Genomic DNA, 54,340 nt, shown 5'->3' on the forward strand with positions numbered 1-54,340 from the left:
GGCGTTCTGCCGGGCGATCGCCAGCGCGGCCGGGTGCGCGGCCGGCGCGGGGCCGTCCTTGCGCGGTGTCTGCTTGGGCGAGGCGCTGTCGGACTCGCCGTTGCCCTTGCCGTTGCCGTTGCCGCCGCGACGACGGCCGCGCTTGGCGCCCGGCTCGTCGGCGTTGTGCGACTCGGTGTGGAGGGGGTCGGCGTGGACGATCAGACCGCGACCCTGGCAGTGCTCACACGGCGTGGAGAACGCCTCGACCAGACCGGTGCCCAGCTTCTTCCGGGTGAGCTGGACCAGGCCGAGCGAGGTGACCTCGGAGACCTGGTGGCGAGTGCGGTCGCGGCCGAGGGCCTCGGTGAGGCGGCGCAGCACGAGGTCGCGATTCGCCTCGAGGACCATGTCGATGAAGTCGATGATCACCATGCCGCCCACGTCCCGCAGACGCAGCTGGCGCACGATCTCCTCGGCGGCCTCGAGGTTGTTCTTGGTGACGGTCTCCTCGAGGTTGCCGCCGGAGCCGGTGTACTTGCCGGTGTTGACGTCGATGACGGTCATGGCCTCGGTGCGGTCGATCACCAGGGAGCCACCGGAGGGCAGCCACACCTTGCGGTCGAGCGCCTTGGCCAGCTGCTCGTCGACCCGGTGGGTCGCGAACACGTCCACGTCGGGGTTGTCGTGGCGTTCGAGCCGGTCGACCATCTCCGGCGCCACGCGCGAGACGTAGCCGTGCACCGTGTTCCAGGACGTCTCGCCCTGGATGACGAGCTTGGAGAAGTCCTCGTTGAACAGGTCGCGGACGACCTTGACCAGCAGATCGGGCTCCTCGTACAGCGCGACGGGCGTGCCGGAGCCGGACTCGGTGCGCTTGGCGGCCGCCTCGGAGATCTCGGTCCACTGCGCGGCGAGCCGCTCGACGTCGCGACCGATCTCCTCGGCGCTGACGCCCTCGGCGGCGGTGCGGATGATGACGCCGGAGCCCTCGGGCACGACCTCCTTGAGGATCCCCTTCAGGCGGCGCCGCTCGGTGTCGGGAAGCTTGCGGGAGATGCCGGTGGAGTTGCCGTCGGGGACGTAGACGAGGAACCGGCCGGCCAGCGAGATCTGGGTCGACAGGCGGGCGCCCTTCTGACCGACGGGGTCCTTGGTGACCTGGACCAACACCATGTCGCCGGACTTGAGCGCCTGCTCGATGCGCCGCGCCTTTCCGCCGAGTCCGGCGGCCTCCCAGTTGACCTCGCCGGCGTAGAGCACGCCGTTGCGGCCGCGTCCGATGTCGACGAACGCCGCCTCCATGCTGGGCAGGACGTTCTGCACGCGGCCGAGGTAGACGTTGCCGACCATCGAGCGGGCGGACTCGGTGGTGACGAAGTGCTCGACGAGCACCTTGTCCTCGAGGACGCCGACCTGGGTCATGAGGCCCTTGCCGTCGGTGCGCTGCTTCTCGCGTACCACCATGACGCGGTCCACGGCCTCGCGGCGGGCGAGGAACTCGGCCTCGGACAGGATCGGCTGGCGGCGACGGCCGGCCTCACGGCCGTCGCGTCGACGCTGGCGCTTGGCCTCGAGTCGGGTCGAGCCGGTGATGCCCTGGACCTCGTCGGAGGACGTGCTGGAGTCCTGTCCCGCGCGCCCGGTGCGGCGGCGTGGGTCGCGCTCGTGAACCTCGGTGTGGGGCGGGTCGTCGCTGGAGGTCTGGGCGTCGTCGGCGCCGGAACCCCCACCACGACGACGACGACGGCGACGCCTCCTCGAGCCCGACGGGGCGCCCGAGGAGTCGTCGGACTCGTCCGCGTCGTCGTCTCCGGACTCGTCCTGCCCGTCGGCGTCGTCGGCCGTCCGGTCCGCGGCGTCGTCGGAGCGGTCGCGGCCGGTCCCGCGGGCGGCCGTCGCGGCGTCGTCGGACGCGTCTGCGCCGTCGGTGTCTCCGGAGGACGCCGCGGTGGCGGCGGTGCGGTCGTCGGCGTCGTTGTCGTCGTCACCGGTCACGTCGTCGGATCCGGCGGCACCCGCGTCCGGACCGGAGGTGGTGTCCTGGCCGTTCTGCTCGTCGCCGCCCTCACCGCGCCCGCGGCCGCGGCCCCGACGGCCACGCCGACGACGACGGGTTCCGCCCTCACCGGAGTCGGACTGTTCGGTGGAGTCGGGCTGGGCAGTGGGGTCGGACCGCGTGGCCGAGTCGGACGGCGCCGTGGAGTGCGACTGCCCTGCCGAGTCGGACCTTTCGGTGGCCGCGGCGGTGTCCTCGGGAGAGAGGAACAGGGGGGAGAACGAGGGGGTCGCGGTGGAGCGACGTCGACGATTCCCGGGCTCGGCGGCGCCGACCTCGCCGGTGACGATCGCGATCTCCGGCAGCGGCGGCCGGTTCCTCGCGTCGGTCTTCCCACCCCCGGTGCGGGCGGCATCCGAGCGGGTGTCCTCGGCCGGGACGGTGTCGTCGGCGGTCCTCGCGGCGCTCTTCTCCGCCGCGGTGGCCTTCTCGGCGGTCTTCTCGGCGGTGGTCTTGCGCGCCGGGCTCTTCCGGGCGGGCGTCTTCCGGGCGGATCGGGTTTCGGCCGTCTCCCCCTCGGCCGTCTCCCCCTCGGCGGGGGCCACGTCCGCTCCCGTCGCCTCGGCGGCCGTCGTGCGCGCCGGGGCCTCGTCCGCAGGGACCTTCTCCGCAGGTGCCTTCTTCGCCGCGGACTTCTTGGCGGCCTTGCGCGCCGGGGCCTTCTTCGCGGGCGCCTCCGCGGCAGGAGCTTCCGCGGCAGGAGCCTCCGCCGCGTCGGAACGGCTGTTGAACCACGTCAGCAGCACGTCGCGGGTCACGCCGGACTGGGCGCTCTTGATCTCCACCCCGATCCCGGCCATGGCGGCCAGGAACTCCTTGCTGGTCATGCCCACGGCCTTGGCCGCGGCGTGCGCGCGCATCCTCTCGGGCAGCGCGGCGAGGTCGTCGATGGTCAGGTTCGGATCCGACACGTGTCTCCTCCGGCCGGACTCCGGGCGCGATCACGTCACCGGGAAACCGGTGACCCACGCCGCCGCACGGGGTCGGGCGTCTTCTGGTCTCGGCCCCGCCGTGGCGGGGCAACGTCTTGTGGTCCGCGGTACCCGGACGAATCGGGCCGCGGGTGGCGGGCGCCCGTTCCGGGGCGGACTGGTGGTCCACTCGCCAGGATGGGCTCCGATCATTCTCCCACACCGGGCGCCGGAACGTCGCCGTCCGGGCACCACGAAATGGCGACGCGCCCGTCGGGACGGGGGCCGACGGGCGCGTGGGCAGCGTCGTCGCTGCAGGAGGTGGCGGGAGCTACAGACCGGGGAACCAGAGCGCGATCTCGCGCGCCGCCGACTCCTCGGAGTCCGAACCGTGGACGAGGTTCAGCTGGGTCTCGAGGCCGAAGTCGCCGCGGATGGAGCCCGGGGCGGCCTTCTCGACGGGATCGGTGCCACCCGCGAGCTGCCGCCACGCGGCGATCGCGCGGGGCCCCTCGAGGACGCCAGCGACCACGGGACCGGAGGTGATGAACTCGAGCAGGTCGCCGTAGAACGGACGCTCGGCGTGCTCCGCGTAGTGCTCGGCCGCGGTCTCCTGCGGCACCCGCCGCATGTCCATGGCGACGATCCTGAGCCCCTTGGCCTCGATACGGGACAGGATGGTGCCGGTCAGGCCGCGCTCGACTCCGTCGGGCTTGATGAGGAAGAAGGTTCTCTCGGTCACGGCGGCAATGCTACAAGCACATACGCGGGCGGGGTCGCCCGGCGGGGCCGCTCAGTCGTGCTGACTGGGCAGGTATCCCCCGGCCATCCGTCCCGCGAGGTCGCGGCGCAGGAACAGGATGTACGCCCACACGGTCGCGAACAACAGGCCGGAGACGCCCATCGACCAGTGCACGGCCCATCCCGCCACGGCCAGGGCCGCGAGGGTCAGATTCATCGGGATCGCCCAGGGTTTGCGCTGGAGTCCGCTGGCCACGAGCATCGCGATCGCCAGCAGACTGACGAACCACACCTTCCACGGTTGGAAGTGCGCGCCGTCGTCGAGCCGTGCGATCACCGTGAGCACCAGGCCGATGACGATCGCCTCGAGCACCAGGGTCCCCGCCATGATGCCCCGCAGGCCCTTCCACGGGTCCACCGACGGCTCGTGTGCGGTGCCCCGGGGTCCGGGGGTCGGGTCGGTCACTGTGCGTCCTTTCCGAACAGACTGCGGGCGGCACCGGCGGTCACCACGGAGCCGGTGACGAGGACGCCGACTCCGGAGACGTCGTCGTCCGCGGTGGGGTCCGGGACGCCCACGAGATCCAGGGCGGCGCTGACCGCGTCGGGCAGGGTGTCCACCACGTGGACGCGCTGCGCGGTGAACCGCTCCTCCGCGATCCGGGCCAACTCGTCGAGTTCCATCGCGCGCGGTGACGCCGAGCGGGTGACGACGACCTCCTCGACCACGGGCTCCAGCGCCGCGAGGAAGGCGTCGGCGTCCTTGCCGTCGAGCATGGCGACCACGGCGACCAGCCGCTTGAAGTCGAACTCCGAGGTGACGGCCTCGGCGAGCGCGCGACCCCCGTGGCCGTTGTGGGCCGCGTCCACCAGGACGGTGGGGCTGGAGCTGAGCCGTTCGAGACGGCCCGGGTTGTCGACCGCGGCGAAGCCGGCGCGGACGAGTTCCGGATCCAGCGCCCTGTCGGGCCCGGCTCCGAAGAACGCCTCGACCGCGGCCAGGGCGGTCGCCGCGTTCTCGGCCTGGTGCTCGCCGAACAGGGGCAGGAACACCTCGGGGTACTCGCCGCCGAGCCCGCGCAGGGTTAGCTGCTGTCCGCCCACGGCGAGACGCCGCTCCACGACATCGAACTCGGAACCGAGGCGCGCGACGACCGCGCCGACCTCGACCGCGCGGCGGATCAGCACCTCCATGGCCTCGGGCTCCTGGCGGCCGATCACGGCGACCGGGTCCCGCGGCAGCAGGTCGTCGGAGGGTCCCGGCTGGATGATCCCGGCCTTCTCCCCCGCGATCGTCGCGAGGTCCTCGCCGAGGTACTCGGTGTGGTCCAGGCCGACGGGGGTGATGACGGAGACGGCCGGCCGCACGACGTTGGTGGCGTCCCAGGTCCCGCCCATCCCCGTCTCGATCACCGCGACGTCGACGGGAGCGTCGGCGAACGCGGCGAACGCCATCGCTGTGAGCACCTCGAAGTAGCTCATCCGCGGGCCGCCCGCCTCCTCGGACCGCTGGTCGACCAGGTCGAAGTAGGGCTGCAGCTCACGGTAGGTGTCGACGAAGGTCCGCGCCGTGATCGGCTCGCCGTCCATCGCGATGCGCTCGGTGACGCTCTGCAGGTGCGGGCTGGAGTTGCGCCCGGTGCGCTGGTGGAGCGCCCGGAGCAGCGCGTCGATCATCCGGGTGACCGACGTCTTGCCGTTCGTCCCGGCGACGTGCACCACGGGGTAGGCGTGCTGTGGGTCGCCGAGGATCGAGGTCAGCTCGGCGATCCGGTCCAGGCTCGGCTCGAGGCGGGACTCGGGCCAGCGGGTGGCCAGGTTCTCCTCGACCGCCGCGAGCTCGGCCGTGTCGGCCTGCCACTCGGGGCTGCCCACCTCGGGGATCGGGCGCGGCGGCAGGTGGTCGTCACCGTCGCTCTCCTCGTCCCCCGGGATGGGCCCGCCCAGTGGTACGCCCGACACGAGCCCGTCCTCGCCGAGCATCTCGGCGACGTCCTCCTCGGTCGGGGTGTCCCATCCCTCCTCCGGATCGTGGGGCGGGAGCCACTTGCGGTCACTCACGCGGAGCCACTCCCCGCCGGCATCGTCTCGAGCCGGGCGGTGATCCGGGCGACCTCGGCCTCCGCCAGGTCACGCCTGGCACGGATCTTGTCGACGACGTGGTCAGGCGCCTTGCCCAGGAACGCCTCGTTGCCGAGCTTGGCGCCCGTGGTCTCGAGTTCCTTGTGGGCCGCCGCGAGATCCTTCTCCAGGCGACGCCGCTCGGCGGCGAGGTCGATCGTCCCCGACGTGTCGATCTCGACGTCCACCGTCGACAGGCCGAGCCGGACCTCGAGCGACGCCGTGGCGGTGAAGTCGTCCGCGGCCGGCGTGAGGCGGGCGAGCGAGGCCACCTGGTCGAGCAGGTCGGCCGGCAGGTCCGCGCCGTCGACGCCACCGATACGCGCCGGCACGCGCTGACCGGGCTTGAGGCCCTGATCCGAGCGGAACCGGCGGATCTCCGTGACCAGCGTCTGGGCGTCGCCCACCCGCCGCACCGCGTCCGAGGCGTCGTCGGCCGGGACCACGTCGGTCGGCCACGGCGCGATCACGAGCGATTCACCGCCGGTGAGGGCGGTCCAGAGGGTCTCGGTGACGAACGGGATCACCGGGTGCAGCATCCGCAGCAGCACGTCCAGGACGTGGCCCAGCACGAGCCTCGTCCGCTCGGCCCGCTCGGAGGCGCGGGACTCGTCGTCGTTCCCGAACTGGACCTTCGCGAGCTCGAGATACCAGTCGCAGACCTCGTCCCACGCGAAGTGGTAGAGGGCCTCGCACGCCTTGGAGAACTCGTAGCGCTCCAACGCCTCGTCGACGGTCTCCCGCACCTGCCCCAGACGGTGCAGGATCCACCGGTCGGCGTCGGTGAGATCCGCGGCGTCGGGCACCGGACCGACCTTCGCGCCGTTCATGAGCGCGAAGCGGGTGGCGTTGAAGAGTTTGGTGGCGAAGTTGCGCGAGGCCTGCGCGGAGTCGTCGCCGACGGACAGGTCGCCGCCGGGGTGCGCGCCTCGCGCCAGCGTGAACCGCAGTGCGTCCGCGCCGAAACGGTCGACCCAGTCCAACGGGTCGATACCGTTGCCCTTGGACTTGGACATCTTCTGACCGTGCTCGTCACGGACCAGCCCGTGGAGGAACACGTCGGTGAACGGGACCGTGCCGGGCGCGGCCTTGTCGCCGCCGAGCCGGCGGCCCACGAACGTGCCGAACATCATCATCCGCGCCACCCAGAAGAACAGGATGTCGTAGCCGGTGACCAGCACCGACGTCGGGTAGAAGCGTTCGAGGTCGGCGGTGCGCTCGGGCCAGCCCATCGTGGAGAACGGCCACAGCGCGGAGGAGAACCACGTGTCGAGGACGTCGGCCTCCTGCGTGTACCCGGCGGGCGGCTCCTCGTCGGGGCCCACGCACACCACCTCGCCGTCGGGCCCGTACCAGATCGGGATCCGGTGGCCCCACCACAGCTGGCGCGAGATGCACCAGTCGTGCATGTCGTCGACCCAGTCGAACCACCGCGGTTCCTGGCTCGTCGGGTGGATCACCGTGTCGCCGTCGCGGACCGCGTCGCCGGCCATCTTCGCCAGTTCCTCGACGCGGACCCACCACTGCAGCGACAGGCGCGGCTCGATCGGCTCCCCGGACCGCTCCGAGTGACCGACCGAGTGCAGGTAGGGCCGGACCTCCTTGACGATCCGCCCCTGCGCCGCCAGGTCCTCGCGGACCGCCGCACGTGCCTCGAAACGGTCCATGCCGTCGTAGCGGGTGCCGGTGCCCGTGATGTGGCCGGTGGCGTCCATGATCGTGGGCATCTCGAGCCCGTGACGCTGGCCGATGGCGAAGTCGTTGGGGTCGTGTGCCGGCGTGACCTTGACGGCACCCGTGCCGAACTCCGGGTCCACGTAGTCGTCGGCGACCACACGCATGGTCCAGCCGTCGCGGAACGGATGCGGGATCTCGGTGCCCACCAGATGCGCGTAGCGCTCGTCGTCCGGGTGGACGGCGATCGCGGTGTCGCCGAGCATGGTCTCGAGACGGGTCGTGGCCACGACCAGGTGCGGCTCGGAGTCGTCCATCGAGCCGTATCGGAAGCTGACCAGCTCGCCCTCGACGTCGGAGTACTTGACCTCGATGTCGGAGATCGCGGTCTGCAGCGTGGGCGACCAGTTGACCAGTCGCTCCGCGCGGTAGATCAGCCCTTGGTCGTAGAGTTCCTTGAAGATCGTCTGGACGGCCCGGGACAGGCCCTCGTCGAGGGTGAACCGCTCGCGCGACCAGTCCACGCCGTCGCCGAGGCGGCGCATCTGCTCGCCGATCGTGCCGCCGGACTCACGCTTCCACTCCCAGACCTTCTCGATGAAGGCCTCACGACCGATCTCGTGCCGGTCGATCCCCTCGTCGCGGAGCTTCCGGTCCACCAGGGTCTGCGTCGCGATGCCGGCGTGATCCATGCCGGGCAGCCACAGCACCTCGTACCCCTGCATGCGCCTGCGCCGGGTGAGCACGTCCATGAGGGTGTGGTCGAGCGCGTGGCCCATGTGCAGACTGCCGGTGACGTTTGGCGGGGGTAGGACTACCGAGTACGCGGGCTTGCCGCTGGATGCGTCGGCCTCGAAGTAGCCGGCGTCCACCCAGCGCTGATACAGCTCGGCCTCCACCTCACCTGGGTTCCAGGAGGCTGGCAGGGCGTCCGCGCGGTCGGCGTTCGGAGGGGAAGCGGCTGGAGTGGTCACCCGGCCATCTTAGGCCGTCCTCCGAACTCGCCCGAAACACGGTGAAACCGGTTCGACACACCGGACACGTGGCTTTCTGCGCGTCGCTGTCGGAGAACATCGTCTGCAGAAGGAACCCACCATGGAGCACACCGGACATCACGCGGCGGAGACGCTGGAACGCGGACTGGGGAGGCGCGGGTTCCTGCGGGCAGCCTTCGCCGTGAGCGCCGCCGCCGGGGCCGCGGGCATGGCCGGGTGCCCGCACGCGCCGACGGTGGGTGCGCATACCGCGCCGGGCACCTCGGGGCCCCTCGCCACTCGGGCGTCACGCGTACGCCCACCTGTCCGCGGCGTCGGACTTCACGGTGTCGAGGGTCGGTGGAGGATCGCGGGGTCAGTCCGCCAGGCCGAGAGCGCGCACAGCGTCCCGCTCGGAGACCAGTTCCGCGACCGAGGCGTCGATGCGGGCCCGCTGGAAATCGCTGATCTCCAGGCCCTCGACGACCTCCCACTCGCCGCCCCGGCTGCGGCACGGCAACCCCGTCACCACACCGGGGACCGTGCCGTACTCGCCACCCGACGGCAACGCGACGGTGGTCCAGCTCTCGCCGGACGTGCCACGCACCCAGTCCCGCATCTGGTCGACCGCCGCACCGGCCGCGGAGGCGGCCGACGACGATCCCCGGACTGCGATGATCTCGGCGCCGCGGCCCGCGACGCGCGGGATGAAGGTGTCGGCCAGCCACTCGGGGTCGAGCCCGGCGGTGACTGGTTCGCCCCCGCGCGTCAGATAGGTGACGTCGGGGAACTGGGTCGCGGAGTGGTTGCCCCAGACCACCACCCCGTCGAGCTCGGACACCCGGGCCCCCAGCCGCGTTGCCAGCTGGCTCAGCGCGCGGTTGTGGTCGAGACGCATGAGCGCGGTGAAGCGTCCGGCCGGGACGTCGGGCGCGTGACGGTGGGCGATGTACGCGTTCGTGTTGGCGGGATTACCCACGACGACCACGCGGATGTCGTCGGCAGCGTGGTCGTTGATCGCCCGCCCCTGTTCGCGGAAGATCGCCCCGTTCGCGGTGAGGAGATCGGCCCGCTCCATGCCCTTCCCGCGCGGTCGGGCACCCACGAGGAACGCCGCGTTCGCGCCGTCGAACGCCTCTGTCACGTCGTCGGTGATCTCGATCGAGTCGACCAACGGCAACGCGCAGTCCTCGATCTCCATCGCCACTCCCTCGGCGGCGACCACGGCCGACGGGATGTCGAGGAGCCGTAGGCGGACCGGGGTGCCCGGCCCGAAGACCAGGCCGGACGCGAGCCAGAACAGCAGCGAATAGGCGATCTTGCCGGCCGCACCGGTGACGGTGACGGTGACCGGGGTGTTGGTGTTCATATCCGAGGGCCTCCCGGGGACGACGACGGGGTCGGCCCCTACAGTAGTGAGAATCCGACCCCGTACCGTGTGCCCGCTCGTCGACCTCGTCCGCACCGCCCGGCGGGCGAGCGGGCGGGCGGAGTTCCCCGGCGCGCGGAGTTGCCGGGCGGGCGGCGCTGATCAGGCGTGGACCGGCGCAGCCGTCTTCTGACGGACCTCGTCGATCGTCACGTCGGGCGCCAGCTCGACCAGGCGGAAGCCCTCCTCGGTGATGTCGAGGACGCACAGATCGGTCACGACCCGCTGGACGCAGGCCTTTCCGGTGTACGGGAGGGTGTTCTCCTCCATGAGCTTGAGACCGCCCTTGCGAGTGACGTGGTCCATCATCACGATCACACGGCCGGCACCGTGGACGAGGTCCATCGCACCGCCCATGCCCTTGACCATCGCGCCCGGGATCATCCAGTTGCTCAGGTCGCCGTGCTGCGAGACCTGCATCGCGCCCAGCACCGCCACGTCGACGTGGCCGCCCCGGATCATGGCGAACGAGTCCGAGGAGCCGAAGAACGCCGCGCCGGGTGCGGCGGTGATCGTCTCCTTGCCGGCGTTGATCATCTCGGGGTCCAGCTGTTCCCGGGTCGGATAGGGGCCAACGCCCAGGATCCCGTTCTCCGAGTGGAGTGTGACACGCACTCCCTCGGGGAGGTGGTCGGGGATCAGCGTCGGCATCCCTATGCCGAGGTTGACGTACTGGCCGTCGGTGAAGTCCGCGGCGATCCGGGCGGCCATCTGCTCATGGGTCCAGCTCATGACTGATCCTCCCCGTTGCTGCTGAGCTTCTCGATCTCCACGCCGGTCTCCTGGCGTCCGACCTCGACGATGCGCTGGACGTAGATGCCGGGCAGGTGGACGTCGGCGGGGTCGATCTCACCCTCGCAGACGACCTCCTCGGCCTGGACGATCGTGACCCGGCCGGCCATGGCCCCAGTCACACCAACGGGCGGTCGCCGCACAGCGGTCCGGCGCATTCGGCGAGGAGATCGTCCCGGTCACCGTCCCGCAGCGCAAGGGCGACGACCTGGTCGTGGACACCGACGAACACCCGCGTGCGGACTCCAGCGTGGAGGCGCTTGCTGAGCTGCGCCCGATCATGGGACGTGCGGACTCCGAAGCCACAGTCACCGCCGGCAACGCCTCCGGTCAGAACGACGGCGCCGCGATGTGCGTGGTGACCACCGCCGACAGGGCGGCAACTCTCGGCCTGACCCCGATCGTGCGTCTGGCCTCCTGGGCCGTCGCGGGCGTCGCCCCGGAGACCATGGGCATCGGTCCGGTCCCCGCGACCGCCAAAGCACTCGACCGGTTGGGACTCACGCTGGCCGACATGGACGTCATCGAACTCAACGAGGCGTTTGCCGCCCAGGCTCTGGCCGTCATGCGTGAGTGGGACATCGATCCGGCCTCCGAGCACCTCAACCCGCACGGTTCCGGCATCTCTCTCGGCCACCCCGTCGGCGCGACCGGTGCCCGGATGCTCGCGACCCTCTCCCGCGAAATGGTCCGCCGGGACGCGCAGTGGGGCCTGGAGACCATGTGCATCGGCGGTGGCCAGGGCCTCGCCGCCGTGTTCGAGCGGGTCTGACGCCGACGCCGCGACCGCAACCGCCCACCCGCGCGCAGCCCCCCGGGAAGGCCGCGCCCGGGCATTACGCCAGCGCACCTCGCGGGGGTCGCGCTGCGCCTTCGACTCGCGCTGGCGGAAAGGTCCGTTCCCGCAGCGCACCCCCGGGATTTCCGTACGGAGAGGCAGCGTGAGCCGAAGAACCAGCGCACCTCGCGGAGGTCGCGCTGCGCCTATGCCCGCGGTAGTCGCGGAGGGGAGGCACCGACTGGCTCACCCGGTGCCCGGAACAACGCACCCGCCGCCGGGACGTCCTGGGAAGCGACGACGCCCCGGGGGGTGGACCGCGTGTTCCGCGCTCCGCCCCGGGGGCGTCCGACATGTCGCCGTCAGCCGTCGATCCGGGACGGGTGCCGGGTCAGGGCCATGACCTCGATGTCCATGAACGGGAACAGTGGGAGTTCCTGGAGGATCTCGTGGAGCTCGTCGCCGGACTCGACGTCGAAGATGCTGATGTTCGAGTACTGGCCGACGATGCGCCAGAGCTCACGCCACTTCCCGGACCGTTGCAGCTCCTGGCTGTAGGCCTTCTCGCGCGCCACGGTCTCGGCGCGGACCTCCGGGTCCAGGTCGTGCGGGATCCTGACGTCCATGCGGACGTGGAACAGTGCCATTGTCGGCCTCTCCTTCTTGTCGGTGGTGTGGGTCGGGCGCTTGTCAGTGGTGGGTCGGGGCGGTCATCAGCGGCGGGTGAACCGCTCCACCGCGTCGTGGTCGGGCTCCACGCCCAGGCCCGGTCCCTCCGGGAGGTGTACGCGGCCCTCCTCGTAGCGGATCGGCTCGGTGACGTACGTCTCGGCCAGCAGCAGCGGGCCGAAGAGCTCCGAGCCGTAGTTGAAGCCGGGCTCCGCGCAGGCCAGGTGCAGTGAGGCGACCGTGCCTATCGGCCCCTCCAAGGACGTCGCCGCGTGGCAGGCGATCCCCGCTGCGCGGGCGACCGCCACGGCCTCCTTGCCGCGGGTGAGCCCACCGAGCTTGGTGGTCTTGACCGCGATTACCCCGGCCGCGTCCCGACGGGCGACCTCGAGCGCGTCGTGCGGCGACTGGACCGACTCATCGGCCATGAACTGCACCGGCAGCGACCGGTTGAGCTCGGCGAGCACCTCGACCTGCTCGGTGGGGGTCGGCTGCTCGATGAGCTCGATCCCGGCCTCCACCAACGCGGGCAGATGCACATTGGCGGTGAACCGGTCCCAACGGGCGTTGATGTCCACCCGCAGACCGGCGCGACCGTTCAGCCGATCCGCGAGCGCGGCGATGCGGGCCACGTCCTCCGCCGGCTCCAGCGCGCCCATCTTCACCTTGAAACTGCGGTGACGATCCGCCGCCAGCAGCTCGTCGATCTCGGCGACCATCTCCTCGAGCGGCATGGCGCCCAGCGCCCAGGTGCACTCGATCGAATCACGCACCGCGCCGCCGAGCAGCGAGCGAACCGGCACGTCCGACGACCGGGCCCACGCGTCGAACATCGCGATCTCGAGGGCGGCCTTGGCGAAGCGGCCGCGGGCCACTACGCCCTCCATCGCCTCGATCACGGCGGGGATCTCCTCCACCCGCCGGCCGGTCAGCTCACGCCGAGCGCTCGCGGGGCTCCTCCTCGGAGACCGGGACGATCGTCGGGAGGACGTTGTCGCGCACCGTCTCGCCGGTGACCACCACGCGGGCGACGTCGTCGCGGCCCGGGATGTCGTACATCACCGGCAGGAGCACCTCCTCCATGATCGCACGCAGACCACGGGCGCCGGTGCCGCGAAGGATCGCCTGATCGGCCACTGCCTCGAGCGCGTCCTGCGTGAACTCGAGCTCCACGCCGTCCATCTCGAACAGGCGGGCGTACTGCTTGACCAGCGCGTTCTTCGGCTCGGCGAGGATGTTCACCAGGGCCTCGCGGTCGAGGCTCGTCACGGTCGCCACCACGGGCAGGCGCCCGATGAACTCCGGGATCAGGCCGAACTTGACCAGGTCCTCGGGCATGACCTCCGAGAAGTTGTCCGTGGTGTCCAACTCGTTCTTGCTGGCCACCTCCGCCCCGAAGCCCAGGCCCTTGCGGCCCACCCGGTCGCCGACGATCTTCTCGAGACCCTGGAACGCGCCGGCCACGATGAACAACACGTTGGACGTGTCGATCTGGATGAATTCCTGGTGCGGGTGCTTGCGCCCGCCCTGCGGCGGCACCGACGCCTGTGTCCCCTCGAGGATCTTCAGCAGCGCCTGCTGGACGCCCTCGCCGGACACATCCCGCGTGATCGACGGGTTCTCCGCCTTGCGGGCGATCTTGTCGACCTCGTCGATGTAGATGATGCCCATCTCGGCGCGCTTGGTGTCGAAGTCCGCGGCCTGGATGAGCTTGAGGAGGATGTTCTCCACGTCCTCGCCCACGTACCCGGCCTCGGTCAGCGCCGTGGCGTCCGCGATCGCGAACGGCACGTTGAGCATCTTGGCGAGGGTCTGCGCGAGGTAGGTCTTGCCGCAGCCGGTCGGGCCCAGCATGAGGATGTTGGACTTGGCCAGCTCGACGCCGTCACCACGCCCGAGGGCCGCGCCGACGCGGATACGCTTGTAATGGTTGTAGACGGCCACCGCGAGATTGCGCTTGGCCGCGTCCTGACCCACCACGTACTCGTCGAGGAACGCGTGGATCTCGGCCGGCTTCGGCAACGCGTCGAGACCCGCCTCCTGCGACTCGTCGACCTCGGACTCGATGATCTCGTTGCACAGCTCGATGCACTCGTCGCAGATGTAGACCCCGGGACCGGCGATCAGCTTCTTGACCTGCTTCTGGCTCTTCCCACAGAAGGAACACTTCAACAGGTCGCCGCTCTCACCCACACGCGCCATGAGTTCTACGTCCTCGCATTCCGGGGGCGCCGATGTCACGCCCCGTAGTCGACGGTACGCGGAAGCGGCCACGAAAGCCGCCCCGCGCGATCAGTTCATTGCACCCGACGGCCCACCGCTCCCCCGAGCGGCGCGCCGCCGCCGCGTCAGTTGCCCGCCGACAGCTTGCGGTAGTCGAACACGGTGTCGATGATGCCGTAATCCTTGGCCTCCTCGGCCGTGAGGATCTTGTCGCGGTCCGTATCCTTGCGGATCTGGTCGGCGTCACGACCGGTGTGCCGGGCGAGGGTCGTCTCCATGAGACGACGCATCCGCTCGATCTCCGCAGCCTGGATCTCCAGGTCCGAGACCTGACCCTGGATGCCGCCGGTGGCCGGCTGATGGATGAGGATGCGGGCGTTGGGCAACGCTGCCCGCTTGCCCTTCGTGCCGGCCGCCAGAAGCACGGCCGCGGCCGACGCGGCCTGCCCGAGGCACACCGTCACGACGTCCGGGCGCACGTACTGCATCGTGTCGTAGATCGCCATGAGCGACGTGAACGAGCCGCCCGGCGAGTTGATGTACATGGTGATGTCGCGGTCCGGATCCTGGCCCTCCAGGACCAGGAGCTGGGCCATGATGTCGTTCGCCGAGGCATCGTCGACCTGGGTACCCAGGAAGATGATGCGCTCCTCGAAGAGCTTGTTGTACGGGTTGGACTCCTTGACGCCGTAGCTGGAGTGCTCGACGAAGGACGGGAGAATGTAGCGCGAAGACGGCAGTGAGGTCATCGGGGACTCCGTGGTCGTGTGCGGGACTGGACGGTCGGCGGGAGCGCTCCCGCCGGGGAAGGACTCGATCACGACGGCGAGGACCCGCCGGACTGGGACGCACGCGAGATCACGTGGTCGACGAAGCCGTACTCCTTGGCCTGCTCGGCCGTGAACCAGCGGTCGCGGTCGGAGTCCTCGGTGACCTGCTCGAACGACTGACCGGTGTGGAAGGCGATGAGCTCGGCCATCTCACGCTTGGTCGCCGCGAACTGCTCGGCCTGGATGGCGATGTCCGCGGCGGAGCCACCGACGCCGGCCGACGGCTGGTGCATCATGATCTTGGCGTGCGGGAGGGCGTAGCGCTTGCCCTTCGTCCCGGCCGCCAGCAGGAACTGGCCCATCGAGGCGGCCAGCCCCATGCCGTAGGTGGCCACGTCGCACTCGACGAACTGCATGGTGTCGTAGATGGCCATGCCGGCCGTCACCGAGCCGCCGGGCGAGTTGATGTACATCGCGATGTCGCGGGAGGGATCCTCCGCGGCGAGCAGGAGCATCTGCGCGCATAGGCGGTTGGCGATGTCGTCGTCGACCTGGGAGCCCAGGAAGATGATCCGCTCCTGCAGGAGACGTTCGTACACCGAGTCGCCGAGAGTGAGTCCGTGGGACCCCGGCGAGTTGAGGGCGGGCTGTGTCGAACCGGGCTGAGCCGCTGAACCGTTCTGGGCCACGGGGAACCTACCTTCGCTCATCGTCTTCACCGCTCGCGCGGCGCCCGGCCGACCGGTGGCCGGGGAACCGTTACGTCAAACACTAACCAACGCCGGGGACGGAACCGTCCCGCCGGGGCGGGTGTTCGCTCTCAGCGTCGGCCGACCCCGCTCTCCGCCGGGGCAGCCCCTGACGAGGAGAGGGCCGGGGACCACGCGTGGTGGTCCCCGGCCCCCGGGTGCGACTGGGCGTACCGATCAGGCGTCAGTGCCCTCGCGCGACTCGTCGGCGGAGTCGGTCGCCTCATCGGCGGCGTCCTCGTCCGAGGCGTCCTCACGGGTGCCGAAGAACTCGGAGGTGTCCACGACGTTGCCCTCGGCGTCCTTGACGGTGACCTGCTGGATCACGTCGGCCAGGGCCTTGGAGCGGCGGACGTCGGAGAACAGCGAGCCGAGCTGGCCGGCCTGCTGGATCTGCTGCACGAACTGGTTGGGGTCCATGCCGTAGCGCTGGGCCTGGAACAGGATGTGCTGCGTGAGCTCCTCCTGCGAGACGTCGGTGGAGGCCTCCTCGGCGACCGCGTCCAGCAGGAGCTGGCTACGGATGGCACGGGCGGTGGCCTCGAGCGTCTCCACATCGAAGGTCTCGCGGTCGGTGCCCTCCGCGGCGAGCATGGAGTTGATCATGTCGTCGTCGTGCGCGGCATCGCCGAAGATCGAGTGCAGCTGCTGATGCGCCTCGGCCTCGACGAGGGCGTCGGGGGTCGGGACGTCGGTGGCCTCGAGGAGGGCGTCGAGCACCTTGTCGCGGATCTCCCCGGCGAGGCCGGCCTTGGCCTGCTGGGCGACCTTCTCGGTGAGATCGGCGCGCAGCTCCTCGAGCGTGTCGAACTCGCTGGCCATCTGGGCGAACTCGTCGTCGGCCTCGGGGAGCTCGCGCTCCTTGACCGACTGGACGGTCACCGTGATGACGGCCTCCCTGCCGGCGTGCTCACCGGCGACGAGCGAGGAGGTGAACTCCTTGGACTCGCCGGCCTTGAGGCCCTCGGCGGCCTCGTCGAGCCCCTCGATGAGCGTGCCCGAACCGAGCTCGTAGGACAGGCCCTCGGTGGAGGCGTCCTCGACCGGCTCGCCGTCGACGGTGGCGGCCAGGTCCACGGACAGGAAGTCGCCCTTGGTGGCGCCACGCTCGACGCCCTTGAGGGTGCCGAAGCGGGCGCGGAGGTTGTCGAGCTCGGCGTCGACGGCGGCGTCGTCGGTCTCGGGCGCCTCAACGGTGACCTCGAGGTCTTCGAACTTCGGCAGGGTGATCTCCGGGCGGACGTCGACCTCGGCCGTGAACTCCACGACGTCGTTGTCCTCGAGCTTGGTGACCTCGATCTCCGGCTGGGCCAGGACCACGAGCTCGTGCTCGTCGACGGCCTGGCTGTAGCGCGCGGGGATCATGTCGTTGATGACCTGCTCGAGGACGGCCGGGCGACCGATCCGCGACTCGAGGAGCTTGGCCGGGGCCTTACCGGGACGGAAGCCCGGGATGTTGACCTGGCCGGCGAGCGACTTGTAGGCCTTGGCGAAGTCCGGCTCGAGCTCCGCGAACGGCACCTCCACGGTGATCTTGACCCGGGTCGGGTTGAGCTGCTCGACAGTGCTCTTCACGGTGATGTTCTCCTAGGAAGTCTTCTGGGGGTTCGTGTCTTTCGGCTCCGCTGGTCGGGATGACAGGATTCGAACCTGCGACCCTCCGCTCCCAAAGCGGATGCGCTACCAAGCTGCGCCACATCCCGGTGGGTCGCGCGGCCGACCACCCCGCTGTCACGCACGGGAAATCCGCCGGGCCGCCAAACCAACTCGCCCAGTGTACGACAGGCCGACCTCGGCACCGATTCCGACTTATCGGCCCGGAAGTTGGGAGCGTCGCGTGGCGTCCGGTAGTGTTGTCACAGCGTGAGCGGGACCCGGGGGAAAACCCCAGGTCAGGCCGCCGACGCGGGTGTAGCTTAATGGTAAAGCCCCTGCCTTCCAAGCAGGATACGCGGGTTCGATTCCCGTCACCCGCTCCACAGAGAGCCCCGCCCGTCCCCACCGACGGCTCGGGGCTTTTCTCGTCCATGCTCTTCTGCCGGGGCCCAGACGCTCCCGCAGATGGCGTCTCGCGCGCCTGCCTCACCGGCCCAGCCGCAGCCGCCTTTCGCCACGGCGTCTCGCGCGCCTGCCTGACCGGCCCAGCCGCAGCCGCCCCTCGCCATGGCGTCTCGCCCCTACCCCGGTGCGCGCCAGACGCCATGGTCGCGCGCGGCTGCGTCTCCGGCAGCGGGCCCCCTCCCGGAGGCTGGGCCGGCGCCCCGCCCGGTTCTGCCGAACCGCGTTCGCCGACCCTCGACCCGCCCGGTCAGCCGCCGCGACGACCCGGTTGGCAGGTGGGACACCAGTACAGGGTCCGCGCCTCCATCGCCTGCTGACGAACCTCGTCCCCGCACACCCGGCATTCCCAGCCGTCGCGTTGATAGACGTAGTTGCGCGGCCGGTCGGCGCCCCGCCTCGGCACGTCGCCGTGGTCGTGCTCGGGACGGATGGTGTGGATCGCTCCGGTCCGGACCCCGATCTCCATCAGCGCGACGAGGTCGTCCCACACGGCGTCGAACTGCGCGCGATCGAGCTCCCTGCCGGGAAGGAACGGGTCGATCCCGTGTCGGAAGAGCACCTCGGCGCGGTACACGTTGCCGACGCCGGCCAGGATCTTCTGGTCCATGAGCAGGGCGCCGACGGGCCGCGCGCTGCGCGAGATCCGGGCCCAGGCGCGCTCCGGCTCGGCGTCCGGGTCGAGGGGGTCGGGGCCCAGTCGGTCGCGTACGTCGCCGACCTCCGCCTCGGCGATCACCTCGCACCGCGTCGGCCCGCGCAGGTCGACCCAGTGTGCGGGGCCGCCGTCGGCGATCGCACCCACCCTCATGCGGACCTGCCCGACCGGAGCCGGCGGGGCCTCGCCCTCGGGGACCAGGTGGGTGTCGAAGAACCCGTACAGGCCCAAGTGGACGTGGACGGCGAGGCCGCCCTCGTAGTGGTGGAAGAGGTGCTTGCCGACCGCCGTGGCGCGCTCGAAGTACCGTCCGTCGACCACGACATGGTCCGCGAACCGGCCCTGGGGGCTGGACACACGGACGGGCCCGCCTGCGAAGTACTCGGTGTGCAGGCGGGCCAGCCGGTGGAGGGTGTGCCCCTCAGGCACGGTGAGGCCCTGGATCGGCGGATTCAGACACGGCGGGAATCAGGCGCGGCGGGACTCGAGCGCGGTGGAGCTCAGGCGCCGGGGACCGCGGGGGCCTCGCCGGTGCGCTCGTACTCGGCGAGGATGTCGATGCGCCGCTGGTGTCGCTCGGCTCCCGACCACTCCTGGTCGAGGAACGCGTCGACGATCGCCAGCGCCTCCTCCTGCGAGTGCATACGCCCGCCGATGCCGATCAGCTGCGCGTTGTTGTGCTCACGCGCGAGCCGGGCGGTCTCCACGCTCCACGCGAGCGCACAACGGGCGCCGGGCACCTTGTTCGCGGCGATCTGCTCACCGTTGCCGGACCCGCCCAGGACGATCCCGAGGCTGCCCGGGTCGGCGACGACCTTCCGGGCGGCGTCGATGCAGAACGCCGGGTAGTCGTCCTCGGCGTCGTAGGTGTGGGCGCCACAGTCGACGACCTCGTGGCCGGAGCCCTTCAGATGCTCGGCGATGACGTTCTTGGTCTCGAAGCCGGCGTGGTCCGCTCCCAGGTAGATGCGCATGGCGGCGATTCTGCCACGCCCCGGGTGCGCCCACCCCCGGGGCACCGGTGCCGACAGTGCCGCTCAGTCGAACCGCGGATCCTCCGTGCGGCTGCGCTTGAGCTCGAAGAAGTAAGGGAACCCAGCGAGCAGCGCGGCACCGTCGAACACCCTGCCGGCCTCCTCGCCGCGCGGGATGCGCGTCAGGACGGGCCCGAAGAAGGCCACCCCGTCGACATGGACGACCGGGGTCCCGACCTCGTCGCCCACCGGGTCCATGCCCCGGTGGTGGGAGGCGCGGAGCTCGTCGTCGTACTCATCGGTCCCAGCTGCCGCGGCGAGGTCGGCGTCCAGGCCGGCCGCCTGGAGCGCCTCGGTGATGACGGTCGGGTCCTCGACGCCACGACCCTGGTCGTGGATGCGGGTGCCCATCTCGGTGTACAGCGGCCCGAGGACCTCCTGGCCGTGGCGCTTGGCGGCGGCGATGGCCACGCGCACAGGGCCCCACCCGAGCTTCATCTTCTCCAAGTAGTCCTCGGGCAGGTCACGGCCGTCGTTGAGCACGGACAGGCTCATGACGTTCCACGTCACGGAGATGTCACGGACCTTCTCGACCTCGAGGATCCAGCGGCTGGTGACCCACGCGAAGGGGCACAGCGGATCAAACCAGAAGTCGACGGAACGGGTGGTGGACTGCGTACTGGAGGTCATGTCCCCATCCTCCCCGTCCGGCGCGCGTGCCGCCACTGGCGCTTATGTGTCGGGTCCGGGTGGTAGGACTGGTGCGGTAGCCGAACCCCCACCGAACCGAGGTCCCACTGATGCGCTTGCTCAACCTCACCCGCGCCGACGCCGCCGCGCGGTCGGACCTGCTCAGCGTCGAGTCGTACGACGTGGAGATCGACCTCACCGACGGCAGTGGCGGGCCCGGGACCGGCACGTTCCGCTCGCGCACCGTGGTGCGGTTCTCCTGCGCGCGCCCGGGCGCGGAGACCTTCATCGACCTGCGGTCCGCCGTGATCAGGTCGGCGGTCCTCAACGGCCGGGAACTGTTCCCGGCCGGGGAGGAGAACCGGTACGACGACGAGGAGGGCCTCACCCTTCCGGACCTGCAGGAGTCCAACGAGCTCGTGGTGGACGCCGATCTGGCGTACACCACGACCGGTGAGGGCCTGCACCGGATGGTCGATCCGGCGGACGGGGAGGTCTATCTCTACTCCCAGTTCGAGACGGCGGACGCCAAGCGGGTCTTCGCCTGCTTCGACCAGCCGGATCTCAAGGCGAGGTACACGCTCACGGTGACGGCACCGGAGAAGTGGGTCGTGGTGGCCAACACGCTGGCCGAGGAGTCACCGGCGGAGGGCGGCGGCGTGGTCCACCGCTTCGCGCCGACCGAGATCATGTCCACCTATCTGGTCGCGCTCATCGCGGGCCCGTACCACGTGGTGGAGGACGCCTACACCGACGAGCACGGCACCATCCCGCTGCGGCTGCTGTGCCGCGCCTCGCTCGCCGAGTACCTCGACGCCGACCGCCTCTTCGCGGAGACCAAAGAGGGGTTCGGCTTCTACCACCGCGAGTTCGGGCTGCCGTACGCGTTCGGCAAGTACGACCAGATCTTCGTCCCCGAGTTCAACGCCGGGGCCATGGAGAACGCCGGTGCCGTCACGTTCCTCGAGGACTATGTGTTCCGTTCCCGCGTGACCGGCTACCGCTACGAGCGGCGCAACGAGACGATCCTGCACGAGATGGCCCACATGTGGTTCGGGGACCTCGTGACCATGCGGTGGTGGGACGACCTGTGGCTCAACGAGTCGTTCGCCACGTTCGCCTCGGTGCTCGCCCAGGTCGACGCGACGCAGTACACCGAGGCCTGGACGACGTTCGCCAACGTGGAGAAGTCGTGGGCCTACCGCCAGGATCAGCTGCCGTCCACGCACCCCGTCGCCGCGGACATGACCGACCTGGAGACGGTCGAGGCCAATTTCGACGGCATCACCTACGCCAAGGGCGCCTCGGTGCTCAAGCAGCTCGTCGCCTACGTCGGGCGCGAGCCCTTCCTGGCGGGCCTGCGCGCGTACTTCGCCGAGCACGCGTTCGGCAACGCCGAGTTCGACGACCTGCTGTCCGCGTTGGAGGAGTCCTCCGGTCGGGACCTGTCCGGCTGGGCCGACCAGTGGCTGCGCACCACGGGGATCAACCCGATCTCCGTCGAGGTGTCGACCTCCGGCAGCGGCGCGGGCGCCCGGATCTCCGAGCTGTCGGTGCTCCAGGGCCCCGCCGCGCCGGGAGCCGGCGAGCTGCGCACCCACCGCCTGGGGGTGGGCCTGTACAACCGCGACGACTCCGGCGCGCTCGTGCGGACGGCCCGCGCCGAACTCGACGTCACCGGCGAGCGGACCGTCGTCGCCGACCTGGCCGGTCAACCGGTGCCCGACCTCGTCCTGCCCAACGACGAGGACCTGACGTACTGCTCGGTCCGCCTGGACGAGCGGTCGCTGGCCACCGTCCTGGACTCTCTGGAGAACATCGTCGACCCGCTCGCGCGGACGCTCTGCTGGTCGGCGCTGTGGGAGATGACGCGGGAGGCGCGGCTCCCGGCCCGCCGCTTCGTCGAGGTGGTCTCGCGTGCCGTCCCGCGCGAGTCCCAGATCGGCGTCGTCCAGCGTGTGCTCACCCAGGCGCAGACCGCGTTGGCGCGCTACGCCGACCCGGACTGGGCGGCCGCAACCGGGTGGGCGACGTTCTCCGGGGCCATGCTCGCCGCGGCCCGCGACGCGGAACCGGGTTCGGATCACCAGCTCGCGTTCCTCACCGCGCTGTGTGCGTGCCCGATCGGGATCGATCAGCAGCGTGTGCTCGGGACGCTCCTCGACGCGGGTGCCGAGGACGCGGGGCTGCCCGGCCTCGTCGTCGACACCGATCTTCGCTGGACCGTGCTCACGGCGCTCGTCGCAGCGGGCGTCGAGGGCGTCGACCGCATCGACGCCGAACTCGCCGCCGACGACACGGCCGGCGGGGCGCGCAGGGCCGCCACCGCCCGGGCGGCTCGCCCCTCCGTCGCCGCGAAGGAGGAAGCGGAGGAGTTGATCCTGACCACAGGCGCCGACGCCCCGACCAACGCGATCGTCCGCGCCACGCTCCTCGGGCTGGATCTGCCCGGCCACGAGCACCTGCTCACCGGGTTGTGCGAGCGCTATCTCGACGACGTCACCGCGTTGTGGAAGGCCCGCCCCGGCGACCTCGCGCAGACCGTCGCCGAGGGGATCTTCCCCTCCTGGGCGGTCGACGGCGAGACCGTGGAGCGGTTCGAGCAGGTGATCGCCGACGAGTCGCGGCCGTCGTCGCTGCGTCGGATCATCGCCGAGCAGACCGCGGACATGACCCGCGCGCTCAAGGCCCGGGCCGTCGACGCCGCCGAGGCCGACTGACCGGCGTTTAACCCACCGGGCCACAGCCGCCCCTCGCCATGGCGGCATGCGCGCACCGCGGGGCGGGCGAGACGTCATCGCCGGGGGCGGCTGGGCGTCCCGGCGCGCCCGCCTGACCCGAGGCCCCGGGACGCGGAGCCGTGGATCAGGCGGCGTCGAGGTAGAGGTAGTCCTCCCAGTACGGGCCGATCTCCCGCAACTGCGAGACGAGCCTCCACGTTCGACTACGCGGGGCGACGAGCGGCACCTTGAGCTCCCAGCCCAGCTCGGAGAGGAGCTTGTCCGCCTTGCGGTGGTTGCACGGTGCGCACGAGGCGACACAGTTCTCCCAGTTGTGCGCTCCCCCACGGCTGCGTGGGACGACGTGGTCGACGGTCGTGGCCTTGGCGTTGCAGTAGCCGCAGCGGCGCCCGTCCCGGTGCATGAGCGCGGCGCGGGTCATCGGCACCTGCGAGTGGTACGGGATCCGGACGTACTCACGGAGCCGGATGACGGAGGGCACGCGCACCGAGGTATCCACCGACCGCACCACGACCTCCACCGGATGCTCGTGCACCACGTCGGCCTTCCCGCCCAGCAGCATCACCACGGCTCGGCGGGCCGGCAACGCGGTGAGTGCCTCGTAGCTGGCGTTGAGCAGCAGCACGCGCGGCGCCGACGCGAGCGGGACCGGCCGGTCCGGGACCGGCTCAAGTCGCTTCGGGGATCGAGCCCCCCGTTGTCGGTACTCCGAGTTCTCGCGCACTGCTGTGCCCATGGTCGGTCTCCGCTCGTCTGCTCCGAGCCCAGTGCACCATTCCCGACCGGGCCCGCAGTGAACCTTGCCTGCAACGATGATGCACCTTCGGTGAACTCTTCGCGCGGTTTACAGGCGAGCGGGCTCGCCGGGCCGCCCTGCCGGGATCAGCCGCGGCGGGGGCGGCGCCGATTGCGCTCCGTGACGCCGCGCTCGGGAGAACCGCGCCGGTCTGACCGCTTGACCCACGGGTTTTGGACGTAACCATGTAGGTCCAGAGCCCGGTTCACCACCCTGGTTACATCCAAAGTCGCCATGAGTGCGTCCATATCGACTCACGAGCCGAGGGCGGGGCCGGGCGCGGCGGGCACGGGCCTAGGTCAGGGGCGGAGGGTGACGCGGGCGGGGTGGCTCCACCACCTGCGCGGGGGCCCGCGGGTGTCCGCCCCGGCGGCCCTCGGGTGACCGCGCAGGCATCATGGAGGGCATGAGCAGCAGCACGTTCTATGACGAGGTCGGTGGGGCGGAGACGTTCCGGAAGATCGTCCACGAGTTCTACCGCCGCGTGGCGGACGACCCCGTGCTGCGCCCGATGTACCCTGAGGAGGACCTGGGCCCCGCCGAGGACCGCCTGCGGATGTTCCTCGAGCAGTACTGGGGAGGCCCCACCACCTACTCCGAGCAACGCGGCCACCCGCGACTGCGGATGCGGCACAACCCGTACGTCGTCGACCGCGCCGCCCACGACGCGTGGCTCACCCACATGCTCGCGGCGGTCGAGACGATCGACCGCGACACCCTGGGCGACGAGCACCGCGCCGCGCTGGTGGACTACCTCACCCGCGCCGCCGCGATGATGGTCAACACCGCCGACGCGCCGTGACCCCGTCCCCCGCGCACGCCCGGCGAGCATGGGACGACATGGTCCTGTACCAGATCTACCCACGCTCGTTCGCCGACTCCGACGGTGACGGGACGGGGGATCTGCAGGGCGTCCTCGACCGCGTGGGTCACCTCGAGACGCTCGGGGTGGACGGGATCTGGCTCTCGCCGATCATGCGTTCGCCGGGCGCCGACCACGGATACGACGTCTCGGACCCACGGGACGTGGACCCGCTGTTCGGGAACGTCGCCGCCCTCGAGCGGCTACTGGAGCGACTGCACGCCGCGGGCATGGTGCTCATCATGGACCTCGTGCCCAACCACACCAGCGCGGAGCACCCGTGGTTCGCCGCCGCGGTCGCCGCCGGGCCGGGCAGCCCCGAGCGGGCACGCTACTACTTCCGCGACGGGCGCGGCGAGGACGGCGCCGAGCCGCCCAATAACTGGCCGTCCGTGTTCGGCGGCCCCGCCTGGACCCGCGTCACCGAGCCCGACGGCACGCCCGGGCAGTGGTACCTCCACCTCTTCGCCCCCGAACAACCGGACCTCGACTGGTCGCACCCGGACGTCGCCGACGATCTCGAGCACACCCTGCGGTTCTGGCTCGACCTGGGAGTGGACGGGTTCCGGATCGACGTCGCGCACGGCCTCGCCAAACCCGCCGACCTGGCGGACCTGCCCGACGACGTGGAGATCGCGCAGCTCGTCGTCGACACCCGTGACGCACGGTGGGACCAGCCCGGCGTCCACGATGTCCACCGACGGATCCGGCGCGTCCTCGACGACCACCCCGGCACCGCCGCCTTCGGTGAGGTCTGGGTGGGCTCGGTCGAGCGGTTCGCGCGCTACCTCCGGCCCGACGAGCTGCACTTCGCGTTCCACTTCGCCCTCACGGGCGCCCCGTTCGAGGCGGCGGCGATCCGGGAGGCGATCGACTCCACCCTCGAGGCCGCCCGCGTCTCCGGCGCCGCCCCCACATGGGCGTTGTCGAACCACGACGTCGTGCGCGAGGTAACCCGCTACGGCAACGGCGCCATCGGCACCGAGCGCGCCCGCGCCATGCTCCTCGTCGCGCTCGCCCTGCCGGGCATCACGTTCGTCTACAACGGCGCCGAACTCGGCCTGCCCAGCGACTACTCCATCCCCCACGATCGGCTCACCGATCCGACCTGGGAGCGCACCGCCCACGCCGAGACGGGGCGTGACCACTGCCGCGTCCCCATCCCGTGGGACGGCGACCGGCCGCCGTACGGGTTCTCGGACTCGCCGCGGACCTGGCTGCCGATGCCCGACGGCTGGGCGCCGCTGACGGTGGCAGCGCAGGAGGCCGACCCCCATTCCACGCTGGCGCTGTACCGGCGAGCGATCGAGATCCGGCGGTCGTGGCCTCCCGCGGGATCCTCGACGGTCGGGTGGGACGACAAACTTGACGGGTGTCTACTGTTTTGGCGCGAGGACGGCCCGGTCCTGTGCATGATCAATACAACGCGTCACGCGGTGCAGCTGCCCGACGGTGACGTGGTGCTCGCGTCGGGCCCCCTCGACGGGAGGAGACTGCCACCGGACACCGCCGTGTGGCTCCAGCGCTGACCAGTGAAGGGTTCGGGATATGCGACTTTCCGGTAAGACAGCCATCGTGACCGGAGGGGCCGGCGGCATCGGCCGCGGCATCACGCGCGCGTTCGTCGCCGAGGGAGCCCGCGTCCTGGTGGTGGACATCAACGACGAGGCCGGGGAGGCGCTCGCCGCCGAACTCGGAGACGCGGTGCGGTATCTGAACTCCGACATCTCGGTGGAGGCCAACGCGGAGAAGATCGTCGCCGCCGCCGTCGACGCCTTCGGCCACCTCGACGTGCTGGTCAACAACGCGCACGCCTCTCGTCAGGCCCCGCTGTTGCAGACCACCGGCGGCATGATGGACCTGTCGTTCAACACCGGCTTCTACCCCACGTTCTGGCTCATGAAGGCCGCGCATCCGCACCTGGCGGAGCGGGACGGCTCGGTGATCAACTTCGCCTCCGGCGCCGGGATCGACGGCAGCCCCACCCAGGCGTCCTACGCCGCCGCCAAGGAGGCGATCCGCGCGATCAGCCGGGTGGCCGCCAACGAGTGGGCGCGCGACGGGATCAACGTCAACGTCATCTCACCGCTCGCGCTCACCGAGGGCGTCGAGGCGTATATCGAGGCGAACCCGGGGATCGAGAAGAAGCTGCTCGCGGGCACCCCCATGCGGCGGTTCGGCGACCCCGAATCCGACATCGGGCGGGTCGCCGTCTTCCTGGCCAGCGACGACGCGTCCTACATGACGGGGCAGACGATGATGGTCGACGGCGGCAGCCTCATGCTCCGCTAGTCACCGGCCCGGAGCCTCGGTACCAGGACGTCGCGGACGGTGTCGGGGTTGCGTTCGACCACCACCCACCGTCGGCCCAGCCCGCGGGCGGCCACCGCTGTCGTCCCCGATCCGGCGAACAGATCCACGACCAGCTCGCCGGGTTCGGTGGCCAGCTCGACGATCCGCCGCATCAGCGCCTCCGGCTTGGGCGTGCGGAACCCGTCGACCCCGGCCGCCCGTAGCTCGGCGCGGGCGGTGTCGGTGGAGCCGACCTCCTGGGCCAGCCAGATCGTCTTGAGCTTCTTGATGCGGCCCAGCTCGAACCTGTCGCGCTGGTACACGTCCACGCGCGGGCCGCTGCGCCCCCGGACGGTGCGGCACACCAGGTCCCCGACGCGCTCGCGCGCCCGGTCACGCGACCAGCGCCACACCGCCGGGGTGAGGTCGCCGAACACCGGGAGGATCTCGACCAGGCCCGGGCCGGGCTCCACGGAGACGGCACCGGTCACGGGATCGCCGTAGAGCGGGTAGGTCATGGTGGGCGTGGTGCGCGGGTTGAAGCGCTTGTTGGTGTTGCGCAGCGGCAGGAGCCTGAAGCTGACGCCGTCGCCGTCCGTGAGCGGGAAGTCTGCGGGGTCGACCGCCGAGGCGACGCCTCCGGCGAGCCGCACGAGCTCGGGGTCGCGGGCGTACACCATGAGTCGGTCGTGGGACCCGGCGAAGAACCGGTCCAGCTGGCGGCCCTTGGGGTTGCTCTCCACCGTGAGGTCGGCGATGAAGGCGTCGACGCCGAAGATGTCGTCGAGCAGGCAGCGGACGCGGTGGGCCTCGGCGTCGTCGAGATGGACCCACACGGTCCCGGTGTCGGCGAGCAGGTCGCGGGCGACGACGAGGCGGCTCTCGATGTAGTCGAGCCACTCGAGGCGCGGCATGTTGTCGTGGTACGAGTCGAACCTGCCGCCGCGGTTGTACGGCGGGTCGAGGTAGACGAGCTGAGCGGCGCCGGCGGGCGCGAGGTCGTGCCCGGCCAGGGCGTCCGCGGACTCGGCGATCCGCGCTCCGTCGCCGACGAGGACGGCGCCGGCGTGCTCGCCGGGGAAGACCGCCTCGATCCGTGGGGGCGGCCCCTGCTCGGCGGGGGCCGGGACGCGTCCGCGCCCCGGCCACGAGACCGAGAAGCCCGGGGAGGTCACCGCAGCGGTTCGAGGGTGAGGGCGTCCGTGCGGCGGAACGCCGTGCCGTAGCGGGCGTCCAGACGCAGCCAGGCACCGCGTTCGCTCACCCGGACCGGCTCGCCCTCGGGGGCGCGGCCCGCCTTTTCCGGGACGAACCCGCACATCACCACGGAGAACACCGTGCGCATGTCCACGCCGACGGGGTGGTCGGTGTCCGCGCGGACGGTCAGCGCCTCCTGGTCGAGCAGCGAGGGCGGAAGTCCGGCCGGGCCGGCGTTCTCGCGCGCGGCCTCGCGCCCCGACTCGGTGAGGTCGAGGAACACCTGCGCGGGCACGTCCTCGACGCGGGTGAACCCGTCCGTGGGCGGCAGCAGCCCCTGCCAGGCGGAGACCAGAGGCATGCCGGGGTCGATGCGCCCCTCGAGGTCGCCGCGCTGCAGGACGTCGAGCTCGGTGAGCAGGTGGTCGGCGCCGCAGACGACGTCGCCACCGGGGCACGAACCGCCGAGGACACGGACGACGAGCGCGCCGAAGGGGGTGCGGCCCCACACCCGCATCCGGTCCCCGCTCGAGGTGAGCCGGACGACGGCCGCCTCGTCGAGCCGCAGGAGCCGACGCAGGAGGGTCCGCAGGTCGTCGCGGTCGGCGGGATCCGGGATGCGGATCACGCTCTCCCCCTGCGCCGGGATCGGCCCGGGCGCCGTCACGCCGCGTCCCCGTGCCGGAACTCCAGGAGATAGCCGCGCTCGTCGCGCGTGAGCCGGCGGGGTCGCTGGGTGACGAGGTCGAAGGCGGCGATGGTGGCGGTGCAGTCCACCTCGGGTGGCGCAGAGTCCGGAGTGGTGCGCGCGCGGACCTCGTGTCGCGCCACGAACAGAGCACCGCCGACCTTCTCGCACCACATCCGCACACGGATGGGCCCGTCGGCGTGGCGGATCTGGCCGCGGTACCTGACCGCCAGGTCGGTCATCACCGCGCCGGCGGTGAGCGTGGCGGTCGGCAGCCCCTCGGAGAAGAGCCACGGGATCCGCGCCTCCTCGATGAGGGTGATCATCCGCGCGTGGTTCACGTGGTGGTAGAGGTCCTGGTCCGACCAGCGGACGGGCATCGCCGAGGTATACACCCGACGTCCCGGCTCCCCCGACACGCCCAGCGGGCCGCCGGCCTCGTAGACGAGCTGGTCGGTCACCCGGCCGTCCCCTGGTCGGTGATCGCGGCCGGCTGCCGGGCGGCCTCCAGCACATTCCGGACCCCGGAGGGGATCTCCACCGCCGACGAGGTGGAGGTGTCGTACGCGACCATGACGACCCGCAGCGTGCAGCAGATCTCGCCCGCGGCGTCGTAGATCGTCTGTCGGATCTGGTACGAGGTGGTGCCGACGTGCTCGACCTCGATCTCCACGTCCACGGTCGTGGAGTCCCGCAGGACGGGCCGCAGGTGGTCGATCTCGGTCCGGCGGACGACCTGCGGGAGGTTCCCGAGGCCGAACGGCCCGAAGCGACTGCGGATGAACAGGATCCGCGCCTCCTGGGCGTACTCGATGTACTTGATGTTGTTGACGTGCCCGTACTGATCGAAGTCCGCCCACCGCACCTGCAGGGTGCAGCGGAACGTCCCGGCGTCCGTCGCGTCGCGTGATGTCATCCCGCCTCCTCCCGGTGTCCGAGCAGCGCGGCGCGCTCCTCGGGATTGATCTCCAACGTGGTGGTCTCGTCCGCCGCCGTCACCACCATGACGGTGTCGACGACCGCGCACGGCTCGGGGCCCGTGGACTCCGAGCCGATCGAGGTCCGCATCGTGTACGAGGTGCGGCCGACGCGCAGCGTCTGCACGTCGACCCACACCTCGGGCACGCCCATGGCGATGGTGCGACGGAAATCGATCTCCATCCACCGCGCCAACGCGACCGGCACCCGCGATCCCGCGACGTCGAACTTCTCGCGGAAGAACATCATCCGGGCGTCCTGGGAGAACTCCTGGAACCGCACGTTGTTGACGTGCGAGCCCACGAAGTCTGAGATCCGCAACGGGATGCGGACCCGGTGCACGGCGCCCGGCGCACCGCTCTCGGCCGGAGCCGGAGCGGTGCCCGTGTCGTGGGTGGTCGGGGTCGCCATCCGTGTCAGCCCCGGGTGAGCTTGCGGTGGGTGACCCGGCTGGGGCGGGCCGCCTCGGGGCCGAGACGCTCGATCTTGTTCTTCTCGTAGCCCTCGAAGTTGCCCTCGTACCAGTACCACTGGCCCTCGGCGACGTTGCCCTCCCAGGCGAGGATGTGGGTACAGGTGCGGTCGAGGAACCAGCGGTCGTGCGAGATGACCACGGCACAACCGGGGAACTCCTCGAGGGCGTTCTCGAGGCTGCCGAGGGTCTCTGTGTCCAGGTCGTTGGTGGGCTCGTCCAGCAGGATCAGGTTGCCGCCGACCTTGAGGGTCAGCGCCAGGTTGAGGCGGTTGCGCTCTCCACCGGAGAGGACGCCGGCCTTCTTCTGCTGGTCCGGACCCTTGAAGCCGAACGCGCTGAGGTAGGCGCGCGAGGGCATCTCGTTCTGGCCGACCTCGATGAAATCCAGGCCGTCCGAGACGACTTCCCACACCGACTTCTCGGGATCGATGTTGGCACGGTTCTGGTCGACGTAGCTGAGCTTGACGGTGTCGCCGATCCGGACGGTGCCGGCGTCCGGCTCCTCCAGTCCGACGATGGTCTTGAACAGCGTCGTCTTACCGACACCGTTGGGGCCGATCACGCCGACGATGCCGTTGCGGGGCAGCGTGAAGGACAGGTCCTTGATGAGGATCCGGTCGTCGAAGCCCTTCTGGAGGTCGTTGACCTCGACCACCACGTTGCCGAGGCGCGGCGGGGTCGGGATCTGGATCTCCTCGAAGTCCAGCTTCCTGTGCTTCTCGGCCTCGGCCGCCATCTCCTCGTACTTGGCCAGTCGGGCCTTGGACTTGGACTGGCGGGCCTTGGCGCCGGAGCGCACCCACTCGAGCTCGGCCTTGAGGCGCTTCTGCAGCTTCTGGTCCTTCTTGCCCTGGACCTCGAGCCGCTCGGCCTTCTTCTCCAGGTAGGTGGAGTAGTTGCCCTCGTAGGGGTGCAGCTTGCCGCGGTCGACCTCACAGATCCACTGGGCGACGTGGTCGAGGAAGTACCGGTCGTGCGTGACGGCCATGACGGCGCCGGGGTAGCTGGCGAGGTGCTGCTCGAGCCACAGCACGCTCTCGGCGTCGAGGTGGTTGGTGGGCTCGTCGAGCAGCAGCAGGTCGGGCTTGCTCAGCAGCAGCTTGCACAGCGCGACGCGGCGGATCTCGCCACCGGACAGGTTGGTGACCGGCGCGTCACCCGGCGGGCAGCGGAGCGCGTCCATCGCCTGCTCGATCTGCGAGTCGACCTCCCAGGCGTCGACCGCGTCCAGGTACTCCTGGAGGACGCCCATCTCCTCCATGAGCTCATCGGTGTAGTTGGTCGCCATCTCCTCGGCGACCTCGTTGTACCGCCGCAGCTTGACCATGGTCTCGCCGAGGCCGTCCTCGACGTTCTCCTTGACGGTCTTGTCCGGGTCGAGCTCGGGCTCCTGCAGGAGGATCCCGACCGTGGCCTCGGGGTCGAGGAATGCCTCGCCGTTGGACGGCTGGTCCAGGCCGGCCATGATCTTGAGGATCGAGGACTTACCGGCGCCGTTGGGGCCGACCACGCCGATCTTCGCACCGGGGTAGAAGGCCATCGTGACGTCGTCGAGGATCACCTTGTCCCCGTGCGCCTTACGAACCTTCTTCATGGTGTATATGAACTCGGCCATTCTACCCTCTCACCTGCACAAATAGGTCACATCACCGCGGGCGGGCCGCGGGCACGACCCCCATGTTACGTGTCCGCCCGCGGCCCCGGCGTCCCCGGCGGACGCCGCCCCCTCCCCCGGTGCGTCTACCCGCCGGCGACCCCCACGAACTCGCCGTCGCCGGCCGGTACCGCCCCCGCCGCGTCGAGGTCGTGCGACCCGATCTCCATCGCGTCCTCGTCCTCCTCGGACAGGCCGCGCAGACCCGACTCGCCGCCGTCGGTCGCCCCCTCCCCGGGCGCGTCCGGCTTGGCCCGGCGCACGGTGACGTCCATTCGGGACAGGTCCGGGCCCAGCGCGCTGACCCGCATCTCCAGATCGCGCATGAGGTGACCGTCGCGCTCGTACTCGTTGGTGAGCAACCGGCCGTGGACGATCACGCCGTCGCCCTTGCAGATCGACCCGGACGCCCGCTGCGCGAGCCGGCCCCAGCAGTTGGCCGAGAAGTACAGCGTGCCGCCGGTCTTCCACTCCCCCGACGTCCGGTCCTGGTAGCGGGTGTTGCTGGCCACCCGGAAGGAGAACACCTGGTCGTCGCCGACGCGCCGGGTGGTGGGGTTGGTGATCACGGTTCCGCGGACTGTGGTCTGGGCTTCGTTCATGGGCTCACTCCTGTCACGCTCGGCCGACCGTGCGCCGGCCTCGTGCTCTGCAGAGTGCCCCACCTCGTCGTCGTCACCCCTCGTTCCCACCGCGCGCGGTGGTCACCCTGTGGAGAGGGGGCGGGGTGTGGAGAGAAGGGGGTCGACGACGACGAGGTGCGCGACCTCAGCGCCGGCGGTCCGCACGGGACATCTCCGCGAGCATCTCGTTATAGGCCCTGAGCTCGGCGTCGTCGTCCCGGTCGGCCTGCCGCTCCCCGCGCCGCGCCTCGCGCATGTCGCTCTGGTACCACTGCCACGCCAGGGCCAGCATGACGATCACCAGCGGGATCTCCCCCATCGCCCAGGCGACGCCGCCGCCGACCCGCTGGCTCTGCAGCAGGTCCGGGATCCACGGCAGGCCGATGCCCGAGTACCAGCCCTCCGCCAGCACCGTGGGGTAGTTCATGAGCAGGATGCCGAAAAACGCGTGGAACGGCAGCGAGCTGAGCAGCACCATGAGCTTGTACATCGGCGAGAAGTGCCGCGGCGCCGCGTCCACGCCGATGATCACCCAGTAGAACAGGTAGCCACTGATGAGGAAGTGGACGTTCATGAACATGTGGCCCAGGTGCTCGGAGGCCAGCGTCTCGTAGAACCCGCCGAAGTAGATGATGTAGAAGCCGGCCACGAACTGCACCGACGCGACGATCGGGTGGGTGAGGAAACGCGAGATGGGGCTGTTGATGAACTCGACCAGCCACTCGCGCGGTCCCGGCGGGTTGCCCCGACCGGCCGCCGGCAGCGCCCGTAGCGCGAGTGTGAACGGGCCGCCCAGCGCGAGCAGGACCGGCACGAGCATCGAGATGATCATGTGGCCCACCATGTGGCTGGCGAAGTCGGCCATCATGAACATCCCCATGCCCGAACTGGTCGTGAGGAAGAGGATCACGCAGCCGGACACCCAGAAGGCGGTGCGGCCGGCCGGCCACGAGTCACCGCGCCGGCGCAGGGTGAACAGCCCCCACAGGTACAGGCCCAGCAGGATTACCGCGGCCAGGCCCAACACCAGGTCGAAGCGCCACGTGCCGAACACGGTGCCGAATCCGAACGGGCCGGGCAGCTCGAAGCCGAGCAGCGCCTCCTGGCGGGTGGGCACGTACAGCGGCGCCGGCGGCGGGGTTCGACCCAGTGATACGGACAGTCCGATGGTGCCCGCCATGATGACGGACTCGGTGAGGATGATCCGCAGCATCGTCGCGCGGTCCACCGGGGCGTTGGCGCCCTTGGACTCGATCCGGTTGATGACCCGGCGGCGCACCGCCAGGCCGAACAGGGCGAGCAGGCACAGCACGAGCGCCTTGCACACCACCAGTAGCCCGTAGGTGGAGGTGAACAGATCGGCGGGGTGCAGGCGCACGACCGCGTTGATGACGCCCGAGAGGCCCAGCGCGATGATCGCCACCGTCGCCACCGCCGAGTAGCGACGCAGGGCCAGGGCCACCCGCGTGCCGCCGACCCACGTGTGGGCGATCACCGCGACGAGCCCGCCGATGTAGAACGCGGCACCGAACAGGTGGATGATCAGCGAGTTGGTGGCGATGTCGTGCGCGGTGCTACCCGAGGCGTGGCCCGTGGCGGCCACCGGTAGCAGCGAGAGCGCGGTGACGGCGAGCCAGATGACCGACCAGCGCCAGCTCAGCGTGAGTCGCTGCCCGATCCCGGCGACGAGCGCGATGATCGCGGCCCACCGCCACGAGGACGCCACGTCGATCTGGTTGATCGCCACCAGCCACTGGTCCGGCGGCAGCGACTGGAAGAACGTGCGCCCGGAGACGTCGGAGAGGGTCAGCGGGATGAGCAGCGCCGCCGCGACCGCCCAGGCGATGTTGGCCCAGGATGAGATCTGCTGCATGCGGTAGCCGTCCACATCGAGCGTCTTGTCCTTCTGCGGCGGGGTGAAGAACGCCGCGAACAGGGCTGCACCCACCGCCACCGACGCGAGTAGTTCGCCGATGGACCGCAGCGCCGGCAGTCCGGCCGTGGTGAACACGCCCGGGTCGGGCACGCCCACCAGCTCCAGCGCGACGTCCCGCGACAGCGCGGAGAGCGGAATGACCACTGCGGCCGCCACCGCCGCGAGGAGCAGGACGAGCAGGACGATACTGCGGGTTCCGAACCGCCCGGTGGTGGCTGGAGCGGTCTTCGACGGCGTCATGACCACCATCGTAAGAACCCGGTCGTCCCCGGGCCGATTCGCCGGTGCCTGGACCACCCCCCGGATCGGCTACCATTCTCCCGGCGACGCACTCGCGGTGTGTCGTAGGCCTCCGTAGCTCAGTGGATAGAGCATCCGGTTTCTACCCGGCTGGTCAGGGGTTCGAATCCTCTCGGGGGCGCCCAGGTCAGAGCGCATTTCCGGCGCGGCGACCGCACCTCAACCGGTCGCCGTGCTCACTCTTTGCCCAAACTTCTTCTGCCGTAGTTCACCGAGTGCGTCCGCGACCGTGTTCACGACAAGAGCGCCCCGCACACTTCCGGGAAATGTGCGGGGCGCCCTTCTCGATAGCGCGTGTCAGCGCGGGTCGATGCTGTCCAGCACCGCCTGCGGCACCTGCACGTGGCGAGCCCGCAGGAATTCGCCGAGTCCCTTCGCCTGGGTATCCAGGGCCACGTTGCTCGCGGTGCCCAGACCGAGCCAGCCGGTGACGGTCACCCCGAGGGCGCGCAGGCTCGGGATGGCCCACAGCCGCAGCCCCGAATACTCCTCTGGCGGCAGCAGACCAGCAACGTTCTCGTGCGTCCACCAGTCGGTGAGGAACGCGTACGCCTCGTCGGTCAACGCCCAGATCCCCACCGTGGCGTTGCCGCCCTTGTCTCCGGAACGGCTGCCGGCAATCCTGCCCAGCGGGACGGACACCAGTTCCGAGTGCTCGACGGAGGATGCGTAGTTGTCGTCGTCGCCCCTCGTCGCCGCGCCGGTACCCACGACTGGCAGCGGGGTCTGTTCGGCGGGGGCGGCCTCGGCGGTGCGCTCGACCAGCCACGTCCGGCCCTCGAATGTCACCCGCTCGGGCACCAGCCGGGCATCGAGAAGCGTGGGCCAGAACAACTGACGCTGGCGCGCCCGATTCGGGGGCGAGGTGAGTGCCATACCCGGGAAACCGCCCAGCAGGATCTCCACGAGCGCCCGCGGGAATCGGTTGACCAGGGCATGGTCGGCGTCAGCCACGGCGATCCGCAGGATGCTCGTGCCCTGGTCGAGCGTGGCCGGGTTATCGACCTCCTCGCCGATGAGATTGACCACCACGTCGTCGAACGACTCGCGCCCGCGAGGGAACTCGGCCCACAGCTGGCGCAGGCAGTAGTCAGCCTTGGCGCGGCGCCGGTCGCCGGTGATCAGCACCGACATCTCGGCCGACCAACCGTGGTCGGCCACGATGCCAGCTTTGAGCGAAGCGGGCACGACCTCACCGAACGCCCCGCTCACGCGGACGCGGTCGGGTCCCGCCTGCTCCACCTCGAGGCGATCGAAACGCGCCAGGACGTCGGGGTTGGCGTAGTCGGGACCGTTTATCTCGTACAGCAGCTGCGCGATCACGCTCTCGCGCGTCACCGCTCCGCCGGTGCCGGCGTGCTTGGTGATGACGCACGAGCCGTCGGCCTCGATCTCCGCGATCGGGAAGCCCGGGTGCTCGGGCCGTTCGATCTCATCGAAGAACGAGTAGTTGCCTCCGGTGACCTGGGCGCTGCACTCGATGAGATGCCCGGCCACCACGCCACCCGCGATCTGGTCCAGGTCGGCGGGCGTCCAGCCGTGGTGGGCAGCGGCTGCGGCCACGATCGGCGAAGCGTCGGACACGCGGCCGGTGATCACCACGTCCGCGCCGGCCCGGAGGGCCTCGACGATGCCCCAGGCGCCCAGGTACACGTTGACCACGGCGGGGGTCAGCCCGGTCTCGGCGAAGGGCCGACCGGTGTCGAGGTGCTCGGCGGCCCAGCCGTCGGCCTGCAGCGCCTCGACGCGGTCCACCACATCGTCGCCGTCGACCACGGCGATCCTCACCTCGACGCCGCGCTCGGCGGCCGCGGCGGCCACCGCGGCAGCGCACCCGCCCGGGTTGACGCCGCCGGCATTGGCGATGATCTTCACGCCCCTCTCGCGACACAGGGCCAGGACGTCGGAGATCTGGTCCACGAACGACGTCGGGAAGCCGGCCTCGGGGTCGCGGCTGCGCTGCTTGGCGAGAATGCTCATGGTGAGCTCTGCCAGCCAGTCGCCGGTGAGGTAGTCGACCGGGCCGCCCTCGAGCATCTCGCGGGGGCCGGTCCGGCGGTCGCCGAGGAAGCCGCTGCAGTTGGCGATACGCACTGTCATGGGTCGGGTCCTTTCTTGAACAGGTCGCCCGGGGACCCGGCGCAAGGGTCCCCGGGCGCGGTGGATCAGAACAGGGCGAGGATCGCCGGCACGGTGAGCAGGGCCACGTAGAAGGCCATGAACTGCACGCCCGCGTGGAGCTTGAACGCGCGCGAGAGCAGGCCACCGACCAGGCCGACGGTCACCACCACCAGGACGCCGTAGATGCCGCCCTCCCACACCGCCACCATGAGGATGAGCGCGGTGAACGCAGCCACCACGGCCTCGTGGCTGACCTTGCGCATGACGAACGACGCGGCGGGCGCGGCGAACTTCATGGCCAGCGGGTATACGACGATCGCCGCGACCAGCACGCCGACCAGGCCGAAAACGAGGAACTCCCAGCTGGTCATGAAGGTGTGGAGGTTGGTGACCTCGCCCGTCTCGGTGTCCACGGTGAACCGCGGCGGGGCGTTGAAGAGCGGCGCCGCCGGACCCACGGACATCGGGCTCAGGGGTAGGCCGAACGCGACCAGCGGGATGAGCGTCTCACCCAGGTAGGTCGACTCGGTGGTGCCGTTCTTCACCGCCATGCGGGTGGTGAGGCGGTGGTAGGCGTTCTTGGGGAAGCGTCGGATAGCCTCGCCCACCATCACCGTCATGGCGACCGGGCTGAACACGAACGTGCTCGACGAGACCGCCGACGCCGCCGTGGTGAGGGCCACCTGGCGCTTGTCGAGGATCTTGAGGGGGTTGGGGAAGTACGACGACGACGAGGCCGACGACACCGACATGTGACGCGTCTCCACCTGATCCCGACGCGCCTCACGCCGGCCGGCCGGCGACGAAACCAGCAGCAGATCCAGGATGAGCGGCCCCGCAGCGATGCCGAGGAAGAAGCTCACGGTGAGGGTCTGCCCACCGAAGTCGGCGCCGATTGCACGCAGCCCCAGTACGAGCATCACGAACGGGATGATCACCAGCACACCGGCGAGGCGCGCCGGCGAGAAGTAGGCGATGAGTACGGTCGCGGCGAGGAAGATCCACGGCGCGGCCGAGGTGACGGCGTCGGCGAACGGGCTGAGCAGCCCGGCGATGCCCACGGAAACCGGGACGGAGATGAGGGCGGCGATGATGCCGCCGCTGATCGCCTTACGGAGCGCTATGTGTGGCACGCCGAGCCTGCGAAGGAAGTTGGCCTCCTCCAACAGGGGGATGGCCATGGTGTCGCCGGGGATCCCCAGCATCGTGGTGGGGATGGCGTGGGTGAGGTGCTTGGAGACCACAGCTGCGATGAAGAAGGCGAAAATCCCCACCGGCGGGACGCCGAGGAGCACCACGAGCAGGGTGATGGGCGTGATGGTGGCGGTCTCGTCGGTACCGGAGACCAGGCCGAGTGCGCCGAAGACGACAGCGGCGATCAATGCCCACAGCAGTGCGGTGGGCAGATCCTGGACGAGCATCATCGCGCGTCACCGTCCTCTGCGGCACGCTCGTCGGCCGCCCGGGCGGCGACGTTCTGCTCGGCGCTCACGAACGCGTCATACAGACCGAGTTCGCGCATCTCCTGACGAACTTCCTCGGGCACCGCGGAGGTGTCACCCAGTCCGCCGGGCTCCTCGGCGAGCTCGCGGAGGGTCTCCTCGAAGGTGGTGCTCTCGCCGGGCTCCTCGGTGGTGACGATCCGCTGCGGCGGGAACAGGCGGGCGTTGATCACGGCGGTGATCACCACGATCGCCAGGCCGATGAGCAGGGAGTAGGTCTTGGCGATCTCCGCGTCCTCCATCACCCGCGAGAGTAGGTTCTCGGCCACGAGAAGGCCGATGAGCGTCGCTGGGACGCTGATGAGCAGGGAGTATCCGAGGTTACGGGTCCTGACGGTCTCGTTCCAGACGCTGACCAGTTCCGGCTCGCCGTCCGCGGCGGTCGCACCCGTGTGCGAGCCCCGGGTCTCGGGGTTACTTGCCATCTCCGCGCACCTCTCCCAGGATCTCGGCGGCGCGCTCGGCGCGCACAGCCTTCTCGGACACCATTTTCTCCGCCACCTCGGTGATCTCCTCCGGGGTGACGGCACCGGCGGAGACGGCGACGTTGCGCGCGTGCAGCGACATGTGGCCGCGCTGGACTCCCTCGGTGGCGAGCACGCGCAGGCCGGCGACGTTCTGGGCCAGGCCCACGGCGACGATCACCTCGGCGAGCTCGGACGCGGTGGCCACGTCGAGCATTTTGACGGCCTTCTGCGCGCCCGGGTGCACCTTGGTCGCGCCACCCACCAGGCCCACTGCCATGGGGACCTCGAGCGAGGCCACCAGATCGCCGCTGGCGTCCTTCTCGAACCGGGTCAACGCGGTATAACGACCCTCGCGCACGGCATGGGAGTGGATGCCCGCCTCGACGGCACGGGTATCGTTACCGGTGGCCAGGACCACGGCGATGATCCCGTTGGTCGCGCCCTTGTTGTGGGTGGCGGCGCGGTACGGGTCGGCGTTGGCCAGTGCGGCGGCATGGACGATGTCGTCGACTATCTCCTCCCCACCCAGCTGCTCGGCGGAGAACACGGCGCGGGCGCGGGCCACGCGCAGGTCGGCCTTGTTGGACAAAATCCGCAGGACCGGGCGGCCCTGGGCCAGCTCGCCCACGCGCGCGGCGATGGCCTCTGCCATGGTATTGACCGCGTTGGCGCCCATGGCGTCGCGGACGTCGACGATGAGGTGGAGCACCACGTAGGTCTGGCTGGCGGCCTCGACGAGCTGCACGTCGATGTCGCGCACGCCGCCACCGAGGCTGACGAGCATGGGGTCCTGGGCGTTGGCGGCGGCGATGAGTTCGTCGCGGGCCTCGAACAGTCGCAGGCGGGCGGCCTGCGGGTCTGCCACGTTCACGATCTGCACCTGGGCGCGCATGATCGGCGCAGAGGAGCTGGTGGTGAAGCCGCCCGAGGCGCGGGCGATGCGGGCGGCATTGGAGGCCGCGGCCACCACGGAGGGTTCCTCGGTGGCCATGGGCACCAGCACGTCGCGGCCGTTGATGGTGAAGTTGGCGGCGAAGCCGATCGGGATGGGCAGGACGCCCACCACGTTCTCGATCATGTGGTCGGCCTGCTCGAGCGTCAGCGCCGTGGCGGGGTCCCACGCGCCGAAGTCGTCCGCATCTAGCGGCGAGTTGGCGGCGACGATCTCCCGCCGTTCGTCGAGGGTCAGGTCCTTGAGTCCGGGGATCCGGCTGTTCACCATGTCGTCAGTCACACCTTCGCTGTTAAACGGGCTCGCGCCCGGGACCTCGTTACCGACACCCCGACGCTCGTAGAGGCGACCTTATGACCGTGATCACAAGACGACAATGTGATGAGAGCCCTCCCGTACGGTGATTATTGTGATCTCCACACACGGCGACGCTAGTGCTGTACACCCGTCCGCCATCACCGGTTTACTCTCCGGGTTGGCCGAGGTGATCCCCGGCGAGGAGTTCGACGCCCGTCTGCGGGCGGTCGAGGCCGGGCTGGACTCGGAGGTAGCCGCGCGGATCCGGGCCGCCGCCCACGCGGCGCGGGCGACGGTCCGGACGGAACGACGCCGGGCCGCGCGCCTGCTCGAAGTGATCGAGTCCACGGGCGAGCTCGTGGCCGTCCACAACGTCGACGCGGTGCTCAGGGAGATCACCTCGCGTGCTCGCCGCCTGCTGAACTGCGATTACGTCTACCTCAACACCCCCGAGCCGGCGGCAGTCCCGGCACCGGATGGGCCCGGTTCCCCGGCCGGCGCCGGAGCCACCTCTGTCGCGGCCGCCGCCGAGCCGAGCTCCTATGCGATCAGGGCGTGGAGCGGCGACCTCGCCCCTGAGTTCCTCGGTATCCCGGTCTCCCCCGGCCTCGGGGTGGGCGGCGTGGTCCTGCAGACCGGCCAGCCCTACCAGGTCGCGGACTATGCCACGGCCCGCCCGGCGGACACCCCGGCCGACTACGCCGAACTGCTCGCCCGCCAGCAGATCTCCACCCTCCTGGCCACTCCCCTGGTGGTGGACGGCCGGATCACCGGCCTACTGTTCGCTGCCCGCACCCATGAAGAGAAGTTCTCCGACGACGAGGTGTTCCTCCTCTCCGCGCTGGCCCGCCACGCGGCCATCGCGCTACAGAACGCCGAGCTGGACGAACGCCGCGAACGTGCTCTGCGGGAAGTCTCGGTAGCCGCCGAACGGAGCGAGTCCAAGCGGGCAGAGGAGGAGCGCCAGTCCCGCCTCCACGCCCGCCTCAACTCGGTGGTCCTCGACGGCGCCGGCGTCTCCGAGGTCCTCGCCGCCGTCTGCGAGGAGGCCGCGACCGACGTCGCCTACGTCGACCGGGCCACCGGCTCCGCGGTGGTCGCGAGCACCCCGCCGACCTCTACCCCCGCCGTCTCCTGGAACCTGCCCGAGCCGTCCGTTCTCGCCGCCCCGCGCGGCGAGCTGCCGCGCCCGGAACTGCGCGAGGTGCAGGTAGGCCGCCGCCGGTGGGCGGTGATCGACGTGGTCGCCTACAGTCGCGCGCTCGGCCACCTCGTCGCCCGACCACAGGCCCTCGAGGACCCTGCGACGGCGCGGTTGCTCCAGTGGACCTCACAGGCGGTCGCACTGTGCCAGCTGTCCACCCAGGCTCTTGCTGACGCCGAGCGGCGGACCGCGACCGAAGTAGTCCGGAAGCTCGTCTCGTCGTCGTCGTCACCCGAGCTGCGCCGTAAGCTACATCGCTCCGGAATCGGTCCTGACGGGCTGCGGATCCTGCTGTGCGACTCCGGCGACCCCTCGCTCGAACGGCGGCTGACGCGGTGGACGGTGCGGCACAGCGGGATTGCCGCCGTCGTGGACGAGGTCGCGGTGGTTCTCGCCCCCGCCGGGCGCAGCGACTCGCTGGCGACGCTGGCCACCACGCTGTCCGAAGAACTCGGCGGGATCGTGGTGCTCAGCCGTGCCGTGGAAGAACTCGAGACCATTCGTCCCGAGTTCACCCGCACCCTCCGGTCGCTGCACCTCGCGCGTGCCCTCGGCTACGCCGGCGAGGTGGTGCGGGTCGAGCAGTTCGGGGTGTTTTCCATGCTGTTCACCGACCCCACCGCCGAAGACCTCGACGACTTCATCCGCGCCCAGGCCGGGCCGCTGCTCGACAGCGACAACCGCCACGGGACCGTCCTTGCCGCCACCGCGCTGGCCCTCCTTGACCACGCCGGAGGGGTTCGCGCGGCGGCCGCCGAGCTCGACGTCCATCCCAACACCATTACCCAACGCGCCGGCCGGATCGCACGCCTCCTCGGCCCGGGCTGGCGTGCGCAGCCCCGGGCATTCGAGGTGCACGCGGGACTCAAGCTCCACCGGCTGCGTGCCGAGGCTGGCCGGTGGGGCCTGATCGCAGGTCCCGGCAGAACAGGTCAGGCGATCTCCTCATAGGTCTGCCCCACGGGCCGGGAGAGCAGCCGGTCCGCCATCTCCGATTCCAGGACCTCGAGCCGGGTGTCCTCCTCCGCGGTTCTGTCTGTTCTGGCACCCAGGGCGATGAACTCCTCGGTCACCAGGCCGTCATCCCTCAGGTGCAGCAGCGCCACCCGGCCCCGGTACGTGAACTCCCACACGTACCGGGCCAGCACGCTTCCGCGGCCCGGCCCGCAGGGCCAGTTCCACAGCGTAGCGGCCGCCGGGCCCCGGGAAGGGGGTCCTCACCGTCACCTCGCGCCGCTCCACCGGGTGCGCGCCGTGCTCCCCATTTAGCCTCCCCGACGTCGGCGGGGCGGGCCTCACTTTCTATAGCCCGCGGCCTCTCGCAGCCGCGAGAGCAGCGGCTCGGCCGCCTCCTCGAGGAACCGGTCGAGGGTGGAGTCGCCGATCTGGATCAGCGCGATGTCGGTGTACCCGGCCTCCCAGTAGGGCCGGACCTTCTCCACGATCGCGTCGAGATCGGGCCCGCAGGCGATCTGCTCCCCCACGTCCTCGGGCCGCACGAACTGGGTGGCGGCGGCGAACCCGGCGGTGGTGGGCAGGTCGGAGTTCATGGCCCAGCCCCCGGCGAACCAGCGGAACTGGTCGTGCGCGCGCTCGACGGCGGCGGACTCCGAGTCGGGATCCCAGCTGATGGGAATCTGCGCGATCGCGCGGGCGCCGTCACCGATCGGGGGCTGCCCATCCAGAGCGTTCCACTTCTCGATGTAGCTGCTCTCAGGCTCGGTGGCGATGAGGTGGTCGCCGAGCGGACCGAAGCGCGCGAGCGCCTTCTCGCCGCCGGCTGCCACGCCGATCGGCACGCGCTTTTCCGGCAGGTCCCACAGGCGGGCGGAGTCCACGCGGAAATGCTCGCCGGAGTATGTGACTAGGCCGCCGTCGAAGAGCGCGCGGATGATCTCGAGCGCCTCCACGGTCATCTCGTGGCGCTCGTCGACCGACGGCCAGCGCTGCCCCACGACGTGCTCGTTGAGGTTCTCCCCCGCGCCGATGCCGAGCATGAAACGACCGTCGGACATGATCTGCATCGTCGCGGCCTTCTGCGCCACCACGGCCGGGTGGTAGCGCAGGATCGGGCAGGTCACGTAGGTGCAGAGGTCGACCCGTTCGGTGACGTGCGCGACCGCTCCGAGCACGCTCCACGCGTACGGCGCGTGCCCCTGCGAGCTGAGCCAGGGGAAATAGTGGTCCGAGGCCACCTCGAAGTCGAACCCCGCCTGCTCGGCCTTGGCCGCGTAGCGCACAAGTTCCTTGGGGCCGGACTGTTCGGTCATGAGGGTGTATCCGAATCGCGTCATGCCTATCGATCGTGCGCGCGGCCGTCCCGCAATGCCACCGGTCCCCGCGTCGGATCGACGCCGCCGCACGTGCCTGGCTCCCCACACCCCCAAGCGGTTGCCGCCCGGCGCGGGGCGCGGCACCGTCGAACACATGACTACCCAGCGCGCTCTCCTCCTCGACGTCGACGGCACCCTCGTGGATTCGACCTACGTGCATGTCTGGACCTGGGTCCGCGCTCTCGTCGAGGCCGGTGCGCCGGTGCCGTTCGTGGACGTCCACCGCCGCATCGGCAAGGACGGTTCGACGATCGTGGAGGAACTGCTGGATATCGCGGGGATCGACGACGACGAGAAGCGCGACCGCATCGCGGGCCGGGCCAAGGACCTGCACAGTGAGTACTACGCGGGCGAAGCCGAGGCGTTACGCCTGCTTCCCGGAGCCCGCGAACTCGTGCGCGGCGCCAAGGAACAGGGGTGGATCACGGTGCTGGCCACGTCCGCGCCGCCGTCGGAGTTCTCCAGGGCCCGCGAGGTACTCGACATCGACGACTACGTGGATGCGGTGACGACGGGCGAGGACGTCGACCAGGCCAAACCCGATCCGACCATCGTGGCGATCGCACTGGAGCGCTCGGGCGTCGACGCCGCCGACGCGGTGATGGTCGGCGACGCGACGTGGGACGCGATCGCGGCGACCAAGCTCGGCATCCGCTCGGTGGCGGTGCGTACCGGCGGGATCGGCGACTCCGAGTTCCGCGCCGCCGGGTTCGCGGAGATCGTCGACGACGCCGCCGCGGTGCTGGACCTGCTGAACGCCGGCCGGCTCTGACCGCACTCCCCAGCCCTTTCAGCCTGCGGGCTTCGCGTCCTCCCAGGTGCTCTCCGCCTCGGCGCGGCTCGGGGTGCGCACCGGCAGCAGCAGGAGCAGCCCCACCAGCAGTACCAGCCCGATCCCCGCGATGCCCGCGCGGTCGGCGGAGAAGGCCCACGTGAACAGCCCGAACAGGGCAGGGGCGAGGAACGAGACCGCGCGCCCGGTGGTGGCGTAGAGGCCGAACATCTGACCGTCGCTGCCCGCCGGCGCCAGCCGGGCCAGGAACGACCGCGACGCCGACTGCGCCGGCCCCACGAACAGGCACATGAGCAGACCGAAGACCCAGAACACGTCGAGGCCGTCGACGAACAGCAGGACGGTCATGGTCGCGATCATCGCCACGAGCGAGCCGATGATCACCGCCTTGGGGCCGACCCTGTCGTCGACCCGGCCCGCGGCCGCCGCCCCCGACGCCGCCACCACGTTGGCGGCCACGCCGAAGATGAGAACGTCCCCGGGCGCCAACCCGTAGACCGTCACGGCCAGGATCGCCCCGAAGGTGAACACCCCGGCCAGTCCGTCCCGGAAGATCGCGCTCGCGACGAGAAACTTCACGGTGCGCGGATCCCGCTGCCACAGGCGTTTCAGATCGGCCCAGAGAATGCGGTACGACGCGAGGAAGCCGGGCTCGTCGTCGTCGACCTCACCTGCGGCCCCACGGGCAGCGGCCGGGCGGTGCTCCGGCACCGCCCGCAGCACCGGCAGCGCGAAGAGCGCGAACCACACGGCGGCCAGGAGGCACACCAGGCGGACGTTCATGCCTCCATCGGTGGTGACGCCGAGCAGCCCGCGGTCGGGGCCGTCGCCGGCGATGAAGCCCAGGAACGCCCCGAGCAGCAGAAAGATCCCGCCGAAGTAGCCCATCGCCCATCCGAAGCCGGACACCCGGCCGACTGTGGCGGGAGTCGAGACCTGGCGCAGCATCGCGAAGTACGACACTTCGGCGAACTCGAAGGTGATCGATCCGATCGCCAGCAGGGCGAGCCCGATGAAGAACCACGGGTACGGGGCGTCCGCGTCGACGAGGAACATCAGCGCGGTGAGCAGCACCGTTGCGTAGGTCCAGATCGCGAGCGACCGTCGACGCCGACCGCCGCGGTCGGCGCGCTGCCCCATCACCGGCGCGGTGAGCGCGATGACCAGCCCGGCGACGGCGACGGAAATCGACAGCCACGTCGCGGCCGACAGCGGTCCGTCGAGGTCCGCGCCCACCGAGTCGGTGAGATAGACGGAGAAGACGAAGGTCACGATCACCGCGTTGAACGCCGCCGACCCCCAGTCCCACATCCCCCAGGCCAGAACCCGGCCGCGTGGGGTGGCCGTCGCCGCCGCCGAGGGCGTCGCCGGGGCCGGGGGCGCAGGTGAGAACGGCTCGGGGTGGTTCGACTGGTTCACACCCGTCACGCTATCCGGCCCGCCGCGGCGCCACGCTCCCGACGCCGTCGGATCGGGATGGGACCCTCGGCCTCGGTGATCCCGCGGCCGTCGAACTCGACGCCATCCAGCAGGGTCAGGATCGCGCGCGTCTCGCCGGTCACTACGGCACCGTCGACGGATTCACCGTCCTGTCCGGCGAGACAGAGAACTGGACCGCCACTCTGAGCGTCCCGAGCGGGGAGCGGACCGACTTCGACGCGGCCGCCCTGTTCACCTGTCAGCAGGACGACCAGTGGTACGCGTTCGCCGGCTTCGAGGACGTCGACGATGACGACGACAACGGCGGCGGCGGATCGCTCAGCATGGGCTCGCTCGGGAGCTGACCCCCCCGCTCCCGTCCAGCCCTCCGGCGGCCCGCGGCGAATGACGTTCGCCGGGGGCCGCGTCCCGCGCTCCGGCCGGTACGCTCAGCCTCGGTCCGCCAGCCCGAAACCCCGAGGAGTCCCATGTCCCTGCCCACTCCCACCACGTCGAACCGAGCAGTCGTCACCGGCGCCTCCTCCGGGATCGGCATGGCGCTGGCCACCGAACTCGCACGGCGTGGACATTCGCTCATCGTGGTCGCCCGGAGCGAGGGAATCCTGCAGAACCTCAAGACGCGGCTCGAGAGCGAGTACGGCGTGAGCGTCGACGTCCGCCCCTGCGACCTCGGCAGCCCCGCCGAGCGCCAGCCCCTGCTCGACGAGCTGGCCACGCGGGAGATCTCGGTCCTCTGCAACAACGCCGGCATCGCCACGTTCGGACCCGTGGCGTCGCTGGACCCCGCATACGAGAAGCAGCAGATGCAGGTCAACGCGGTGGCCTGCCACGACCTGGTCCTGGCGGTCCTGCCCGGCATGGTCGAACGGCGATCGGGAGCGATCCTCAACGTCGGATCGGCGGCCGGGAACATGCCGATCCCGAACAACGCCACCTACGCCGGCACCAAAGCGTTCCTCAATACCTTCTCCGAGTCCCTACGGGGTGAACTCATCGGCTCCGGCGTCAACGTGACCCTCCTCGCGCCCGGTCCGGTGCGCACCGAGGAGATCGCCGAGGAGGACAAGACCTTCGTCGACCGCCTGGTCCCCGACCGCCTGTGGGTCGACACCGAGTACACCGCCCGCGTCTCGCTGGATGCGCTGGCCCGCAACAAGATGCGCGTGGTGCCCGGCCCGCTGAGCCAGGCCATGTCCGTGGCCGGGAACTACGTCCCGCGCGGGATCATGGCGCCGATCGTGGGCAGGTTCTACGCCAAGCTCGGCGAGGGACAGCAGGGCGGGGCCTGATCGGCCGACAGCAGCCGGGCCGTCCTGCGGCGATATAGTCGAACGATGCCCGAGTCGACCTCCGCCGAGACCGCTGCCCCGTCGTCGTCACCGACGCCCCACCAGGAATCCAAGAACGACCGCATCGTCTGGATCGACTGCGAGATGACCGGCCTCGACACCACGAACGACAAGTTGGTGGAGATCGCGGCGCTGGTCACCGACTCCGACCTCAACGTGCTGGGCGAGGGCGTCGACATCGTCATCCACGCCTCCGACGCCGCGCTCGACGCCATGGTGCCGGTGGTGCGGGATATGCACGCCTCCTCCGGCCTAACCGAGGAGATCCGTAGGTCGACGGTGACGGTGGCCGAGGCCGAGAAGGCCGTCCTGGACTACGTACGGGCGTGGGTGCCGGTGGCCGGGTCCGCTCCCCTGGCGGGCAACTCGATCGGCACCGACCGCGGCTTCCTCGCCCGCGATATGCCCGAGCTCAACTCCTACCTGCACTACCGGATGATCGACGTCAGCTCCATCAAGGAACTGTGCCGCCGGTGGTACCCCCGCATCTACTTCGGCCAGCCCGAGAAGGGCATGTCCCACCGGGCCCTGGCGGACATCAAGGAGTCGATCCGCGAGCTGCAGTACTACCGGGCCACCGCGTTCGTCCCGCAGCCCGGGCCTACCAGCGACGAGGTCAAGAAGGCCGCCGCCGAGCTGCCCGCGGTCGAGTAGCCGCGACCTGCGGATTTCCCGGCGAGGCCACCTAGAGGGTAAAGTCGTTAGCGCTGTCCGCGAGGGCAGCGGTGGTGGCTGTAGTTCAGCTGGTAGAGCACCAGATTGTGATTCTGGTTGTCGCGGGTTCGAGTCCCGTCAGCCACCCCGACCGCGATGGCGGGTGATGCGCACTTCGGTGCGGGTCACCCGCCATTCGCATCTGCGGCGCATCCGCGGCTGGCCTGCGTCGGGATGCGCGCCGGCCTACCAGCGGTTGCGGGACTGCTCCGCCCAGCCCACCAGCCCGTCGAGCGAGACCTCCGTGCCGTCGTCGAGCACGCCGGTGCCGTGCCACGTGCCGAACGCCTGGTGCGTCTTCACCGCCAGCACCCCGAGTTCGGTGGCGCATATGGAACGACGTGAGCGTGGCATCCAACCGCTCACCCGCACCCGCCACGGCCCGGCCGGGTCCGACACGTCATAGGTCCACTGCAGGTCGTCGCCGAGCTTGTGCATCCGGCCGTCGACGAGGATCCCGTTCTCCGTCGATCCGGTGCCGTCCGTCCACTTCCCGCCGACCTGCAGCGCCCGCGTCGAGCCGTCCACCACGCCACTGCCCGCGCCCCAGTTCCAGGTGGTCGCGTACCGCCAGCGACCCCGCCCGCGGTCGAGGACCGCCCAGCCGGCGCCGAGGTCATGCGTCGTGCCGTCGAGGGTCACCGACCCGGTGACGGGATTGGCCAGATCCTTGAGGGTGTACTGGAACCGGCGCTCACTCCACGGGACCACCACCGCGGGGCTGTCATGCCCCGGGCGGCTGACCTCGAGTCGGACCCGCACACCGCGCGCCTGAACACGGATGGAGCTGGTGTCCTCGTCGTCGTCGACCTCGATGGACACCCGGCCCCCACCCACGCCGGCCGATGCCCGCAGGGCGCCGACCCCCGGTTCGTCACCGAACCGTGGCCGGTGGAGCGGTCTGATCCCGCTGCGGCTCACCTCCCGCCCCGTGCGCCGATCCAGGACGTAGACCGCGCAGTTGGCCAGATAGTCCAGCCCGGCGACCGTCAGACCGACCACGAACCGGTCGGTGACGATCCCCCAGTACTCCCAGCGCTTGGTCCGCCCCCAGCCGGCGATGTGAGTGCGATGCAGAGGGCGCCGGGACCAGCCCACGGCGTCCGGGTTGAGCATGCGGCCGCGGGCCAGGTCGACGGGTCGGGTGATCTCGCGTTCGGCGGTCATGGGGTCACTGTCGCACGCGCGCTGCCGGCCGAGGCAGAGGGTCCGGACACGGCGTACGGATGCGCGCCCCGGCAGCCTTTTCTATGGTGCGGATGACCGACCGACGCAAGGAGGGACCGTTGCCGACACTCGATCTGCTGCTCGCGGCCGTGGGCGCTCTCGGGGTGGTGATCGTCGCCCTCTCCGCGCGGATGACCCGGTGGCCGGTGTCCGAGCCGCTGATCGCACTCGCCGGCGGCGTCATCCTGGGACCCGCCGTCCTCGGAGTGTTGAACGTCCCCGACATCCTCGCCGAGCAGTCGACCCTCCACAGCGGAGCGGAGATCCTCCTCGCCGTCTCGGTGATGGGCGTGGCCCTGCGCTACCCGTTCTCCGCCATCCGCGAGCACTGGCGGCGCCTGGCACTCCTGTTGGTGGTGGTCCTGCCCGCGATGGCACTGATCTCGACGGGCCTGGCCATGTGGGCCCTGGGCATCCCGTTCGCTCTCGCTCTGCTGTTCGGCACCGCCATCTGCCCCACCGACCCCGTCCTGGCCTCCGCCGCCGTCACCGGCGACGCCGCCGAGGAGGACCTACCCCAACACGACCGCCAGCTGCTGTCCCTGGAGTCCGGGGCCAACGACGGCCTCGCGCTGCCCCTCGTCCTGGTCGCGCTCGCCGTGGCCACCCCCCTCACCGCCGGTCAGGCCGCCACGGAAGCCCTCTGGCAGATCGGAGCCGCCCTCGCGGTGGGCGCCGTGGGAGGAGTCGCCGCCGCAAAGGCTCTCCACGTCTCGGAACGACACCACGACACCGAGAAGGGGGCCATGCTCACGTACACACTCCTGCTGGCGATCCTCGTCCTCGGTGTGTCGGGGCTCATCGAGGCCAACGGGGTGTTCGCGTCCTTCGTCGCCGGACTGGCCTTCAACCTCACCAGCTCCGGGAGCGAACGCAAGACGGAGGTGGAGATCGACGAGGCGGTCAATCAGTTCGCCGTCCTGCCGTTCTTCCTCGCCCTGGGCGCGATGATCCCGTGGGAGCAGTGGGGACAACTCGGCTGGGGCGCCGTGTGGCTCACGGCCGGCGTCCTGCTGTTGCGTCGTCCACCGCTGTTGTTCGCCGTCATGAAGCCACTCGGCCTGAAGGTGCGTGGCGCCGCCTACCTCGGCTGGTTCGGCCCCGTCGGAGTGGCCGCGATGTTCTATCTGACCGAGGAGGCCTCGCGGGCCGGTGCGGATCCGGTTCTCCTCGGCGCCGGGACACTGGTCGTGGTGGCGAGCACCGTGGCGCACGGCATCACCGCCGCCCCCGGCCGTGCGCAGTTCCGGGCCGCCGCCGAGCGCGAGCAGACGACGACCTCGTCGTCGTCCCCGTCGTCGACCTAGTCACCCGGGGCTCAGGCGCCCCGGTCGGCGTTGCCGGCCTTCCAGGTCTCCCACGGGACGTTCCAGTCACCGAGGCCGTCCCAGCCGGGCAGCGTGGGGCCGACGGTCCCGGTGACCTCAAAGATGTCACCGCGCTTGGCGTTGTCGTAGAACCACTTGGCGTCCGCCGTGGTGACGTTGAGGCAGCCGTGGCTGGTGTTCTGGCTGCCCTGCGCCCACACCGACCACGGCGCGGCGTGGACGAAGATGCCGCTGTACGACATCCGCGTGGCGTACTGCACCGGCGTGCGGTAGCCCTCCGCCGAGTCCACCGCCACGCCGTACGTGGACGAGTCCATGATCATCGAGGCGTGCTTCTCGCCGATCACGTAGGTGCCGTTGGGCGTCGGGGTGGCGTCCTTGCCCATCGAGGTGGGCATGGTCTTGATGACCTCGCCGTTGCGCTCGACGGTGATCATTTTGGTCGAGTCGTCCACCCGGGAGATCACGGCGTCGCCGATCTCGAAGTTGCTGTGGGCGTCCTGCTGCCCGTACATCCCGCCGCCGAGATCCTCGCCGTAGATGTCCACGTGGACGTCGATCTTGGTTCCGGGCGCCCAGTACTCGGCGGGGCGCCAACGGACCTCCTGGTCGGAGACCCAGTAGAACGCGCCCTCGACCGCCGGCTCGGTGGTGATGTGGATGTTCTCCTGCGCCGCGCGGCGGTCCGCGATGGGCTCGTCGAACATCACCGCGACGGGCTGGCCGATCCCCACCACGGACCCCTCACCCGTGGTCAGGTAGGCGGCCGTCATGATGTTCGGCGTCAGCGTGGTGAACGTGGCGTTCTTACGCGTCACTAGCCCGGCTTCGTCAGTGGCGGTGGACTCCACCGTGTACTGCCGGCCGTACCCGAGCTCCTCGGTCGTGCGCCACTCGGTCAACTCCGGGTTGAACTCCCCCTGCACCTGCACGCCCTCGGGGTTGCGCACCACGACGGAGTCGAGCTTGCCGTCCTCGGCGGTGAGCACGATCGGCTCAGCGGGGTTCGCGTCGGTGGCACCGTCCGCCACCGACAGGTCGATCACCGCGGCGGGACCCGCCGGCGCCTCGGCCACGGGGGTGTCCTCCACCGTGCCGTCGCCGATAGTGCAGCCGGTGAGAACCAGTGCGCCGGTGAACACGGCGGCCAGACCGAGACGGGCCTTCGACCGGGCCCCGGTCGCTCGCCGCGCCGTCCGATCCGTTGTCCGCAGGTTCACTGATGGCCCCTTCCAGCTGTCTCTTCCGCCCAGCCGTGGCCACGCCCGGGGGATGTCTACACCAGTATGCCTGCCGGGCTGCCCTCACTCCATATCGAAACACCGGAGTATGTCACATCACGGACCCCGGGAGTTGGACGGCAACCCGAACTCTGACCAGGCGATTTCGTGATCCGGGCTCGCGGCTGTTACTGTTTCTCTCGCACCGAGCAAGGCCGCAAGGCCAGCGAGGCGAGCGCCATTAGCTCAATTGGCAGAGCAGCTGACTCTTAATCAGCGGGTTCGGGGTTCGAGTCCCTGATGGCGCACAGAGCGAAAGCCCCGGGTTTCACGACCCGGGGTTTTTTCGTGTGCGCGGGGGCCGGGCTGCGCGGGTGCCGCGCGGGGGACGCTGACCAACGAGAAGAACGTCCCGCACACGTCGCCCGAGTGGGAGTGTGCGGGACGCTCTTCTGGATGAAGCCGAGCCGGAGCCGGGCCGACGCCTGAGCCGTCGCCGAACCCGACCGGACCGGGTCCGTGACGAGCGGCGGCGGGCTCAGAGGGCCCGGCGGGCCGCCAGGTACGCCTCGATGCGCTGCCGTTCCTTGCGCTTGTTGGCCATGGACACCGTGATCCCGCCGACGACCAGGGCCGCGATCCCCCCGAGCACCGCCAGAACGCGCGGATCCTTCAGGGCCGCGGTCGCACGCTCCTTGCCCTCGGTCGCGAGGTTCTTGGGATTGACCCGGTCGATGATCTCGTCCAAGGTCGTCGCGAGATCGTCACGCGCCTTGGCGATATCGCCCTCGATGCTGTCGTAACTCCTGGACACGAGACCTCCGTCGATCGCTCGTCCGCGGGCGTCCCGCGGGTCTTGACCACGCCCACGCTACTGCACACCGACTGGATCCGCGCCCGAGCGCCGGTGCATCGGATAGGTTGGGAGGGTCCGACGCCCCGACTCGACCCCAGGAGCACCGGTGACCACACCACGGCTCGAGGTGGGCCAGCCGGCCCCCGCGTTCACCCTCCCCGACGCCGACGGCACCCCCACGTCGCTGCAGGATCTCCTCGCGGAGCACGGGAAGGTGCTGGTCTACGTCTACCCCGCCGCCATGACGCCGGGGTGCACGACCGAGACCGTGGACTTCGAGAACGCCCTCCAGCAGCTGCGCGACGCGGGCATGGGCGTCGTCGGCGTCTCCCCCGACGCGCCGGAGAAGCTGGCCCGGTTCCGGGACAAGCACGACATCACGTTCCCGCTCCTGTCCGACCCCGACAAGACGATGCTCACCGAGTGGGGCGCCTTCGGCGAGAAGAAGAACTACGGCAAGACCGTCATGGGCGTGATCCGTTCGACCTTCGTGGTGGAGTCGGACGGCACCATCTCGATGGCCCGATACAACGTCCGCGCGAAGGGGCACGTGGCGATGGTCGCCAAGCTGCTCGGCGTGGAGCTCCCCGAGCCCCAGCCGGCGGAGGGCTGAACCACCCATGCCGACCGAATCGTCCGAGCGCGCCCACGAGCCGTCACGGGATATCACCGACGAGGCCGTCCAGGACGAACCGAACATCCTCGTCCCCCGCCGTCGTCCGATCCAGGAGCGCAGCCGTCGGAAGTTCCAAGCGCTCCTGTCGTCGGCCCGGGAAGTGCTGGTCGAGGTGGGCTTCGACTCGTTCACCTGCGAGGAGGTGGCGTCGCGCGCGGGCGTTCCCATCGGGACGCTGTACCAGTTTTTCGCCAACAAGTACGTCCTGGTCTGCGAGCTCGACCGCCAGGACGCGCACGGCGTGATCGAGGAGGTCGAGCGGTTCGCGCAGAAGATCCCCGCGCTGGACTGGCCGGAGCTGCTCAACGACTTCCTCGACCACCTGGCCGACCTGTGGCTGCGGGATCCGTCGCGGCGCGCGGTCTGGCTGGCCACCCAGGCCACTCCCGCCACGCGGGCCACGGCCGCGGTGAACGAGCGGGAGATCGCCCGGATGATCGCCAGCGTCCTCGCGCCGCTCATGCCCGCCACGGAGCGGGAACGCCGCGCGTTCATGGCCGAGGTGTTGGTGCACGTGGCTTACTCGATGCTGAACTTCTCGGTCAGCGCCGGTCCGGTGCCCGGCGGCGAGGCGGGGGACACCGTCGGCTCGGCCGGTGGCGAGGACATGCACGACGCGACCGTCACCGAGCTCAAGCGGATGCTCACCGCCTACCTGTGGCTGGCGGAGAAGGAGGCCCAGGCCGACTGAGGCGGCCTCGCCGCTCCCCCGTCGCCGTGGAGCGCGACTACCTTGCCACCTATCCGCGCAGCGGCCCGTCGAGCACGACGAACGCGATCGCGGAGCCGCCGTCGTGGCTGAGGGAGACGTTCCAGCGCACGTCATCACCGAGGGTCGCGGCCACCTGCCGGGCCACCCCTCCTCCGAGCCGCACCGTCGGCCGGCCCCACGCGTCGCACACCGTCTCGATCTCCGCCCAGCGCAGCAGGTCGGGCGGGATCGGCGGGGGCTCGCCGTACAGCGCCGCGGACCACGCCTTGATGACGGCCTCCTTCGCGGCCCAGCGGGCGGCGAGGTGGCGGGCCAGCGGGTCCTCGTCGCGGCGAGGTGTCACCGCCCCGGGCGGGGA

Annotated in this window: 47 protein-coding genes, 5 tRNA genes and 3 pseudogenes; 17 read left to right on the plus strand and 38 right to left on the minus strand. The window is 70.5% G+C overall.

Annotation, left to right across the window (positions count from 1 at the left end):
• From HMPREF3086_RS07835 to HMPREF3086_RS18000, 8 genes and pseudogenes are all read right to left on the minus strand, one after another.
• A partial coding sequence (locus tag HMPREF3086_RS07835; protein WP_070721183.1) for an Rne/Rng family ribonuclease occupies positions 1-2,949 on the minus strand: 2,949 nt, incomplete at its 3' end.
• Between the two features lie 331 nt (positions 2,950-3,280).
• Complete coding sequence (gene ndk, locus HMPREF3086_RS07840) at positions 3,281-3,691, minus strand: nucleoside-diphosphate kinase (protein WP_007628950.1); 411 nt, start codon at positions 3,689-3,691, stop codon at positions 3,281-3,283.
• A 51-nt stretch (positions 3,692-3,742) separates the two neighbouring features.
• Positions 3,743-4,156: a DUF4233 domain-containing protein gene (locus HMPREF3086_RS07845; RefSeq protein ID WP_007628951.1), complete on the minus strand. Its 414-nt coding sequence runs from the start codon at positions 4,154-4,156 to the stop codon at positions 3,743-3,745.
• Positions 4,153-5,751, minus strand: a complete 1,599-nt coding sequence (locus HMPREF3086_RS07850) for a bifunctional tetrahydrofolate synthase/dihydrofolate synthase (RefSeq protein ID WP_174521534.1) — start codon at positions 5,749-5,751, stop codon at positions 4,153-4,155. The genes HMPREF3086_RS07845 and HMPREF3086_RS07850 overlap by 4 nt, the downstream gene beginning before the upstream one ends.
• Positions 5,748-8,459 (minus strand): valine--tRNA ligase, encoded by a 2,712-nt coding sequence (locus HMPREF3086_RS07855; RefSeq protein WP_070721184.1) that lies wholly within the window; start codon positions 8,457-8,459, stop codon positions 5,748-5,750. Before HMPREF3086_RS07855 ends, HMPREF3086_RS07850 begins: the two co-directional genes overlap by 4 nt.
• A gap of 376 nt (positions 8,460-8,835) precedes the next feature.
• The gene (locus tag HMPREF3086_RS07860) at positions 8,836-9,828 is read right to left on the minus strand and encodes a malate dehydrogenase (protein WP_063974031.1); all 993 of its coding nucleotides are present in this window, start codon (positions 9,826-9,828) and stop codon (positions 8,836-8,838) included.
• A gap of 162 nt (positions 9,829-9,990) precedes the next feature.
• Positions 9,991-10,620: a 3-oxoacid CoA-transferase subunit B gene (locus tag HMPREF3086_RS07865; RefSeq protein ID WP_061228476.1), complete on the minus strand. Its 630-nt coding sequence runs from the start codon at positions 10,618-10,620 to the stop codon at positions 9,991-9,993.
• A pseudogene (locus HMPREF3086_RS18000) lies at positions 10,617-10,793 on the minus strand (CoA-transferase); the annotation flags it as partial. The pseudogene HMPREF3086_RS18000 and the gene HMPREF3086_RS07865, both read right to left, overlap by 4 nt.
• A 2-nt stretch (positions 10,794-10,795) precedes the next feature.
• On the opposite strand from HMPREF3086_RS18000, the pseudogene HMPREF3086_RS07870 reads away from it, so the two are divergent.
• Positions 10,796-11,452, plus strand: a pseudogene (locus HMPREF3086_RS07870) (acetyl-CoA C-acyltransferase); the annotation flags it as partial.
• 368 nt (positions 11,453-11,820) lie between these two features.
• Here HMPREF3086_RS07870 and catC read toward each other — a convergent pair.
• The 7 genes and pseudogenes from catC to HMPREF3086_RS07905 all read right to left on the minus strand — a co-directional run bounded on the left by catC (position 11,821) and on the right by HMPREF3086_RS07905 (position 17,572).
• On the minus strand, positions 11,821-12,105 hold the full coding sequence (catC, locus tag HMPREF3086_RS07875; protein ID WP_061228475.1) for a muconolactone Delta-isomerase: 285 nt from the start codon (positions 12,103-12,105) through the stop codon (positions 11,821-11,823).
• A 66-nt stretch (positions 12,106-12,171) separates the two neighbouring features.
• Positions 12,172-13,059: pseudogene (locus HMPREF3086_RS07880) on the minus strand (muconate/chloromuconate family cycloisomerase); the annotation flags it as partial.
• 1 nt (position 13,060) lies between these two features.
• A complete protein-coding gene (gene clpX, locus HMPREF3086_RS07885) occupies positions 13,061-14,329 on the minus strand; it encodes an ATP-dependent Clp protease ATP-binding subunit ClpX (RefSeq protein WP_007626667.1) in 1,269 nt (422 codons plus the stop codon).
• Between the two features lie 146 nt (positions 14,330-14,475).
• Positions 14,476-15,099, minus strand: a complete 624-nt coding sequence (locus HMPREF3086_RS07890) for an ATP-dependent Clp protease proteolytic subunit (protein WP_007626669.1) — start codon at positions 15,097-15,099, stop codon at positions 14,476-14,478.
• Between the two features lie 68 nt (positions 15,100-15,167).
• Positions 15,168-15,809: an ATP-dependent Clp protease proteolytic subunit gene (locus HMPREF3086_RS07895; RefSeq protein WP_007626671.1), complete on the minus strand. Its 642-nt coding sequence runs from the start codon at positions 15,807-15,809 to the stop codon at positions 15,168-15,170.
• A gap of 237 nt (positions 15,810-16,046) precedes the next feature.
• Positions 16,047-17,444, minus strand: coding sequence for a trigger factor (tig, locus tag HMPREF3086_RS07900; RefSeq protein WP_070721187.1), 1,398 nt, complete (start codon positions 17,442-17,444; stop codon positions 16,047-16,049).
• Positions 17,445-17,495: 51 nt separating this feature from the next.
• Positions 17,496-17,572, minus strand: a tRNA-Pro gene (locus tag HMPREF3086_RS07905).
• Positions 17,573-17,774: 202 nt separating this feature from the next.
• On the opposite strand from HMPREF3086_RS07905, the gene HMPREF3086_RS07910 reads away from it, so the two are divergent.
• Positions 17,775-17,848: transfer RNA gene (locus tag HMPREF3086_RS07910), tRNA-Gly, on the plus strand.
• A 329-nt stretch (positions 17,849-18,177) separates the two neighbouring features.
• Here HMPREF3086_RS07910 and HMPREF3086_RS07915 read toward each other — a convergent pair.
• From HMPREF3086_RS07915 to HMPREF3086_RS07925, 3 genes are all read right to left on the minus strand, one after another.
• Positions 18,178-19,014 (minus strand): Fpg/Nei family DNA glycosylase, encoded by an 837-nt coding sequence (locus HMPREF3086_RS07915; protein WP_070721190.1) that lies wholly within the window; start codon positions 19,012-19,014, stop codon positions 18,178-18,180.
• A 71-nt stretch (positions 19,015-19,085) separates the two neighbouring features.
• Positions 19,086-19,559 carry a ribose-5-phosphate isomerase gene (locus HMPREF3086_RS07920; protein WP_007626676.1) on the minus strand — a complete coding sequence of 158 codons (474 nt, stop codon included), beginning with the start codon at positions 19,557-19,559 and terminating at the stop codon, positions 19,086-19,088.
• A 63-nt stretch (positions 19,560-19,622) separates the two neighbouring features.
• Complete coding sequence (locus tag HMPREF3086_RS07925; protein WP_070721194.1) at positions 19,623-20,249, minus strand: mycothiol-dependent nitroreductase Rv2466c family protein; 627 nt, start codon at positions 20,247-20,249, stop codon at positions 19,623-19,625.
• A gap of 110 nt (positions 20,250-20,359) precedes the next feature.
• Here HMPREF3086_RS07925 and pepN point away from each other — a divergent pair, with 110 nt between their 5' ends.
• Positions 20,360-22,969, plus strand: a complete 2,610-nt coding sequence (pepN, locus tag HMPREF3086_RS07930) for an aminopeptidase N (RefSeq protein WP_070721198.1) — start codon at positions 20,360-20,362, stop codon at positions 22,967-22,969.
• A 145-nt stretch (positions 22,970-23,114) separates the two neighbouring features.
• Here the strand turns inward: pepN and HMPREF3086_RS07935 are convergent, their stop codons facing one another.
• Positions 23,115-23,726 carry an HNH endonuclease gene (locus HMPREF3086_RS07935; RefSeq protein ID WP_070721201.1) on the minus strand — a complete coding sequence of 204 codons (612 nt, stop codon included), beginning with the start codon at positions 23,724-23,726 and terminating at the stop codon, positions 23,115-23,117.
• Between the two features lie 466 nt (positions 23,727-24,192).
• Between HMPREF3086_RS07935 and HMPREF3086_RS07940 the strand changes: the two genes are divergently transcribed.
• From HMPREF3086_RS07940 to HMPREF3086_RS07950, 3 genes are read left to right on the plus strand one after another with little or no spacing between them, the layout of a single operon-like run.
• The gene (locus HMPREF3086_RS07940) at positions 24,193-24,588 is read left to right on the plus strand and encodes a globin (protein ID WP_061228510.1); all 396 of its coding nucleotides are present in this window, start codon (positions 24,193-24,195) and stop codon (positions 24,586-24,588) included.
• Between the two features lie 38 nt (positions 24,589-24,626).
• The gene (locus HMPREF3086_RS07945; RefSeq protein ID WP_070721204.1) at positions 24,627-26,177 is read left to right on the plus strand and encodes a glycoside hydrolase family 13 protein; all 1,551 of its coding nucleotides are present in this window, start codon (positions 24,627-24,629) and stop codon (positions 26,175-26,177) included.
• A gap of 19 nt (positions 26,178-26,196) precedes the next feature.
• Positions 26,197-26,940, plus strand: coding sequence for an SDR family NAD(P)-dependent oxidoreductase (locus tag HMPREF3086_RS07950; protein ID WP_070721207.1), 744 nt, complete (start codon positions 26,197-26,199; stop codon positions 26,938-26,940).
• Here the strand turns inward: HMPREF3086_RS07950 and HMPREF3086_RS07955 are convergent.
• From HMPREF3086_RS07955 to HMPREF3086_RS07990, 8 genes are all read right to left on the minus strand, one after another.
• Positions 26,937-28,115 carry a site-specific DNA-methyltransferase gene (locus HMPREF3086_RS07955; protein WP_070721209.1) on the minus strand — a complete coding sequence of 393 codons (1,179 nt, stop codon included), beginning with the start codon at positions 28,113-28,115 and terminating at the stop codon, positions 26,937-26,939. The genes HMPREF3086_RS07950 and HMPREF3086_RS07955 overlap by 4 nt on opposite strands.
• Entirely contained in the window at positions 28,112-28,804 is a 693-nt protein-coding gene (locus tag HMPREF3086_RS07960) for a DUF8185 domain-containing protein (RefSeq protein WP_061917288.1), read from the minus strand. Before HMPREF3086_RS07960 ends, HMPREF3086_RS07955 begins: the two co-directional genes overlap by 4 nt.
• Positions 28,801-29,286, minus strand: coding sequence for an acyl-CoA thioesterase (locus HMPREF3086_RS07965; protein ID WP_083324350.1), 486 nt, complete (start codon positions 29,284-29,286; stop codon positions 28,801-28,803). The genes HMPREF3086_RS07960 and HMPREF3086_RS07965 overlap by 4 nt, the downstream gene beginning before the upstream one ends.
• A complete protein-coding gene (locus HMPREF3086_RS07970) occupies positions 29,283-29,741 on the minus strand; it encodes an acyl-CoA thioesterase (RefSeq protein ID WP_070721213.1) in 459 nt (152 codons plus the stop codon). The genes HMPREF3086_RS07965 and HMPREF3086_RS07970 overlap by 4 nt, the downstream gene beginning before the upstream one ends.
• Positions 29,738-30,214, minus strand: coding sequence for an acyl-CoA thioesterase (locus tag HMPREF3086_RS07975; RefSeq protein ID WP_070721214.1), 477 nt, complete (start codon positions 30,212-30,214; stop codon positions 29,738-29,740). The genes HMPREF3086_RS07970 and HMPREF3086_RS07975 overlap by 4 nt, the downstream gene beginning before the upstream one ends.
• Positions 30,215-30,219: 5 nt before the next feature.
• Positions 30,220-31,893 (minus strand): energy-dependent translational throttle protein EttA, encoded by a 1,674-nt coding sequence (gene ettA, locus HMPREF3086_RS07980; RefSeq protein ID WP_070721217.1) that lies wholly within the window; start codon positions 31,891-31,893, stop codon positions 30,220-30,222.
• 125 nt (positions 31,894-32,018) lie between these two features.
• Entirely contained in the window at positions 32,019-32,534 is a 516-nt protein-coding gene (locus HMPREF3086_RS07985) for a single-stranded DNA-binding protein (protein WP_070721220.1), read from the minus strand.
• A gap of 166 nt (positions 32,535-32,700) precedes the next feature.
• Positions 32,701-34,731 carry a bifunctional copper resistance protein CopD/cytochrome c oxidase assembly protein gene (locus HMPREF3086_RS07990; RefSeq protein WP_070721260.1) on the minus strand — a complete coding sequence of 677 codons (2,031 nt, stop codon included), beginning with the start codon at positions 34,729-34,731 and terminating at the stop codon, positions 32,701-32,703.
• A gap of 108 nt (positions 34,732-34,839) precedes the next feature.
• Between HMPREF3086_RS07990 and HMPREF3086_RS07995 the strand changes: the two genes are divergently transcribed.
• A tRNA-Arg gene (locus tag HMPREF3086_RS07995) sits at positions 34,840-34,912 on the plus strand.
• Between the two features lie 176 nt (positions 34,913-35,088).
• Here HMPREF3086_RS07995 and HMPREF3086_RS08000 read toward each other — a convergent pair.
• The 4 genes from HMPREF3086_RS08000 to HMPREF3086_RS08015 all read right to left on the minus strand — a co-directional run bounded on the left by HMPREF3086_RS08000 (position 35,089) and on the right by HMPREF3086_RS08015 (position 40,115).
• Entirely contained in the window at positions 35,089-36,891 is a 1,803-nt protein-coding gene (locus HMPREF3086_RS08000) for an acyclic terpene utilization AtuA family protein (RefSeq protein WP_070721223.1), read from the minus strand.
• Between the two features lie 65 nt (positions 36,892-36,956).
• The gene (locus HMPREF3086_RS08005) at positions 36,957-38,336 is read right to left on the minus strand and encodes a tripartite tricarboxylate transporter permease (protein ID WP_070721226.1); all 1,380 of its coding nucleotides are present in this window, start codon (positions 38,334-38,336) and stop codon (positions 36,957-36,959) included.
• A complete protein-coding gene (locus HMPREF3086_RS08010) occupies positions 38,333-38,839 on the minus strand; it encodes a hypothetical protein (protein WP_070721231.1) in 507 nt (168 codons plus the stop codon). The genes HMPREF3086_RS08005 and HMPREF3086_RS08010 overlap by 4 nt, the downstream gene beginning before the upstream one ends.
• Positions 38,829-40,115, minus strand: coding sequence for a hydroxymethylglutaryl-CoA reductase, degradative (locus HMPREF3086_RS08015; protein WP_246830938.1), 1,287 nt, complete (start codon positions 40,113-40,115; stop codon positions 38,829-38,831). The genes HMPREF3086_RS08010 and HMPREF3086_RS08015 overlap by 11 nt, the downstream gene beginning before the upstream one ends.
• 127 nt (positions 40,116-40,242) lie before the next feature.
• On the opposite strand from HMPREF3086_RS08015, the gene HMPREF3086_RS08020 reads away from it, so the two are divergent.
• Positions 40,243-42,285, plus strand: a complete 2,043-nt coding sequence (locus tag HMPREF3086_RS08020) for a helix-turn-helix domain-containing protein (RefSeq protein ID WP_168169069.1) — start codon at positions 40,243-40,245, stop codon at positions 42,283-42,285.
• Here the strand turns inward: HMPREF3086_RS08020 and HMPREF3086_RS08025 are convergent.
• Both HMPREF3086_RS08025 and HMPREF3086_RS08030 read right to left on the minus strand, forming a co-directional pair.
• On the minus strand, positions 42,267-42,482 hold the full coding sequence (locus HMPREF3086_RS08025; RefSeq protein WP_070721235.1) for a hypothetical protein: 216 nt from the start codon (positions 42,480-42,482) through the stop codon (positions 42,267-42,269). The genes HMPREF3086_RS08020 and HMPREF3086_RS08025 overlap by 19 nt on opposite strands.
• Positions 42,483-42,629: 147 nt before the next feature.
• Positions 42,630-43,628 (minus strand): TIGR03557 family F420-dependent LLM class oxidoreductase, encoded by a 999-nt coding sequence (locus HMPREF3086_RS08030; protein WP_070721238.1) that lies wholly within the window; start codon positions 43,626-43,628, stop codon positions 42,630-42,632.
• 133 nt (positions 43,629-43,761) lie between these two features.
• Here HMPREF3086_RS08030 and HMPREF3086_RS08035 point away from each other — a divergent pair, with 133 nt between their 5' ends.
• The gene (locus HMPREF3086_RS08035) at positions 43,762-44,439 is read left to right on the plus strand and encodes an HAD family hydrolase (protein ID WP_070721241.1); all 678 of its coding nucleotides are present in this window, start codon (positions 43,762-43,764) and stop codon (positions 44,437-44,439) included.
• An 18-nt stretch (positions 44,440-44,457) separates the two neighbouring features.
• Here the strand turns inward: HMPREF3086_RS08035 and HMPREF3086_RS08040 are convergent, their stop codons facing one another.
• Positions 44,458-45,771 (minus strand): MFS transporter, encoded by a 1,314-nt coding sequence (locus tag HMPREF3086_RS08040; RefSeq protein ID WP_070721244.1) that lies wholly within the window; start codon positions 45,769-45,771, stop codon positions 44,458-44,460.
• 74 nt (positions 45,772-45,845) lie between these two features.
• Here HMPREF3086_RS08040 and HMPREF3086_RS18485 point away from each other — a divergent pair, with 74 nt between their 5' ends.
• The 4 genes from HMPREF3086_RS18485 (at position 45,846) to HMPREF3086_RS08060 (ending at position 48,050) form a co-directional block, all read left to right on the plus strand.
• Positions 45,846-46,244, plus strand: coding sequence for a hypothetical protein (locus HMPREF3086_RS18485; protein ID WP_070721247.1), 399 nt, complete (start codon positions 45,846-45,848; stop codon positions 46,242-46,244).
• A 123-nt stretch (positions 46,245-46,367) separates the two neighbouring features.
• A complete protein-coding gene (cmrA, locus tag HMPREF3086_RS08050) occupies positions 46,368-47,189 on the plus strand; it encodes a mycolate reductase (RefSeq protein WP_070721251.1) in 822 nt (273 codons plus the stop codon).
• Positions 47,190-47,234: 45 nt separating this feature from the next.
• Positions 47,235-47,903 (plus strand): oligoribonuclease, encoded by a 669-nt coding sequence (orn, locus tag HMPREF3086_RS08055; RefSeq protein ID WP_007626700.1) that lies wholly within the window; start codon positions 47,235-47,237, stop codon positions 47,901-47,903.
• Positions 47,904-47,977: 74 nt separating this feature from the next.
• Positions 47,978-48,050 (plus strand) — tRNA-His (locus HMPREF3086_RS08060).
• 99 nt (positions 48,051-48,149) lie between these two features.
• Here HMPREF3086_RS08060 and HMPREF3086_RS08065 read toward each other — a convergent pair.
• Positions 48,150-49,130: a DUF2804 domain-containing protein gene (locus HMPREF3086_RS08065; RefSeq protein WP_070721253.1), complete on the minus strand. Its 981-nt coding sequence runs from the start codon at positions 49,128-49,130 to the stop codon at positions 48,150-48,152.
• Between the two features lie 83 nt (positions 49,131-49,213).
• Here HMPREF3086_RS08065 and HMPREF3086_RS08070 point away from each other — a divergent pair, with 83 nt between their 5' ends.
• Positions 49,214-50,497 (plus strand): cation:proton antiporter domain-containing protein, encoded by a 1,284-nt coding sequence (locus HMPREF3086_RS08070; RefSeq protein WP_070721256.1) that lies wholly within the window; start codon positions 49,214-49,216, stop codon positions 50,495-50,497.
• 11 nt (positions 50,498-50,508) lie between these two features.
• Here the strand turns inward: HMPREF3086_RS08070 and HMPREF3086_RS08075 are convergent, their stop codons facing one another.
• Entirely contained in the window at positions 50,509-51,738 is a 1,230-nt protein-coding gene (locus HMPREF3086_RS08075) for a L,D-transpeptidase (protein WP_109148412.1), read from the minus strand.
• Between the two features lie 235 nt (positions 51,739-51,973).
• Between HMPREF3086_RS08075 and HMPREF3086_RS08080 the strand changes: the two genes are divergently transcribed.
• A tRNA-Lys gene (locus HMPREF3086_RS08080) sits at positions 51,974-52,046 on the plus strand.
• A 230-nt stretch (positions 52,047-52,276) separates the two neighbouring features.
• Here HMPREF3086_RS08080 and HMPREF3086_RS08085 read toward each other — a convergent pair.
• Entirely contained in the window at positions 52,277-52,552 is a 276-nt protein-coding gene (locus HMPREF3086_RS08085; RefSeq protein ID WP_007626708.1) for a DUF3618 domain-containing protein, read from the minus strand.
• A gap of 148 nt (positions 52,553-52,700) precedes the next feature.
• On the opposite strand from HMPREF3086_RS08085, the gene HMPREF3086_RS08090 reads away from it, so the two are divergent.
• Together HMPREF3086_RS08090 and HMPREF3086_RS08095 are read left to right on the plus strand one after the other, a co-directional pair.
• Complete coding sequence (locus tag HMPREF3086_RS08090) at positions 52,701-53,207, plus strand: peroxiredoxin (protein ID WP_070721257.1); 507 nt, start codon at positions 52,701-52,703, stop codon at positions 53,205-53,207.
• 7 nt (positions 53,208-53,214) lie between these two features.
• A complete protein-coding gene (locus tag HMPREF3086_RS08095; RefSeq protein ID WP_007626718.1) occupies positions 53,215-53,961 on the plus strand; it encodes a TetR/AcrR family transcriptional regulator in 747 nt (248 codons plus the stop codon).
• A 49-nt stretch (positions 53,962-54,010) separates the two neighbouring features.
• Here HMPREF3086_RS08095 and HMPREF3086_RS08100 read toward each other — a convergent pair.
• Positions 54,011-54,340, minus strand: a 330-nt coding sequence (locus tag HMPREF3086_RS08100) for a holo-ACP synthase (protein ID WP_141764029.1), incomplete at its 5' end; no start/stop codon positions are given.

Source organism: Dietzia sp. HMSC21D01, from assembly GCF_001815995.1.
Lineage (GTDB): Bacteria > Actinomycetota > Actinomycetes > Mycobacteriales > Mycobacteriaceae > Dietzia > Dietzia cinnamea.

Coding starts and splice junctions, on each gene's coding strand:
- ettA (WP_070721217.1), bottom strand. CDS start 31,893: ATGGCCGAGTTCATATACACCATGAAGAAGGTTCGTAAGGCGCACGGG.
- orn (WP_007626700.1), top strand. CDS start 47,235: ATGCCCGAGTCGACCTCCGCCGAGACCGCTGCCCCGTCGTCGTCACCG.
- HMPREF3086_RS08070 (WP_070721256.1), top strand. CDS start 49,214: ATGGTGCGGATGACCGACCGACGCAAGGAGGGACCGTTGCCGACACTC.
- HMPREF3086_RS07860 (WP_063974031.1), bottom strand. CDS start 9,828: ATGAACACCAACACCCCGGTCACCGTCACCGTCACCGGTGCGGCCGGC.
- cmrA (WP_070721251.1), top strand. CDS start 46,368: ATGTCCCTGCCCACTCCCACCACGTCGAACCGAGCAGTCGTCACCGGC.
- HMPREF3086_RS08005 (WP_070721226.1), bottom strand. CDS start 38,336: ATGATGCTCGTCCAGGATCTGCCCACCGCACTGCTGTGGGCATTGATC.
- catC (WP_061228475.1), bottom strand. CDS start 12,105: ATGGCACTGTTCCACGTCCGCATGGACGTCAGGATCCCGCACGACCTG.
- HMPREF3086_RS07970 (WP_070721213.1), bottom strand. CDS start 29,741: ATGACATCACGCGACGCGACGGACGCCGGGACGTTCCGCTGCACCCTG.
- HMPREF3086_RS07945 (WP_070721204.1), top strand. CDS start 24,627: ATGGTCCTGTACCAGATCTACCCACGCTCGTTCGCCGACTCCGACGGT.
- HMPREF3086_RS07950 (WP_070721207.1), top strand. CDS start 26,197: ATGCGACTTTCCGGTAAGACAGCCATCGTGACCGGAGGGGCCGGCGGC.
- HMPREF3086_RS07865 (WP_061228476.1), bottom strand. CDS start 10,620: ATGAGCTGGACCCATGAGCAGATGGCCGCCCGGATCGCCGCGGACTTC.
- HMPREF3086_RS07920 (WP_007626676.1), bottom strand. CDS start 19,559: ATGCGCATCTACCTGGGAGCGGACCACGCCGGCTTCGAGACCAAGAAC.
- pepN (WP_070721198.1), top strand. CDS start 20,360: ATGCGCTTGCTCAACCTCACCCGCGCCGACGCCGCCGCGCGGTCGGAC.
- HMPREF3086_RS07985 (WP_070721220.1), bottom strand. CDS start 32,534: ATGAACGAAGCCCAGACCACAGTCCGCGGAACCGTGATCACCAACCCC.
- HMPREF3086_RS08095 (WP_007626718.1), top strand. CDS start 53,215: ATGCCGACCGAATCGTCCGAGCGCGCCCACGAGCCGTCACGGGATATC.
- HMPREF3086_RS08010 (WP_070721231.1), bottom strand. CDS start 38,839: ATGGCAAGTAACCCCGAGACCCGGGGCTCGCACACGGGTGCGACCGCC.
- HMPREF3086_RS08035 (WP_070721241.1), top strand. CDS start 43,762: ATGACTACCCAGCGCGCTCTCCTCCTCGACGTCGACGGCACCCTCGTG.
- HMPREF3086_RS08000 (WP_070721223.1), bottom strand. CDS start 36,891: ATGACAGTGCGTATCGCCAACTGCAGCGGCTTCCTCGGCGACCGCCGG.
- HMPREF3086_RS07975 (WP_070721214.1), bottom strand. CDS start 30,214: ATGGCGACCCCGACCACCCACGACACGGGCACCGCTCCGGCTCCGGCC.
- HMPREF3086_RS08030 (WP_070721238.1), bottom strand. CDS start 43,628: ATGACGCGATTCGGATACACCCTCATGACCGAACAGTCCGGCCCCAAG.
- HMPREF3086_RS07890 (WP_007626669.1), bottom strand. CDS start 15,099: ATGACCTCACTGCCGTCTTCGCGCTACATTCTCCCGTCCTTCGTCGAG.
- HMPREF3086_RS08065 (WP_070721253.1), bottom strand. CDS start 49,130: ATGACCGCCGAACGCGAGATCACCCGACCCGTCGACCTGGCCCGCGGC.
- HMPREF3086_RS07990 (WP_070721260.1), bottom strand. CDS start 34,731: ATGACGCCGTCGAAGACCGCTCCAGCCACCACCGGGCGGTTCGGAACC.
- HMPREF3086_RS08040 (WP_070721244.1), bottom strand. CDS start 45,771: ATGTGGGACTGGGGGTCGGCGGCGTTCAACGCGGTGATCGTGACCTTC.
- HMPREF3086_RS07935 (WP_070721201.1), bottom strand. CDS start 23,726: ATGGGCACAGCAGTGCGCGAGAACTCGGAGTACCGACAACGGGGGGCT.
- HMPREF3086_RS07925 (WP_070721194.1), bottom strand. CDS start 20,249: ATGACCTCCAGTACGCAGTCCACCACCCGTTCCGTCGACTTCTGGTTT.
- HMPREF3086_RS07940 (WP_061228510.1), top strand. CDS start 24,193: ATGAGCAGCAGCACGTTCTATGACGAGGTCGGTGGGGCGGAGACGTTC.
- clpX (WP_007626667.1), bottom strand. CDS start 14,329: ATGGCGCGTGTGGGTGAGAGCGGCGACCTGTTGAAGTGTTCCTTCTGT.